Annotated in this window: 48 protein-coding genes (1 of these 48 cut by a window edge); 18 read left to right on the top strand and 30 right to left on the bottom strand. The window is 48.2% G+C overall.

The genetic code is table 11. The features are described from left to right. Nucleotides 1-136: 136 nt before the first annotated feature. Together R0I52_RS07325 and R0I52_RS07320 are read right to left on the bottom strand one after the other, a co-directional pair. Nucleotides 137-631, bottom strand: a complete 495-nt coding sequence (locus tag R0I52_RS07325) for a hypothetical protein (protein ID WP_317053771.1) — start codon at nt 629-631, stop codon at nt 137-139. A gap of 379 nt (nt 632-1010) precedes the next feature. Next, entirely contained in the window at nt 1011-2291 is a 1281-nt protein-coding gene (locus R0I52_RS07320; RefSeq protein WP_317053792.1) for a hemolysin family protein, read from the bottom strand. Nucleotides 2292-2813: 522 nt separating this feature from the next. Between R0I52_RS07320 and yajC the strand changes: the two genes are divergently transcribed. The 6 genes from yajC (at nt 2814) to R0I52_RS07290 (ending at nt 9541) form a co-directional block, all read left to right on the top strand. Next, a complete protein-coding gene (yajC, locus tag R0I52_RS07315) occupies nt 2814-3143 on the top strand; it encodes a preprotein translocase subunit YajC (protein WP_075102080.1) in 330 nt (109 codons plus the stop codon). A gap of 381 nt (nt 3144-3524) precedes the next feature. After that, nucleotides 3525-5402, top strand: a complete 1878-nt coding sequence (secD, locus tag R0I52_RS07310; RefSeq protein WP_317053791.1) for a protein translocase subunit SecD — start codon at nt 3525-3527, stop codon at nt 5400-5402. 9 nt (nt 5403-5411) lie between these two features. Beyond that, nucleotides 5412-6635 (top strand): protein translocase subunit SecF, encoded by a 1224-nt coding sequence (gene secF / locus R0I52_RS07305; protein ID WP_207970020.1) that lies wholly within the window; start codon nt 5412-5414, stop codon nt 6633-6635. A 307-nt stretch (nt 6636-6942) separates the two neighbouring features. After that, nucleotides 6943-8367 carry an MATE family efflux transporter gene (locus tag R0I52_RS07300; protein ID WP_317053770.1) on the top strand — a complete coding sequence of 475 codons (1425 nt, stop codon included), beginning with the start codon at nt 6943-6945 and terminating at the stop codon, nt 8365-8367. 93 nt (nt 8368-8460) lie between these two features. After that, complete coding sequence (locus R0I52_RS07295; RefSeq protein WP_410524036.1) at nt 8461-9192, top strand: AzlC family ABC transporter permease; 732 nt, start codon at nt 8461-8463, stop codon at nt 9190-9192. Continuing rightward, nucleotides 9182-9541 (top strand): AzlD domain-containing protein, encoded by a 360-nt coding sequence (locus R0I52_RS07290; protein WP_317053769.1) that lies wholly within the window; start codon nt 9182-9184, stop codon nt 9539-9541. The genes R0I52_RS07295 and R0I52_RS07290 overlap by 11 nt, the downstream gene beginning before the upstream one ends. A gap of 114 nt (nt 9542-9655) precedes the next feature. On the opposite strand, the gene purF is transcribed toward R0I52_RS07290, so the two are convergent. The 11 genes from purF to R0I52_RS07235 all read right to left on the bottom strand — a co-directional run bounded on the left by purF (nt 9656) and on the right by R0I52_RS07235 (nt 20392). Further along, complete coding sequence (purF, locus tag R0I52_RS07285; RefSeq protein WP_317053768.1) at nt 9656-11191, bottom strand: amidophosphoribosyltransferase; 1536 nt, start codon at nt 11189-11191, stop codon at nt 9656-9658. Nucleotides 11192-11466: 275 nt separating this feature from the next. Then, the gene (locus R0I52_RS07280; protein ID WP_317053767.1) at nt 11467-11964 is read right to left on the bottom strand and encodes a CvpA family protein; all 498 of its coding nucleotides are present in this window, start codon (nt 11962-11964) and stop codon (nt 11467-11469) included. 60 nt (nt 11965-12024) lie between these two features. Beyond that, nucleotides 12025-13059 carry a quinone-dependent dihydroorotate dehydrogenase gene (locus tag R0I52_RS07275; RefSeq protein ID WP_317053766.1) on the bottom strand — a complete coding sequence of 345 codons (1035 nt, stop codon included), beginning with the start codon at nt 13057-13059 and terminating at the stop codon, nt 12025-12027. Nucleotides 13060-13178: 119 nt separating this feature from the next. Then, nucleotides 13179-13583: a DUF4870 family protein gene (locus R0I52_RS07270; RefSeq protein ID WP_105246715.1), complete on the bottom strand. Its 405-nt coding sequence runs from the start codon at nt 13581-13583 to the stop codon at nt 13179-13181. Nucleotides 13584-13729: 146 nt separating this feature from the next. Beyond that, nucleotides 13730-14305: a type II secretion system protein GspM gene (gene gspM, locus R0I52_RS07265; protein ID WP_317053765.1), complete on the bottom strand. Its 576-nt coding sequence runs from the start codon at nt 14303-14305 to the stop codon at nt 13730-13732. A gap of 66 nt (nt 14306-14371) precedes the next feature. Continuing rightward, entirely contained in the window at nt 14372-15616 is a 1245-nt protein-coding gene (gspL, locus tag R0I52_RS07260) for a type II secretion system protein GspL (RefSeq protein WP_317053764.1), read from the bottom strand. A 116-nt stretch (nt 15617-15732) separates the two neighbouring features. After that, nucleotides 15733-16191, bottom strand: coding sequence for a phosphoglycerate mutase family protein (locus R0I52_RS07255; RefSeq protein ID WP_317053763.1), 459 nt, complete (start codon nt 16189-16191; stop codon nt 15733-15735). A 75-nt stretch (nt 16192-16266) separates the two neighbouring features. Next, a complete protein-coding gene (locus tag R0I52_RS07250) occupies nt 16267-17559 on the bottom strand; it encodes an NAD(P)H-dependent glycerol-3-phosphate dehydrogenase (RefSeq protein ID WP_317053762.1) in 1293 nt (430 codons plus the stop codon). Between the two features lie 116 nt (nt 17560-17675). Continuing rightward, nucleotides 17676-18260: a nitroreductase family protein gene (locus tag R0I52_RS07245; protein WP_410524046.1), complete on the bottom strand. Its 585-nt coding sequence runs from the start codon at nt 18258-18260 to the stop codon at nt 17676-17678. A gap of 242 nt (nt 18261-18502) precedes the next feature. Continuing rightward, nucleotides 18503-19603, bottom strand: coding sequence for a cell division protein ZapE (gene zapE, locus R0I52_RS07240; RefSeq protein ID WP_317053760.1), 1101 nt, complete (start codon nt 19601-19603; stop codon nt 18503-18505). Nucleotides 19604-19735: 132 nt separating this feature from the next. Beyond that, complete coding sequence (locus R0I52_RS07235) at nt 19736-20392, bottom strand: alpha/beta hydrolase (RefSeq protein WP_317053759.1); 657 nt, start codon at nt 20390-20392, stop codon at nt 19736-19738. A gap of 429 nt (nt 20393-20821) precedes the next feature. On the opposite strand from R0I52_RS07235, the gene R0I52_RS07230 reads away from it, so the two are divergent. From R0I52_RS07230 to xseB, 3 genes are all read left to right on the top strand, one after another. Continuing rightward, complete coding sequence (locus R0I52_RS07230) at nt 20822-21190, top strand: hypothetical protein (RefSeq protein WP_075102097.1); 369 nt, start codon at nt 20822-20824, stop codon at nt 21188-21190. A gap of 317 nt (nt 21191-21507) precedes the next feature. Beyond that, complete coding sequence (gene xseA / locus R0I52_RS07225; protein WP_317053758.1) at nt 21508-23070, top strand: exodeoxyribonuclease VII large subunit; 1563 nt, start codon at nt 21508-21510, stop codon at nt 23068-23070. Between the two features lie 65 nt (nt 23071-23135). Further along, on the top strand, nt 23136-23393 hold the full coding sequence (gene xseB / locus R0I52_RS07220; protein ID WP_317053757.1) for an exodeoxyribonuclease VII small subunit: 258 nt from the start codon (nt 23136-23138) through the stop codon (nt 23391-23393). A gap of 10 nt (nt 23394-23403) precedes the next feature. Here the strand turns inward: xseB and pncB are convergent, their stop codons facing one another. The 5 genes from pncB to R0I52_RS07195 all read right to left on the bottom strand — a co-directional run bounded on the left by pncB (nt 23404) and on the right by R0I52_RS07195 (nt 31698). Then, nucleotides 23404-24627 carry a nicotinate phosphoribosyltransferase gene (gene pncB, locus R0I52_RS07215; protein WP_317053756.1) on the bottom strand — a complete coding sequence of 408 codons (1224 nt, stop codon included), beginning with the start codon at nt 24625-24627 and terminating at the stop codon, nt 23404-23406. A 298-nt stretch (nt 24628-24925) separates the two neighbouring features. After that, entirely contained in the window at nt 24926-26614 is a 1689-nt protein-coding gene (gene msrAB, locus R0I52_RS07210) for a bifunctional peptide-methionine (S)-S-oxide reductase MsrA/peptide-methionine (R)-S-oxide reductase MsrB (RefSeq protein WP_410524045.1), read from the bottom strand. Between the two features lie 380 nt (nt 26615-26994). After that, entirely contained in the window at nt 26995-27897 is a 903-nt protein-coding gene (locus R0I52_RS07205; protein WP_317053789.1) for an ATP-binding cassette domain-containing protein, read from the bottom strand. 65 nt (nt 27898-27962) lie between these two features. Then, entirely contained in the window at nt 27963-29906 is a 1944-nt protein-coding gene (locus R0I52_RS07200) for a glycine betaine ABC transporter substrate-binding protein (RefSeq protein ID WP_317053754.1), read from the bottom strand. Between the two features lie 337 nt (nt 29907-30243). Further along, a complete protein-coding gene (locus tag R0I52_RS07195; RefSeq protein WP_317053753.1) occupies nt 30244-31698 on the bottom strand; it encodes a coniferyl aldehyde dehydrogenase in 1455 nt (484 codons plus the stop codon). Between the two features lie 631 nt (nt 31699-32329). Between R0I52_RS07195 and lipB the strand changes: the two genes are divergently transcribed. From lipB to R0I52_RS07175, 4 genes are all read left to right on the top strand, one after another. Continuing rightward, nucleotides 32330-33178 (top strand): lipoyl(octanoyl) transferase LipB, encoded by an 849-nt coding sequence (gene lipB, locus R0I52_RS07190; RefSeq protein WP_317053752.1) that lies wholly within the window; start codon nt 32330-32332, stop codon nt 33176-33178. Between the two features lie 197 nt (nt 33179-33375). Then, entirely contained in the window at nt 33376-33906 is a 531-nt protein-coding gene (locus tag R0I52_RS07185; protein ID WP_075102105.1) for an inorganic diphosphatase, read from the top strand. A 177-nt stretch (nt 33907-34083) separates the two neighbouring features. Then, complete coding sequence (locus R0I52_RS07180) at nt 34084-34557, top strand: hypothetical protein (RefSeq protein ID WP_317053751.1); 474 nt, start codon at nt 34084-34086, stop codon at nt 34555-34557. A 221-nt stretch (nt 34558-34778) separates the two neighbouring features. Next, nucleotides 34779-35117 (top strand): hypothetical protein, encoded by a 339-nt coding sequence (locus R0I52_RS07175; protein WP_317053750.1) that lies wholly within the window; start codon nt 34779-34781, stop codon nt 35115-35117. Between the two features lie 55 nt (nt 35118-35172). On the opposite strand, the gene R0I52_RS07170 is transcribed toward R0I52_RS07175, so the two are convergent. The 4 genes from R0I52_RS07170 to R0I52_RS07155 form a co-directional block, all read right to left on the bottom strand. Continuing rightward, entirely contained in the window at nt 35173-36060 is an 888-nt protein-coding gene (locus tag R0I52_RS07170; protein ID WP_201585627.1) for an SDR family NAD(P)-dependent oxidoreductase, read from the bottom strand. 117 nt (nt 36061-36177) lie between these two features. Further along, nucleotides 36178-37224, bottom strand: coding sequence for a tRNA dihydrouridine synthase DusB (gene dusB / locus R0I52_RS07165; RefSeq protein WP_317053749.1), 1047 nt, complete (start codon nt 37222-37224; stop codon nt 36178-36180). Nucleotides 37225-37354: 130 nt separating this feature from the next. Continuing rightward, entirely contained in the window at nt 37355-39400 is a 2046-nt protein-coding gene (locus R0I52_RS07160) for a BCCT family transporter (RefSeq protein WP_317053748.1), read from the bottom strand. Between the two features lie 347 nt (nt 39401-39747). Then, nucleotides 39748-40185 (bottom strand): HIT family protein, encoded by a 438-nt coding sequence (locus R0I52_RS07155; protein ID WP_317053747.1) that lies wholly within the window; start codon nt 40183-40185, stop codon nt 39748-39750. Between the two features lie 223 nt (nt 40186-40408). On the opposite strand from R0I52_RS07155, the gene R0I52_RS07150 reads away from it, so the two are divergent. From R0I52_RS07150 to R0I52_RS07140, 3 genes are all read left to right on the top strand, one after another. Beyond that, the gene (locus tag R0I52_RS07150) at nt 40409-41158 is read left to right on the top strand and encodes a hypothetical protein (RefSeq protein ID WP_317053746.1); all 750 of its coding nucleotides are present in this window, start codon (nt 40409-40411) and stop codon (nt 41156-41158) included. 257 nt (nt 41159-41415) lie between these two features. Beyond that, the gene (gene ilvD, locus R0I52_RS07145) at nt 41416-43326 is read left to right on the top strand and encodes a dihydroxy-acid dehydratase (protein ID WP_317053745.1); all 1911 of its coding nucleotides are present in this window, start codon (nt 41416-41418) and stop codon (nt 43324-43326) included. Between the two features lie 319 nt (nt 43327-43645). Then, nucleotides 43646-44899 (top strand): cation:proton antiporter, encoded by a 1254-nt coding sequence (locus tag R0I52_RS07140; RefSeq protein WP_317053744.1) that lies wholly within the window; start codon nt 43646-43648, stop codon nt 44897-44899. 44 nt (nt 44900-44943) lie between these two features. Here R0I52_RS07140 and R0I52_RS07135 read toward each other — a convergent pair whose 3' ends face one another. From R0I52_RS07135 to R0I52_RS07120, 4 genes are all read right to left on the bottom strand, one after another. Then, nucleotides 44944-46323 carry a serine hydrolase domain-containing protein gene (locus R0I52_RS07135; RefSeq protein WP_317053743.1) on the bottom strand — a complete coding sequence of 460 codons (1380 nt, stop codon included), beginning with the start codon at nt 46321-46323 and terminating at the stop codon, nt 44944-44946. An 83-nt stretch (nt 46324-46406) separates the two neighbouring features. Further along, complete coding sequence (locus R0I52_RS07130) at nt 46407-46985, bottom strand: beta-lactamase hydrolase domain-containing protein (protein WP_317053742.1); 579 nt, start codon at nt 46983-46985, stop codon at nt 46407-46409. A gap of 129 nt (nt 46986-47114) precedes the next feature. Beyond that, on the bottom strand, nt 47115-48029 hold the full coding sequence (locus R0I52_RS07125; protein ID WP_317053741.1) for a MaoC family dehydratase: 915 nt from the start codon (nt 48027-48029) through the stop codon (nt 47115-47117). A 245-nt stretch (nt 48030-48274) separates the two neighbouring features. Then, nucleotides 48275-49675 carry a 3-oxoacyl-ACP reductase gene (locus tag R0I52_RS07120; RefSeq protein ID WP_317053740.1) on the bottom strand — a complete coding sequence of 467 codons (1401 nt, stop codon included), beginning with the start codon at nt 49673-49675 and terminating at the stop codon, nt 48275-48277. Nucleotides 49676-50221: 546 nt separating this feature from the next. On the opposite strand from R0I52_RS07120, the gene R0I52_RS07115 reads away from it, so the two are divergent. Together R0I52_RS07115 and ppk2 are read left to right on the top strand one after the other, a co-directional pair. After that, nucleotides 50222-51688 (top strand): acetyl-CoA C-acetyltransferase, encoded by a 1467-nt coding sequence (locus R0I52_RS07115; RefSeq protein WP_317053739.1) that lies wholly within the window; start codon nt 50222-50224, stop codon nt 51686-51688. A gap of 239 nt (nt 51689-51927) precedes the next feature. Then, on the top strand, nt 51928-52941 hold the full coding sequence (gene ppk2, locus R0I52_RS07110; RefSeq protein WP_317053738.1) for a polyphosphate kinase 2: 1014 nt from the start codon (nt 51928-51930) through the stop codon (nt 52939-52941). 122 nt (nt 52942-53063) lie between these two features. On the opposite strand, the gene R0I52_RS07105 is transcribed toward ppk2, so the two are convergent. From R0I52_RS07105 to lpxK, 4 genes are all read right to left on the bottom strand, one after another. After that, the gene (locus R0I52_RS07105; protein WP_100749423.1) at nt 53064-53411 is read right to left on the bottom strand and encodes a PilZ domain-containing protein; all 348 of its coding nucleotides are present in this window, start codon (nt 53409-53411) and stop codon (nt 53064-53066) included. A gap of 63 nt (nt 53412-53474) precedes the next feature. Then, nucleotides 53475-54593: a DNA polymerase III subunit delta' gene (locus tag R0I52_RS07100; RefSeq protein WP_317053737.1), complete on the bottom strand. Its 1119-nt coding sequence runs from the start codon at nt 54591-54593 to the stop codon at nt 53475-53477. A gap of 68 nt (nt 54594-54661) precedes the next feature. Then, nucleotides 54662-55501 (bottom strand): 3-deoxy-manno-octulosonate cytidylyltransferase, encoded by an 840-nt coding sequence (gene kdsB / locus R0I52_RS07095; protein WP_317053736.1) that lies wholly within the window; start codon nt 55499-55501, stop codon nt 54662-54664. A gap of 102 nt (nt 55502-55603) precedes the next feature. Continuing rightward, nucleotides 55604-56160, bottom strand: the 3' end of a protein-coding gene (lpxK, locus tag R0I52_RS07090) for a tetraacyldisaccharide 4'-kinase (RefSeq protein WP_317053735.1). Its footprint extends 610 nt past the window's final position; only the last 557 of its 1167 coding nucleotides appear in the window; the start codon falls outside the window, past its right edge; its stop codon occupies nt 55604-55606.

Raw genomic sequence — 56160 nt, 5'->3', positions numbered from 1 at the left:
GTCTTAGTCTTGTCCAGTGTTCATCTTTGAGCATGGTGCGAGGCATAGCGAACGATATCTTTTTTGTGTGAGAACTTAAAGATTAACCGTTCGCTATTTTTTTTGCCATTAATTTGTCGCCAATGTTCAACACGACCTAATTAATAGTCACTTGTGAGACTGCACGCAATAAGACAGCATTGCCCGTCGAGAGCGTCAAGGTCACCCGCGAGGTGGTGACAAACGAGACCTTCTGACCATCTTTTACCCAGCTTTCATTGGTAGTCATATTGGCTTTGGCCTGTCCACCAGTGATGACGATGTTATCGACTGAGATGTCGTAGCGATAATTGGAGGTGTCATTCCAGCTGTTTTGCAGCAGTTTTAGATAAGCCTCTTTATCCAAACTGGTTGACTTCCCTTTTCTAGATAAAGAGATCAGCGCATCATCAGAGACCAAACGTGCAACTTGGTTGATGTTTTGACTATTCGCTGATGATTTCATGGCAGCGGCGTAGTTTTTTACCAGCGCTTCGGTCATGGTCGCCGCCTGCGCATTGATCGTAATGGTGCTTGCAGCAGCAACGACAGCGGCTACACTGGCACTTTTTATCGTCAGAGCCAAAAGCCCGTTTCCCCATACTCGTTTCATGATAATCCTTAGCGATATTATTGGCGTTATGGCCATCCATTTTTTATTTATCTATGTATTGATGTGAAGGCCACTAGCGCATTTATCGTTTGACTAAATAGGCCCCTATACAGAGTATAGATGTTGACGCCTTAATATTGACTTTACGAACCATATTGGTAATTTTTTTAATCCAATCACGGCAGACTCGTATCATAGTGTGAGACTATCATTCAATTCTCACAGCCATGTGACACCCTGTGTAATTATTGCGAATATCTCTGACGCTGCCATCACGAAGCATACAGTCATATCAAGCCTTACTGATTATCGCAATAAGACTTGATAGCAACAGACACTCAAAGCAGCGAGGCGGCATCATGATCAGTTACGCTTAGCGCTACGACTTGGCTTCTGAGCCATTGTCTTCAGGCTGTTCGTCATCGCTGAGCTTCATACCGAGGCGCTCTACGCGTCTGTCCATCATTTGCCGTGCCAGCGCCTGCATGTCCTCAACACGGTCTATCTCATCGACAATCTCCAGCCCGAGCAAGGTTTCAAACACATCTTCCAACGTTACCAAGCCTTTGACTTCCCCATACTCACCCACAGTAATGGCAATGTGAACACGATTTTTTAGCATCAGCTCTAGTAAGTCAAATAGCTTCATTTTTGAGAACACAAAGGTGATCTCTCGTTTAAACTGGGTCAACGGTTTGTGCATGGCGTGGTTGACTTTGGCCAGCAGCATATCTGTCTTTAGCACAAAACCGGTAATATTGTCCAAATCACCATCATAAATTGGCAAACGCGAAAACGTCAGCTTAGGGCGATCCACCAGCAGCTCAGCCACGGTTTTATTTTCTTCAAAAGCGAGCATCACAGAGCGCGGCGTCATGATGTCCTCAACCTTGATAGCACCAAAGGCCAGCAAATTACGGATAATGCGCGACTCTAGCGGATCTATCTGACCCGACTCCTCACCGATACTGGCCAAAGCGGCAAACTCACGGCGGCTAAAGGTTTGCGGCTCTTTACCGCGCACCAGTAGCTTGGTGAGGCGCTCTGATATCCAAATCAGTGGATACAGCAGCAAGATAATGCCGCGGACAAAATAAGCAACCAGACCGCTAAGCTGACGCCAATACAGCGTACCCAAAGTCTTAGGAATGATTTCAGACAAAAACAAAATCGCCAGCGTCATAATCGCCGAAAACAGTCCAAACCAAGCACTACCAAAGACAATAGTCGCTTGGGCACCAGCGCCGATAGAGCCAAGCGTGTGCGCCACTGTGTTTAAGGTCAAAATAGCGGCCAACGACTGATCGATATTGTCAACTTTTAGACTTTTAAGCATTTCCGCTTTTTTGGGGTTGCTTTCTTGTACGTCCGCGATAAACGACGGCGTCATACTCAGCAAAACAGACTCTGCCAACGAACACACAAAAGACACGCCGATGGCCAGTACGACAAAAAATATCAGCAGCATCACACTCAGCGCTGTTGGCGCAGCCGCCGCGTCAGCCGCCCATGCCAGCTGCGGTAGTAGCAAGACGGCAGGCAACGGCAGCATCGCGAGTAACGGCCGCCCAAAACGAGCAGGACGACACATCTTTGGGGGAGGTTCTGCTGACTCATCTTGACGACAAGCCCGCGGACGATTTAAACGAGGTACAAACATAAAAGAGGTGGACAAGTTAGGTAACCTAAACAGAAAAGAAGAAAAAGATAATATCATGAGTACGCGCCGCCGGGCATCTACCGCATAAAAGCTGGTTGATACTCGACAAACAGGCACTCATCGCTACCCACCACCTTGCCTGACAGCTTGTCTTATAGGCAACTAATAACCCAGTCAGTCAACAACTAATATTTGGCTGCTGCGCGTGACATTTTATAAGGACAGCTTACCAGCCCTACCCTCTGGGTATCGTGTGGCGGCAATTATTGCCATTTGATAGTAGCATTGATGATAATATTTCACAATAAGCCGCTCTTTTTAAGTGCGATTTTTTACGTACGCCGTTTATCCCCGAGGTTTTACGTTTCGTCATACGGGTTTTTGGCGAGCATTTGATGTGGTCAATCGCCCGATATACCAGAGAAAACGCACCCAGCTTATGATTAACAGTTACCAAGTCTGGGATTTTTTGTTACTATGCGTCTAATTTTATTATTGTCTATGACTTACTGAGAGTAAATTATGTTGCTATTTATCCAAGCGGCCCATGCGGCCCCAGAAACTGCAGGCGCTGCGTCAATATTTGGCCAGATCTTATTGCCTGTCGCTTTTTTTGCGATTTTTTATTTTTTGGTCATTCGCCCGCAGTCTAAGCGTACCAAAGAGCATCGTGCTATGGTCAATGCGCTTAGTGTCGGCAATGAGATTATCTTTGCTGGTGGTTTGATGGGTCGTATCAAAGACATCGAGGGCGACTATGCTGTCGTCAGTTTGAACAACAACACAGATGTTAAGATACAGCGCGCTTCTGTCATCTCAGTATTGCCTGCTGGCACTATCGAGAGCGTATGATTATCAGCCGTGCTGTATTTATGAGCGTGCGCTCGTCGTACTGATGAATACGTACGTGCCTAAAAAATGACCGTACCTTGTCTACGGTCATTTTTCGCTATAAAGTAGCAAAACCTTGCATTTTATAATGCCAAAGACGGCAATAAGTTGTCAGCTCTATGTTATCGACAATGTATCGATAACAGATATTTTAGATGACGGCGCAAAGCGTCATCTGTATTATTTGCTTTATTGTTTTATGCTTTATTATCATCGCGGATGATCGCAATGGTACATGACAACGACTGCCAAATACGGCATTCGGCCATTGCTATCGCTAACTTCCCATCTGCTAACTTGTGGCCTACGTCGCCAGTCGTTTATCAACCTAAAGAAGTGATTATGCAATATCCCGCTTGGAAATACTTACTCATCGCCGTCGTGCTTATCATTGCCGGTCTGTATGCTGCCCCCAACCTCTATCCTGACGAACCTGCCGTACAGATTACCAGTGCGGCCGCAGGTACTCAGCTGTCTGAAGGTATTTTGACTGAGTCACAAAGCCTCCTTACTGAGGCAGGTCTGGACAGTCATGATGGTACGTTTGAGGGCAACAGTGCGCTGTTACGCCTAAAAAACCCTGTCGATCAGCTCAAAGCGCAAGAAGTACTGCGCCAAAATCTGGGCGAGGACTATGTTGTGGCGCTCAACTTAGCACAGACCACGCCAGAGTGGCTACGTAGCATCGGCGCAAAACCGATGAAGCTTGGTCTGGATTTGCGCGGTGGTGTGCGCTTTGTTCTCGAAGTCGATATGGATAAGGCTCTCGAGCAGCGCTTAAGTAGTGCGAGCCGTGATATGCGCCGTGAGCTACGTGCTGAACGAGTGGCTGTCAAGGGCATCAAAACTGAAAACCAAAGTGTCGTACTGCATTTTGCCGATACCGACGCGCGTAACCGTGCTCAAAACATCCTACAAGGCTCAATGAGCAATACCTTTAGTTTGCAGTCTTCGATTGATGAGCAAGGCCCAGCGCTAATCTTGGCATACAATGACGCCACTCTCGATGAGATCAACAGCTATGCGGTCAATCAAAACCTCACGACCCTACGTAATCGTATTGCAGAGCTGGGCGTGACTGAAGCCTTGGTACAGTCACAAGGCGCTAGCCGTATCGTGGTCGAGCTACCTGGTGTACAGGACACAGCCGAGGCCAAACGTGTCCTTGGACGTACGGCAAACCTTGAGTTTCGCATGGTCGCTGAAGACGCTGATACCTACACAGGCGGCATTCCACCAGCAGGCACTGAGGCTTTCCCCTTTGAGACGCTCGATGGCCCTCCAGTACTGCTAGATCGTCAAGCCATCGTCACAGGTGATAAAGTCACCAATGCACAGACAGGCGTCGACGAAAACGGCTCGCCTGAAGTGAGCATCACGCTAGACAGTGCTGGCGGTAAGCTAATGCAAAATGCCACCCGTACTGCTGTTGGCAAACAGATGGCGGTTTTGTTTATCGAAAACAAACAAAGAGTCACCTATGAAGAAGACCCAGAGACTGGCGAGACCGTCGAAGTACGTACGCCTTACGCTGAGACAAAGGTCATCAACCGTGCCAATATTCAAGCGGTACTTGGCTCATCTTTCCGCATCACGGGGTTAGATAGTAGTGCTGAAGCAGCTGAGCTGGCGCTGTTATTACGCTCAGGTGCCTTAGCGGCCCCGATGTACTTCGTCGAAGAGCGCACCATTGGCCCATCACTCGGGCAAGAAAACATCGAAAAAGGCTTATTTTCGACGCAGGTCGGTTATTTGCTGGTCTTTGCCTTTATGATTGTTTTTTATCGCCTCTTTGGTGTCATCGCCAACGTGGCCCTAGCGGTAAACGTTATTATCATCATCGCTATTATGTCGATTTTAGGTTCATCGCTTACCCTACCAGGCATTGCAGGTATCGTTTTGACCATCGGTATGGCGGTCGATGCCAACGTCCTGATTTTTGAGCGCATACGCGAAGAGCTGGCCAATGGCGTACGGCCAAAATCCGCCATTGTGGCAGGATTTGATCGCGCTTTTAGTAGTATTTTTGATGCCAACCTCACCACGTTGTTGGTAGCGTTTATCTTGTTTGCCATCGGTACAGGCCCGATCAAAGGCTTTGCGATTACGTTAGCTATCGGTATTGTCAGCTCACTATTTACCGCCATCTTGGTGACACGTGCGCTGGTACAAATTGCTTATGGTAAGCGTAAATCTATCAAACGTTTGAGCATCGGTTAGGAGAACACTATGGCGATCGATAAGAACAACCCTTTAGAACAAAACAATCCAGATCGAAATGGTCCAGGCGGCTCAAACACAGACGCTAGCAGCACGCGCCGTCGCAAAAAACCACGTCGTGATGGCAAAGGCAGTAACAACCAAGCCAAATCAAAAAAAGCGCGCCGCGGCAATAGCGGTGATAACGCCGCGCAAACGCTCAACACCCAAGCCATCGATCCAAATCTCGATATAGGTGATGCAGAAGACTATGCAGCAGCGCAAGCAGAAGGCGGCATCAAAGCGATAGGCGATCAGCGTATCATTCCATTTATGAAGATAGAAAAGCCAATGGCGCTTTTATCGCTCTTGATGGTCATCGGTAGTATCATTGCAATTGCTGTCAATGGCCTAAACCTAGGCCTTGACTTTACCGGGGGCGTCTCAGCAGACGTACGCTATGAGCAACCTGTCGAGCAAGTAGAGGTCGTACAGGCTTTAGCCGATGGTGGCTTTGATGATGCTGTGGTACAGTATTTGGGTACTCGAGAAGAGCTGCTTGTACGCCTACCGCCGCAGTCTGATAATGTCGATGGACTAAATGCCAGCTTGACCCAAGCATTGGCACTACCCGATAATGCTGCTGATATCAGCAACGTCAATATCATCGGTAGCCAAGTGGGCAACGAAGTGTATTTGAACTCCGTCATGGCGTTGGCGCTGGCACTGGTTTGTATGCTCGGTTATGTGGCCCTACGTTTCCAATTTAAGCTATCGTTGGGAGCGGTGCTTTCGCTGTTTCATGATGCCATCGTTACTATTGGTGTCTTTGCCCTATTCGGCTTTCCATTTGACTTGACGGTGTTGGCTGCTATTTTGGCCTTGATCGGTTACTCATTGAACGATACGATTGTCGTCTATGACCGCATTCGCGAAAACTTCCGCCGCGTCCGTGGTATCTCACCGCGTCAGACCATTGACCTGTCTTTGACAGAGACGTTGCGCCGTACGATTATGACCATCTCAACCGTGTTACTTGTGGTATTGGCCATGATGTTCTTAGGCGGTGATGGACTATACTGGTTCTCAGTAGCGCTATTTATTGGTCTCCTGGCTGGTACGTATTCATCGACTTACATCGCAAGCTCAATCCCACTACGTATGGGACTGTCACGTGACGACTTTATTGTAAAAGTAAAGCCTGAGTTTGAAGAAGAAATCGTAACGTTTAACGATCCAAAAATGTACGAATAAAGCCGTATTTGGCCACGACGTCTTTCTCTTATCTCATGGCCAACTGACAACATAAGCACAAAATTTGTATCTTTAATACAATAATAGCGTGTGAAAAGAAGCACCTGACTCACCAGCTGTGAGTCTAGGTGCTTTTGTCTTTTTGCTGCGTTTATGGACTACTGACCACAATCAGGTCAATATAAGACAACCTCAGCCAGCAAAAAGACGTGTATCTATCACGTATCTTCATATTGTATGTCGACTTTATTTAGTATCGCCTACGACAGCGCGCTGTCTTTAACAAAGAGCATAAAACGAGTCAAAAATGTCAGTTACCGCCCCCTCTGCTAACGCCTTACCACCGATTGATACCCGCTATGCGCGCATCATTACAATTGCGCTGCCGGTTTTGCTGGCAAATCTGGCCATGCCACTACAAAGCGTGATCGATACGGCCATCGTCGGCAATATGAATGATACTGCTAAGCTTGCAGGTATGGGACTTGCGATACAATTACTGTCTTTATTGCTGGTCAGTTTTAACTTTTTGCAATATGCATCGTCTGGGCTATCCGCGCAAGCACTGGGGCAACTGGCGGGCCGTATGGATGGAGCAAGCGAAGATAAAAACACGTCTGATTATCATACTATCGCTCCTTTGCTGTCCATCTTACAGCGTGCTTTATTATTAGCCACGGCCATCGGCTTGGTATTGCTGCTGGCAAAACCATGGCTAATAGACTTTGGCCTACAGGCACTGTCGGCCAATCCTGAGAGTGGCCGCGCGGCCAAGACGTATTTGGATGTGCGTTTTTGGGGTGTCATCGCCGAGCTGATGAACTTTGCTTTTATTGGCTGGTTTGCAGGGCAAGGCAAAACCCGTTATATGCTGTATCAGCAGGGCTTTATCGCCGTGCTCAATATTGTCCTAACGCTGTTTTTTGTCTTTGGGTTACAGATGGAACTGGTCGGGGTGGCACTGGGCACCACCATTGCGTTTTGGTCAGGTGTATTGTTGGCTTTATGGCTTAGCTGCCGGCACCTAAAGATATCTTGGCGAACCTTGATTTGTGCTGATCGCCAGCACTTTACTAAAGATAAAATGCTTAGGCTATTTTCACTGAACAAAGACATCTTTATACGTACGCTGATTCTAACGTTAAGCTTTGCTTGGATTACCCGTCTATCTGCTCAAAGTGGCGATGTTATATTGGCTGCCAATGCCATATTATTACAAGTATTGAGCATATCAGCCTTTGCCTTAGATGGCGTTGCTGTATCCGCTGAGACGCTGAGCGGACAGGCAGCTGGACGACGTGACTGGTCAAGTTTTCGCGTCATTATCAAGCGCACTGGGGTCGTTAGCTACACGCTGGCTATCTTATTAAGCGCGGTTTGGTGGCTGGCCATGCCTATCTACCTACCATTTATGACCAATATCGAGGCGGTGTTTCGCTTAGCTGACCAATATCACTTGTATGCGGTGCTCTTACCCTTAGTCGGTGTGGGCGCATATTGGCTGGATGGCATATTTTTTGGTCTAACTGCTGGTAAGGTGATTCGGAATGCTGCGCTTATCTTAGCGGCTGTTTTTTTTCCGCTAAGCTGGCTACTCTATCAGCAGTGGGATATGACTGGTATTTGGCTGAGTGTCTGGAGCCTATTACTACTCAGACTTATCATTTTAATAGGTTTTTTATACCGGGCTCATCAGACAGGCGATTATGAAAAGCTCCAAATAGACGCGTAAGGCGGCATTTGCTCCGATGTTGATATCGTCAGTTCGATATAAAAATGTTATAGCAAGTTAATAAAAAAGTCAGTAGGAAAATTAGGATGTCACGTGACTACTCAATCAAAACCATTACATCAGCAGCATAGGGCCCACTATAACTGGGCCGAAGGATTTAAAAAAAGTTTGCCTGTGGCAATGGGTTATCTGCCAGCGGGGATAGCCTTTGGTGTGCTCGCGCAGGTGGCGGGCGTCCCTATATGGGCGACCATTATGCTCAGTGTCGTACTCTATGCAGGCGCCGCTCAGTACGCCTGCTTACCCATGCTCAGCGCCGGCCTACCGATTGGCAATATGGCAACCAATATTGCCGCAATTAACCTGCGTCATGTGTTTTATGGGATGCCATTGCTTCAATCTCTCCCGCAAAATAAAATCGCCAAAACCTACTGTTTGTTTGCCTTGACCGACGAGACATTTTCGGTGATGACCAGCCTACCTCATGAGTCAAGGCGGTCGCTCATTTTACCCATTAGTCTGTTTAACCAAAGCTGGTGGGTGTTGGCAGGCGCGATCGGCGTGATGATCGGCAGCACCCTTAGTGATATGGTGCCGCATTTAGATTTTGCGCTGGTCTGTCTGTTTGCGATATTGGCCTATGAGCAGTTTCAGAGCATCAAACGCTATTTCCCTATTGGCATTGCCATTATCGCGTTATTGATTGCCTCAGTATTTACCAGTAACTGGTTATTGTTGGTGGCCATTTTTATTTGTATGTTGATGATTTTGGCACGTGGTTTTTGGGTACAGCGCGGTATAAAAGGAGACGCTCATGAGCAGTAGTTATCTGATTTTGGCCACCTTTGCGATGGCTGCAGTGACCTTTGTCACGCGTGCACTACCCGCTTTGATACCAAAAAAGCTGCTGGACACGCCGTGGCTACACCGTTTAAATGAAAGCTTGCCCTTATCGGTGATGGTGCTGCTTATCCTCACCAGCCTTTCTTATCAAAACTTATCAGCCACCACCGGTATGCATAGCGCAGAGCTACATTTGCTGATGGCACAGATTGGCGCGCTACTGTTGGTGCTACTGGTTTATCATATCAGCCGTCAGTTATTGGTCAGTATGGTCGTTGGTATCGCTGCCATTAATGGGCTGCTATGGCTGTTTACTCAGTTTTTGGGCTAACAGTTTTATAGCAGCACCGCTTTATCTTATCTTTATCTTGTGATGAAAAAGGCTGAACTCTGAGAAGAGTCCAGCCTTTTTATTAGATACTATGAGCGGCTGCTCAGTGAGACATTATAGCTCTTCGACGCCCATCATATCGACTGGCGTATCGGCGACGATTTGCACGCCTTTTTTACCTGTTTTGGCAGTGTCGCTGCGCTGCTCTTGTAGATAGTCAAGATAGGCTTCGTTGATTTGACCTGTGATGTAGCAGCCATTAAACACGGCACAATCAAACCCTTCTACTTTGCTGTACTTGGTGTCCTTGACCGCGTCAATCAAATCCTCTAAATCTTGGAAAATCAAACGATCAGCACCGATGATATCTCGTACTTCCTCTACCGTATGACCAGAGGCGATCAGCTCGCTACGCACCGGCATATCGATACCATACACGTTTGGATACTTGACTGGCGGCGCGGCACTGGCAAAAAACACTTTGTTGGCACCAGCATCACGCGCCATCTGGATGATCTCATGACAAGTTGTGCCACGGACGATAGAGTCATCTACCAACAGTACATTTTTGCCCTTAAACTCGAGCGGTACTGCACTGAGCTTTTGACGGACAGATTTTTTGCGCTGCTGCTGACCTGGCATGATAAAAGTACGCCCGATATAGCGGTTTTTCATAAACCCTTCACGGTATTTGACGTTCATCTTTAATGCCAGCTCCATCGCAGAGGTGCGCGAGGTGTCTGGAATAGGAATCACCACGTCGATATCGTGATCGTCGCCCCACTCTGCCAAGATTTTGTCTGCCAGTTTTTCGCCCATGCGCAAGCGTGATTTGTAAACCGAGATGTTGTCCATAATAGAGTCTGGACGGGCAAAGTAAACATACTCAAAGATACAAGGCGTGTATTCTTTTTGCTCAACACATTGATGGGTATGCAGCTTGTGATCCAAATCGATAAAAATTGCTTCGCCTGGTTTGACATCACGAATAATGCTAAAGCCTGACCCTGTCAATGCCACAGACTCAGATGCCACCATGTATTCGGTGCCACCGTTGGGTGCCATGCGCTTACCAAAAATCAGCGGACGAATACCGTTTGGATCACGAAACGCCAATAAGCCGTGACCTGTGATCAAAGCGACCACGCCATAAGCGCCTTCGCAGCGGCTATATACCGCTTTTACCGCTTCAAAAATATCGTCAGCGCTTGGGTTGGTTTTGCCCAAGTTTTGCATCTCATGCGCTAGTACGTTGAGCAGGACCTCAGAGTCAGAGTCGGTATTTAGATGGCGACGATCTTCGATGTACAGCTCTTTTGCCAAACTCTCAGCATTGGTTAAATTACCATTGTGCGCCAAGGTGATGCCATAAGGCGAGTTGACATAAAATGGCTGAGCTTCTGCGCTGCTAGAGGTACCCGCTGTTGGATAGCGTACGTGGCCGATACCAAATTTGCCGACCAGCTTGATCATATGACGGTTCATAAACACATCACGGACCATGCCGTTTTCTTTACGCAGATAGAGTCGTCCATCTTGCAACGTCACAATACCTGCTGCATCTTGCCCGCGATGCTGTAGCATCGTCAAGCCATCATAAAGAATCTGATTGACTGGCTCATGAGCTGCAACCCCAACGACTCCACACATAGTTTTATCCTATTTTGACCCATACATTAGTACTACAATGACGACGAGACTTTAGAGCGGCCTGTTTAGCAGCCAGCATCGCCTTGCCATCTGCCTGATAATATCTCTTACTACACTGATGTGTTATTTGTCAAAAACGCCCGCCATCGACTCTAGTATGTCGATTGCCCGTTTATGAGCTGTAATTGCTATCAAATCATTTTTTATCAAGGAAAAATACGAAGATAATGTCATAAAATTTGGTCTAACCAAAATTGGCCGATGATATCGAACGCTTAAGACTGATTGACCTGATCCCACGCCATGCCCAGTACGTCTGACACCAAGGCTTTACCCATCGGTGCATAAGGCAATAGCTCTGGCGCGAGGACGGACGTTTGCCACTGCGGCATTTGTACCAGCAAAGGCGCGCTGACACTCAGCACCACCAAGACCATCAGTACGTTTTTTGCCGCACCGAGTACGCCGCCTGCCATTTTATCCAACACACCCAAACGCAGCGTCTGAAGGATACCGGAGAAGACAAAAGCAACCAAGTGCATAATGGCTAAAATAACAATCACCACCAATAAAAACGCCATGGCTATCTGCAAAACAGGGTTTTGTACCACACCCACCAGCTGCGGGGCAATCGAACCTGCCAACCGAGTGGCGGCGATAAGGGCGACAAACCAGCCCAGCAAACCCACTGCTGTCTTAATCAGCCCTACCTGAAAGCCGCGCCACAGTCCAATTAAGACAACAATAGCAATCACGATATCCAAACCACTCATGTCCTATGCCTCATTGGTTTTATCATCTGTATGGTGAGAGACTGCCGCTGAGGACAGGCTTTAGCCTTCCATGGCGTCATAATAGCCGCCAATCGCCTGAATACAAGACTGTACCAGACCAGGCCCACGATAAATAAGCCCAGTATATAGCTGTATCATATCGGCCCCTGCTTCGATTTTTTTGACCGCTTTGGCGCCACTATCGATACCGCCCACCCCAATCAGTGCCACCTTGCCCTCTAGCTGATCTGAGAACTGCTGCAATATCTGGGTACTGGTATGGCTCACCGGACGACCTGATAGCCCGCCTGCTTGATCGCCATCTCGCAGATCCTCAACCCCGACTCGGCTCAGCGTGGTATTGGTTGCGATTAGACCATCAATCTCAAAGTCTATTAATTGCTGCGATATATAGTCAACTTGTAATGGCTCTAAATCTGGAGCTACCTTTAGCACCAATGGCACATAAAAGCCATATTCGCTAGCCAATTGACTGTGGCGGTTTTTGATCGTATGCAGCAGCTGCGTCAGTGCTTCACCACTTTGTAAATCGCGTAAGTTTTTGGTGTTGGGCGAGGAGATATTGACCGTAATATAAGAGGCATGCGGATAGACACGCTCGAGACAGTATACATAGTCATCGGCCGCCTGCTCTACAGGGGTGTCGGCGTTTTTACCGATATTAATTCCGATGTTGCCTTTGTATTTACACCGTTTAACGTTTTCTATCAGATAATCAACGCCCTGATTATTAAACCCCATACGATTGATAATCGCATCGGCTTGTTTGATTCGAAAGAGCCTGGGTTTCTCATTGCCCGCCTGCGCTCGAGGCGTGACGGTCCCGACCTCAATAAAGCCAAAACCCAGCTCCGCCAGCGCATCGATATAATCGCCGTTTTTGTCCAGTCCAGCAGCCAACCCCACAGGATTGGAAAACTGCAATCCCATACAGTCAGTGGGCTGCATCAACTGACCATAGGCCAATCCCAATACACGCGCTCTGTACGCTTTGTCCAATAAAGACAGTGTCATCTCATGGGCGTGCTCAGGATCCATATTAAACAAAAAAGGGCGAAGTAAGGCATAAGACATAATGGTGGCAGACCCTGCTCGAAAGTTATGGTGAATGAAAAGTGCGGATAAGATCAAGCGCTGCGATTATATCAGCTTAACAGAAATAAGAGCAAAGTTTCATGGGCTAAATTTTTATATTAAGGAACAGGGCGATTGTCTGTGAGTGCAATCCAGCCTCTGATGATTCGGTAGAGATGCCAAATAAAAGTAAACAGCATTATTAGCAAGCCAACCCCTGCCAGTAGTACCGAGCCGATGGCCATGTTGTTGCTACTATCGGTCAACATACTCACCCCAAATCCGCCGAGCGCAAAGGCAATAATAACAATGCCCAGGACAAACCAAACAATACTGTACCAAAAAGTCTTGATTTGCCAATCAAAATGAGTAGCAAGCCATGAGCCATCGGCATCATGACGCTTAGCATAGTTCATCACGATCGGCACAATCCACAACAGACCTGCGGTAAAATAACTGACCACATAGAGCAGATAAGTGATGTGATTGTAAGTGATTAAGGAGCGGCGTTTGTCGCTATTCATAGGATCCTTCGCCTGATTGTTATTGTTATTTATAGGATAATTGGCCATTGTACGCATCCATATCTGACAGTGACTGATACTTAGTTCATTGTGTCAAACAAAGGGGTTTTCAATGGTGCATCTATCAATAGCCTGCTGTAGATGACTCACTGAGCGATGGTCGCTTGTACTTGTATCAGCTGACTGGTCAAATCTTGTTGCATCGATAGCTGAGTAAACTGCCAACCCTGCTGCTGCAGCTTGGCAAGTGCGCCACTGACCACCGCTTGACTGGCATGATCAAAGCTGAGCTGTACCGCATCGCCCGCCACGACGACTTGCGCGTTGGCAATGCCTGAATGGTCAAGTAGCGTACTGACGCGGCTGGCAGGTGGCATGGCCGCTGCGCCGTCTGAGGCAGCAGATGCAGCGAACGCCTGACTGTCGATATTGCCTGCCTGAGCACGCAGCCAAAAATAATCGGCCACTTGCGCTTGATAGGCGTTTTTACTGTCTGTTGCTGCTTGATGCATACTATAGCCACCATAACCACCCACAAACACCAATAAAAACACAGACAGTACCATTAGCGCTAGCTGATCGCGTGATGGCAAGGCATGCCAGCGCGACGATAATGTGTTTCGGTAATGACTAAAATGCTCCAATAAAGCATTGTCCTTTATTGGCTTACTCGGCTCAGCAATACTGTTGCGGCTCTTAGCACGGCGCTGTAAACGTTTCATTATCTACCTTTTGCTGATTTTGCGATAAGTAAGAAAGACTTAGACTATGAGTAAGAAAGACTTAGACTATGAGGTCGCCATGGCCGCTTGTAAGTCCGCACTCTCTGCGACCGCTACTGTGATCTGACCACTGAACTGCCCTTGCTCAGTGCTATTAACCTGAGCCAGCTTTGCATCGATGCCTTGGGCGACCAAGGTGCTGGTAAACTGGTCAAGACTACCACGATCAGGAGCAATCAAGGTAAAACTTAGCGCAGAGGGCTGCATTACCAAAGCCTGTGCATGCAATGAAGACTGCTTGATCAAGGGTGATATCCGTGCCAGTGTCGCCATATGAGACGCCTGTGCTTGACTGTCATGGCGCAGCTTTGGTTGCAGCTGTATTTGTAGTTTGTTGCGACTGCTCAGTGGCTCGTTGGCAAACCAAGCATTATACTGATTTGCAATCTCAGCTTTGGTCGCAGTGGCTGCCTGCTGGTACTGATACCACTGCACGCCATCGGTTGCTATTTGTAGCACTAGCGCCGCCAACGCTACCATCATCGCCACCCGCAAATACGGCGATAGCTGAGAATCAGCAGATTTTACAAAGAAATTTAGCGCATGGCGCTCAGGGCTTTCAAGCGGTACTGGGGAATCAGATAGCGGCGTCAGCAGCAGCTGATGATCAGCGATAAGCTCAGCGGTGCGGGCAAACCAATCAGACCGAGCGTCCAGCTCGTCTTGCTGTTCTATAGCGGCGATAGGCGGCAAAACGCTCACCTCGCTTAAGTGCGGAAAACGCTCAAAAATCAGCGGTAAATAACTGACCGCCATGCCCTGCCATGCAGACTGGCGCAGCAAAGTGGTTTGCTCGTCTTGATAAAGCGTGATTTGCTGACCGGCCTGCTCCGTTGGCGCAGGTAATAACAAAAAATCAGGCAATAATGCGATGAGGCTCATGCCAGCCAACTGCGCGCTTTGTTGCCATGAGTCGATATCGCTTTGCGCCAAGGCATACAATTGATGACGCTCAGCGTGACTGATCTGGCGAACGGCCAACTGCTCCACAGGAGTCAAAGAGGTCTCTTCAAACAGATACTGCTTACCACTATTGCCCAGCTGCTTGAGCTGGGCGGTATTTAGCTCAGTATCTACCTGCAATACATGACTGGATGGAAAGTACAGGCAGACCGCATTTTTTCCATTGGCTTTATAACTCCTATATCCCTCTTGTAGCTGCTGCCACCCCTCAACGCTTTGCCAGTGTTGGAGGTCTTCATGCCAGACAGCCAGTGGGCTATGCTGCGCCCGTAACCAAACATGTATCACTAAGCGTGTCCTTAATCATTAAAGCATTTATCAAAGGTAGGTGGCGTTATTGTGTAGACAACTGCTACTGGGTGACGACCATAAGCACGGGCAAAACACGCATCACATCAAACAAGCTAATAAGGCTGCTTTGGTACAAAGCGATCCGTTTCACGCGCCATGCCAGCCATCACAAAGTCCATCTCAAACACTCGTGCTTCTGCCAAGGCAAACGACTCAGGATACTCTCCTATCAGCAGTCCTGCGATGTGAGCGACGATTGACATATGACACACAACTACCAAGCACTCGGCTTCGATATGACCAAGGTCGATCAAGGCTTGACGCGCATCATCTGCTGGCGTAATGTTATCTAGTACGACAAAGGGCACTGTTGGCGCACAGCCTTGAAACGCGGCCAAGGTTTGCTGCGCTCTGTCATAAGGACTCACGACAAACTGATCCGGCTGATAGCGCGTCATCACATACTCTGCCGTTTGCGCCGCCTGCTCTCTACCCAGATCTGTCAGTTGACGCGCGCTGTCTGGCCGCGTGTCATTCTCTGCTTGACCATGACGTACCAATATAATTTTCATGAGCTTCCTTAATGCCGCCTAAGCGCTGCATATCTACTGCAAGTTTTTAGCAAAATGGCTTTTTTATTTGGCGTATTATTTGTCTTTATCACTGTCCTTGTCAGCGGTTTTGCTGGCTGAGCTTTTCATATGTGCCGTTAGTGCCGCATTGCTATGATCATGCGCCATCACAAACTCGACATCGCTACGAAACCCAGCTTCCATCAGATGCAAAGCCACACCCAAGGCGGCCTTGTCTTCATAAATGACGGCGTAAAGGGCATGAGTGATGGGCATATAGATGCCCTCGCGGGTGGCTTTTTCGTGCACTTGCTGGATGGTATTGACCCCTTCTGCGGTCTGACCCAGCTTTTTGACTGCCGCATCGATATTCATACCGCGGCCAAGCATATTACCGATACGAAAATTGCGACTGAGCTCTGAGTTACAGGTTGCGTATAAATCACCAACGCCTGACAGGCCTAAGAATGTCAATGGATTGGCCCCCGCCTCGACCCCGAAACGGCTCATCTCAGCCAAAGCGCGGGTCAATATCATGGCCTTGGTGTTTTCGCCGACTTCATAGGCGGCTGCCATACCCATAGCAATCGCATAAATGTTTTTGAGCGCGCCGCCCAGCTCTACGCCTTTGACATCATCACTGGCAAATACCCGAAAAAACGCACTATGCAGCGCAGCTTGCACCGCATGGCGCAGCGGCTCAGACTCACTCGCAATCACCGTAGCAGATGGCATGTTTTTCATGATTTCTATGGCCAGGTTGGGCCCTGACATCACGCCAAAATTCACCTCTGGCAACTCTTCTTTGATGATATCACTCATCAAGGCAAACGTGTCTTTTTCCATACCTTTGGTCAAAGAAACAATAGATTGCCCGCTGATAAAAGGCGCGATGTTTTTTAGTGTCTCACGAAAAGCCAAACCAGGCACCGCAATAAAAATAATGTCTTTGTCTTTGACTGCAGCGGCCAAGTCATGACTGTATTTTAAGCGATCATCAAGCTTATGCCCTGGCAGATATTTTTTGTTGGTTTGGGTTTTTGCCATCGCCTTAACAGTGCGTTTATTTCGCACCCAAAGCGTGGTATCACAGCCATTCCGCGCCGCGAGGTTTGCCATGGCAGTACCAAAACTGCCGCCACCCAAAAACGCCAAACGTAGCTTGATCGGGTTGCTATGGATTTTGGCCATGTTTTTTGCAACGGCAGACTCTACCGCACTGGGATTGAGCTTTTTACGGCCCAGACCTGATTTGGTGGCACGCTCGATGATGCCTGCCAGCAGACTGTTTTGTTTATCAGAGCTTTGCTTATCCGTGTCACTATGCTCGTTATTGGTGTCTTTATTACTGTCGTTAGGGCTAGTCATGTTCTGGTATCCGTGTTGACTGACTTATTATAAATAGCATTATCGTGATTGAAAACCAAGATGCCGGCTGTGCTTATTATGTATTGTGGGCATCTGAATCAAAGCGCCTGTATACCTTATGACTCAAAACGTATGAGCGGTTCAATGTCAATAGGCTTGCGTGTAGGCTCACTCTTAGGACTGGTGCCAGTATAAACAAAAGCCGTAATATAATCATCTGGCCCCACGCCAAAGTATGCCTTGACCGCAGGCTCATTACAGAGTGAGCCTGTCCGCCATACCGTACTAAAGCCTTGTGCCTTTAGAGCCAGTAGCATATTTTGGACAGCGGCGCCTGCGCTGAGCAGCTGCTCAAAAGGCGGCACTTTTTTGTGTGCTTGCATGTTGGTCACGACCGTTATGATAACAGGTGCACGTAGCGGCATGGTATGAGTTTTTTCGATGGTTTTTTCGGTCAGCACTTCACCTTGTTGTGCAGCCTGCGCCTTTGCGGCGGTCACTAATGCCTCGCCCAACTGACGACGCGCCTCACCTTCGGTCACGATAAACCGCCACGGTTGCAGCTTTTTGTGGTCAGGCGCTGTGGCCGCACAGGCGATTGCTGCTTCTATCTGAGCACGGGTAGGTGCCGGCGTGTCTAGATTGCCCATGCTGCGCCTCGAGCCAATCCAGCCGATCATCGCGTCGCTACTGACTGGCATATCATCCGTGTCGATACTTTGTATAGACTGCTTTTTATTATTTTTATCAGAGGTAGTCATTACTGCTCCTTATTTATTTTGTGGCCACAGACGGGTTGCGTCAAGCTTTGATAATTCTTAAAGCTGTCTTTTACTCAAAACGACTAAAAACCATTGCATGCGCACACGATATCACGCCTTTGTTATACCTTTAACACACCCTTGCACTCAACAGCTATTATTGTACTCAACAGCCATTGCCGCTACGCAGCCTCTTCGGTGCGATGCTCCATACGCAGGTAGTCTTCTGATTGCATCTCAAGCAAACGCGAACGTGTACGCTCAATCTCAAAAGCCAGTTTTTCTCCTTGATAAAGCTCAAGAATAGATTGCTCGGCACGCACCAATAGCTTGACACGGCGATCATAAAACTCATCGACTAGATAAATAAAGCGCCGCGTTGGATCCCGTAAATCATCGTCTAAGGCTGGCACCACATCGACCAGCACCGTACTAAACTGTTTGGCGATTTCGATAAAATCTGCAGCAGAGCGCGGCTCCATACACAAGTGTCTAAAGTCACAAAACAAGATGTCTTCGGTGCGGGCGTTGACCTTAATCGAGCGGCCATTGATGACAATAGGCTCTTTGCTGATTTTTTGATTGTTAGAGAGGCTGGCAAAACGGTTGGCCAGCCAGTGATGATTGGCCTTGGTCAATGGCGACTCATACAGCTCAGCTTGCTGCAGTACCCGCAAACGATAGTCGATGCCCGAGTCGATATTCATCACTGTAGTATGGTGCTCGACCTCAGCGATCGCAGGCAAAAAGCGGTCACGGTGCAGGCCATCTTTATACAGTCCTGCTGGCTCGATATTGGAGGTGGCGACCAACGTCACGCCGCGATTAAACAGCATGGTAAACAAATCGCCTAAGATCATGGCATCAGAGACGTTGGAGACAAAAAACTCATCAAAACAAATCACCACCGCTTCTTTGTAAATAATATCAGCGACTTTTTCGAGTGGATCACTTTGACCTTGGAGCGCGTTAAGCTCTTGGTGCACGCGCTGCATGAAATGATGGAAGTGCTGCCGCATCTTACGCTCGATGGTCAACGAGTCATAAAACATATCCATCATCCACGTCTTACCGCGGCCTACCCCGCCCCACATATACAGGCCCTTTGGGGCAGCAGGCTTGGATTTCAAAAAGCTAAAAAAGCGCTTTTTTTGTGGCACGCTGTCATTGAGCTGATGATACAGCTCATCGAGATAGCTCATGGCCTGATATTGCTGTTCATCTCGCGTAAACTCACCTGTGCTGATGGCTTGCTCGTAGCGTTGCAACGGGGATAAACTCATAATGCGACTCATTGTTTAATAGAATTTATTTAATAAAATCAAATGGCTGTATTTTTACCATTGTATATAGCTGACGCGGCGCTCATAGCAATCTGTCCTAGCTATCGTCCAGAAAAGCTATCATTAGAAAAACTATCGTCCAGAAATACTGTGGTGCTCAAGCAGTTTTTTTAATTCAGACAAACGCCCATGAAAAAAGTGCCCCGCCCCATCGACCACACTGACGGCGATACCCAGACGATCCGCAAATGCCTGCATCTTAGCAGGGTCAATTACCTCATCAGCATTACCATAAATCTCAAAGGTCTTATCAGCAGGTAAGTCGATATCACTACTGTCGTTTTTTTCTACCGATGGCGCGATTAGCGCGATATTTATAATCTCAAAATCGCTCACGTCCCAGATATGTGAGGCCTCAAGCACTTGCTCAGCGACACGCGCGGTGACATACCCGCCAAAGGAAAAACCGCCCAGCCATAGCTTGCGCGCGCCGGTTTGCTCAGCGATCCATTGTAGCACGGTCATCGCATCGACGACTTCGCCATCGGCATAATCATGCTCGCCTGTGGACTGACCGACACCGCGAAAATTAAACCGCACCACATGCATGCCACTATCGCGGGCAAAGCGGTACATGGTCGTGACCACTTTGTTATTCATCGTCCCATCAAACAAAGGGTTGGGGTGACAAAGCAGCGCCACCGTATCGGTATTGGGATCGTTAGGGTTGTCTTGTTGCCAAAGCGCATCAACCTCGAGCACGCCAGCAGGAGCAGGAATCAGGTGCATATTATTACTTACTTAATTAAGAATGAATGTCTCAATTATCCTAGATATGGTTTATATTTCAAGTGATTTGCTGTACAGACGCCTTAGGGCGTATCCTCAATTCAATCAATAGCCATCTAAATGGGCTAAAAATGGCTAAATCTGGCCAAACGGTGTCAAATAGCTGACTAATATCTCAATATTATCTGCGCTATTTTGCTTGTTTGACGGCGATTTATCTCATTTTTATCGCCATTTTTAAAATGAGGACACACCCTAGTAACCGCCTAAATGCCTATAAGTAAGACAACGGTAAGAGCGCACACAATAACTACCTAGACACCAAAGCGCCGAATGGGTTAGATTCATACTGATTGTGTAGTGGTGACTGGCAAAGTGTCAGTACCATTTATCATTAAAATACTCAACGTCTAAATTGAGGAATACATTATGATTACTATGAATAAAACCGCCGCTTTTGGTGCCACATTGGCCGCCGCACTTGCTTTGAGCGCTTGCCAAAGCACCCCTTCATCACCAGTCATTCAACGCGCCAACGCTACCTACGAAACCACCGGTATCGCCGATACAAAAGTCAAAGCGCAACAAAACGCCATCGATAGCGCTCAAAAAACGTGCCGCAGCAAGCAAGTGATTATCATTGAGGACACAGTCAACTACAATGGTATCTTAGATGAGCGCACAGGCCGCATGGTTGGACAAGCCGGCGCGGTGCTCGGTAGTATCTTTGGTACCGGCTCACCAGATTTATCGCGTGATGACGATTATGAATACACCATCAGCTTTCGCTGCCAATAACGTGATGGTGCGTAAACAAAGCTGCTAGCCACTCGCCAGCCCTTCTGTTTGTCACAGCATTTATGCAGCAGATCGGTTGGCTTCTCTTTTTGTGACTGCGCTTTTGAGGTAAACTGTCATCAGCTCAAAACCTCAAGCGATACACGCGGCGCTATTTCGCGGATTGTCAACTTGCCTTGCTCTCTGATTGATAGGGTTGGTTGTTTTTTGTCGCATTGCTTTTTACCACATTGTCTCTTTGGTTTTGATAGCAACCATTTCATACCTTTTTGTCCCATTTTATACCTTTATGTCTTAGTCGGCTTTGGTCTCCTATTATGCGCAAACCCAATCTCTCAAATATCAAACAAGCCAAAGTCCTAACCCCTGCCAAAGACTTGGCGACGTTAGAAGCTGAGCTTGCTGAGCAAGAAAACAGCCTAGAAGTCAGTTTAGAAGACACGGTGCTGCGCTTAAGTGACTACTTGTCGGCGGTAGAGATGGTGGTAAAAGAAACCTTTAACCATCGCGTGTGGGTGAAGGCTGAGATTCGCAACTTATCGAGCAAAGGCGGGCATTATTATTTTGAGTTGGCCGAAAAAGATGACGATGGTAAGGTCGTGGCCAGCTGCCGCGGCAACCTCTGGCGCTTTAAGGCCGCCCGCGTTTTGGCGAAGTTTGAGCGCGCAACGGGCATGCCGCTTGAGCGCGATCTGACCGTACTGCTCAAAGTATCGGCAGGTTTTCATGCGCAGTATGGCTTTTCGCTCACGATCGAGGATATCGATCCAAGCTACACGTTAGGCGATTTGGCGCGGCAGTATGCTGAGATGGTCGACCGCTTAACGGGCGAAGGACTCCTGCACCTCAATCAGCAGCTACCGACACCGTTTGATATCGAGCATGTGCTGGTCATCGCTCCCGAAAAAGCCGCAGGATTGGGCGACTTTCAAGCCGATGCAGACCGCTTAGCCAGTACCGGTGCTTGTCAGTTTCATTATCATCATGCCACCTTTCAGGGCAATCATGCGCCAAGCGAGATTCGCCAAGCTATCGTCAGTGCCCAGCAGCAATTCCAAGATACGTATCAGCGTTTGCCAGATTTATTAGTAATTATCCGCGGCGGCGGTGCGGTGGGCGATTTGGCTTACTTAAATGACTATGAGCTGGCAGCATTGGTGGCTGAGCAGCCTATTCCCGTGTGGGTCGGCATCGGTCATGAGCGAGATAAAGTCATTCTAGATGAGGTGGCGCATACCAGCTTTGATACGCCATCAAAAGTCATCGCAGCGATTATCAGTCATCTGGCTCAGCTCATTACCCAAACGCTGCAATACCAAGCACAAATCAAACAAGCCGCCACACAGCAGCTCACGATGGCTGAGCAAAAAACGTCACGACAATTGAGCCATATCCAATCGCATACCATCGGTCAGCTGACCGCACTGCGAAAAGACAGTGATTATGCGTGGCGTAGCATTCAGCAAAGCGCCCAGCGCCAAGTTAAGCAAGCAGCCAGACTCACCAGCAATCTGCGTGCGCAGACTCAATCCTTGGCTTATCAGCAATTAGCAGCCGCTTCTACTTATAGTCAAAACTACCAAAAAACGGTGATACAAACCGCCCAGCTGCGCGTCATACAAGCGCAGCGTAACAGCGAGCATCTGCGCGACATTGTCCTTTTGCACCGTCCTTCTCGTGTGCTCAAGCAAGGCTATACCATGCTCACTGATGCCAAAGACAAACAAATTCTGACCAGTAGCACACAGCTTTATCCTGAGCAAACCATTCATATCGTCTTAAAAGATGGCAAAGCACAGGCACAGATTGTTGAGATTAAAGACAATCACAAGAGGACAGAATCTGCTAATACGCTAACCGAATCAGACAACAACGTTTAAGAACCATTTACTTAAACCCTGTTATCTACTAAAACCAAACCATTACCAGAGATTAGGAAAACCTTATGACTACCCCGACTCGCCGACGCAAAAAAGCCGCCCCAAAAACCTTTAAGGCGGCTTACGATATTTTAAAAACCAATGCCGAGCAGCTACAGCAGCAAGACGAACCCGATATCGACAACCTTATGACCACGGTCGAAGAGTCAATCGCCGCGTATCGCGTCTGCGAAACTCGCATCAATGCCGTACAGCAAGCGCTAGATGCAGCGTTTGCTGAAGAGGGTCACACAGAAAATAAGGATCAAAATAGCAGCCGCTAATGGCGCTTTATTATGGCGTATCCACCTCAAACACTTGGCGAAGATAGGCAAGATACGTGTCATTATTAATCATGGTCTTGCCTGGGCTGTCAGACAATTTTGCCACAGGCTGACCGTTACACTCGACCAGCTTTAGCACGATATTGATTGGGGTAATGCCCATGTCATTGGTCAAGTTGGTGCCGATGCCAAAGCTGGTTTTGATACGGTCTTTGAAATACTGATGCAGCTCCCACGCTTTGTCCAAATCCAAACCATCACTAAAAGTCAAAATCTTAGTCTTAGGGTTTATCTTGAGCTTTTTATAATGCGCGATGGCCTTGTCACCCCACACATAGGGGTCGCCGCTGTCGTGACGCAAGCCATCAAACAGCTTGGCAAAATACAAGTCAAAATCACGCAAAAACGCATCCATACCGACGACATCTGTCAGCGCGATTCCTAAGTCGCCGCGATACTCATGGACCCACGCTTCCAGCGCGGCTTTTTGTGAATCGCGCAGACGCACATCCAATGCCTGAAATGCCTGCATAAACTCGTGCGCCATCGTACCGATCGGCGTCATTCCCAGTTTTTTTGCTAGATAAACGTTTGAGGTGCCGCCAACTATCTTTGGGGCAGCCTTATGTAGGGTCTCCACCACATGCGCTTGCCAAGACTTGCTAAAGCGGCGACGCGTACCAAAATCAGCCACGATAAAAGGCGGTGTATTGGGACTATAGCTGCTTTGCTCGGCTGCATAATGATGCAGTAGCTCAACTTTGGCGTCTAGCCGGCGCTGGCCTTCTGCCAAGACTTTAGCATCTGATAAGGCACTAAAATACAACTCATTGACAATGGCCAAAACAAACACTTCAAAAAACATCGCCTGTATCATCGGTCCTTCGATATCGATGCACAGTCTGGCTTTTTCATCGGTGCTGACAGTGATAAAACGGCGCTTGAGCTTAAACAGCTCAAGATAATCGACGAAGTCTGAACGAATAAAGCGCAAACCGCGCAGATACTCTAATTCATCTTCCAAAAACCGTAACTCGCACAGACTATCTAGTTGCTGCTCTAGAGCGTCTTTGATATCGGCTAAGGGATAGACAGTATCCTTATTATTGCGGCAACGAAAACGATAAACCCCATGCGTCTGTGGAAACTGATGCAGCATGGCTTGGAGCATGGTGAATTTGTACAAATCGTTATCAAGTAACGAGGTAATAATAGGTGCATAGGTAACGGTCATACTATGGCCTTAGAAACACAAAAATAAAAAATAACGTCACCTAATACTCAAAGCGACACAGTATATAATACGATAAATAACCAGATATGGCGCACAAACAGCACGTTTGCAGCGCGCATTCATCAGTCGTCAAGTATAACGAAATTTGCTGCCTTTTTCAGAGTTCCTGCTTTCTTGGTGCTTTTATTAAGGCGTGCCCTCAATCTAATTGATAGTCAGCTAATAGTCAGCTAATAGTCAGCTAAATGGGTCAAAAATGGCAAAACATTTATAACACTGTATAACGCTGTCGATACCACTACGATGTAATCAGTTTGACCAAAGGCGCATAACCTGACTGCGGCATCACATCGACGGGGATAAACTGCAGCGCGCCACCATTGATACAATAACGTAAGCCGCCTCGATCCTTTGGCCCATCGGGGAACACATGACCCAAGTGTGAGTCCGCGACCCGCGAGCGCACCTCGGTACGTACCATATTAAACGCTCGGTCTTCGTGCTGGGTAATCACCTGCATATCGATGGGCTTGGTAAAGCTTGGCCAACCGCAGCCTGACTGGTACTTATCCGTAGATAAAAACAAAGGCTCGCCTGAGACCACATCGACATAAATCCCAGGGGCAAACAAGTCATCATACTCATGACTAAACGCCCGCTCTGTCCCTGCTTGTTGAGTGATATTGTACTGAGCTTTGGTGAGCGTCTGCTGTAGCGCACCTTTATTAAACCCAGCATAGCGTTTAGGGTCTAGCGCTTCTGCAACGGTGCTGACAGGCGCAAGCTTGGGTGGTGCCGTACTCTCAAGCTTATCATCGGCAAGGCTGAGATCGACATGACAGTAGCCATTGGGATTTTTTGCCAGATAGTCCTGATGATACATCTCCGCCACATAAAAGTTGTCTAATGGTTCATTTTCGACCACAACTTTTTGCTTATATTGGCTCTGTACTCGCTTTAGCGCCGCGTCGATGACCGCTTTATCGTCTTGATCGGTATAATACACCCCAGTGCGATACTGCACACCGCGATCATTGCCTTGTTTGTTTAGGCTAGTCGGGTCAATGACGCGAAAATAATACTGCAAAACCGTATCAAGATCTATTTTATCAGCATCATAAGTGACTTTTACTGCTTCAGCGTGCCCTGAGCCGCGAATGACCTGCTCATAACTGGGGTTGGCAGTATCCCCATTGGCATAGCCTGATACCGCATCGACCACGCCATCGACACGCTCCATATAGGCTTCAACACCCCAAAAGCAGCCGCCTGCCAGATAGATAGAGCGGGTATTGATGGCGTTGCCTTTGTCATTATAATACATCCCATCTTTTTGCTTGATGGTTTCAATCTTGCTATTGCTGGCTGCCGCTTGGGCGTTTGCAGGCTTGCTACTGCCGGCCTTTAGCTCGGCAAAGTCGTTTTCGGCATTGTTCGCCAGCGCATATGCTTGCTCGCTCGATATATTGCCTTTGACTAAGTGTACCAAGTTGCCGTTTTTATCCAGTATCGCCCAGCTTGGATAGACCTGCACGCCCAGCTGCTTGATGATAGCGCCAGAAGGGTCAGTCAATACTGGTAGTTTGGGATACGCTGACTGCACGCCTGCATACCATGAGGCAAATTCACCCTCAGCTTTCTCATTGAGATGGCCAGGACTTGCCATAGTGACTACGTTTAAACCAGAGAACTTAGGATCAAGGCGCCATGCTTCGGTTTCAGCCAGTGTGCCCAAACACAGCGGGCACCAGCTCGCCCAAAATTTAACCAAGGTCGGCTTATTAGGGTCGATCACTACCGCGCCGGTCTCACCCAGACCTGTGGTCAATTGCGGCAATGCCTGCATCTGCCCAAGCATGTCAGATGGCAACATATCTCGTGAGCTGGTCACGCCGCTGTTTTGCTGACTGGCACTACTGCTGGCACTATTATCAGCATTGCTCATTTGGCCGCAAGCCATCAGCAGCCCAGCACTGAGCACCGTCATCACGCCATAGCGGCTGGTATTTTTTAGATAACGTGATGGTTTTGAGCGAGGGGGCTGTTTTACTAAATACTGTGACGAGGGTTTGGCGGTAACGTTACTTATAGGGTGGCTGGCACTTGACTGGTCTTTGTACCAATTTAAGCGGCGCGGTTGATCGTTTTTATCGGTAGGCTGGTCTGACATAATAGGTCCTTTAACTAACACTGCTATGAGTGGCAGATGTTTTTATAGTACGACCATCTTTGGCTAAATACAATTCAGACAATATTAAAGATAGCGGTTTCATATTGAGTTTTTGTTAACCATTGTATCGCCAATCAAACCTTACACTCTATCGTGCAAAATGCCTTTGCTGTCGATAAAAAACGCCAAAATCAGCATCACGACTTGGTATCCATAAACTGTGCCACATAATCATCAGCAGGGTCGTGACGTAGCTGCTGCGGGGTGCCCGTCTGTACCAAACGACCACCGTTTAAGATGCTGATGCGTTGGCCGACCTTGATGGCCTCATCGATATCATGAGTAATAAAAACGATGGTCTTATTCAGCCGATCTTGCAGCTCCAGCAGCTGGTCTTGTAGCTGAGCACGAATCAGCGGATCAAGGGCAGAAAACGCCTCATCCATCAGCAAGATTGGGTTGTCTGTCGCCAGTGCCCGTGCCAGCCCAACCCGCTGCTGCATACCGCCTGATAGCTCGTCAGGGTAGCTGTGCTCTAGGTTAGGCAGTCCAACTTCATTGAGCCAATGCCGTGCAATCTCATGGCGCGCTTTGGTACTCATCTTTCGTACGCGTAGGCCATAGGCGACGTTTTGTATGACAGTCATGTGCGGTACTAGCCCGAAATGCTGAAACACCATACTGACGGTATGCTGACGATACTGCTGCAGCGCTTTATCATTGAGCGTCAATATATCGATAGCAGACGATCCTGCTTGCGCTGTAGTCTGCGTCTCCTCTGCCACTGCGGCAGCAAGCGCGCGACTAGGATTAGTTGTATGCAGGCTGGTATCGACCCATATTTTGCCACAGCTCGGGTCTATTAGACGATTGATATGCCGTATCAAAGTCGACTTGCCTGAGCCTGAGAGCCCCATGATACAGTGCAGCTCCCCTGCTTTGATGGCGAGGTTGATGTCATAAAGCCCGACCGAATACCCTGTCTGCTCTTTGACCTCGGTACTGTCCATCCCTTGCGCCAATAGCGATAAAGCTACCTGTGCCTGCGCCGTGCTGGCATTATAAATCTTACTGATATTTTCAAGCTGAATATGGTTCATCATGGTTCTCGCTATGGGGTTTTTATGCGGTTTAGCACAGCTTAGCTCGATGTAGCCGCTACTTATCAACCTATCGGACGCTTGCCAGCATCGATGGTTTGTTGGCGGGCGCGCTTGCCTTGACCAAATGCCTGAGTGATACGATCAATGATAATGGCGACGATGACGATCGCGGTACCAGCTTGCAGCCCTTGACCGATATTTAGCGTTTGAATAGACTGCAGCACGTCCTCGCCAAGACCTGGCGCCCCAATCATAGAAGCCAGCACCACCATGGACAGTGACATCATTACCGCTTGATTGATCCCCGCCATGATACTGGGTAGCGCTTGTGGTAGCTTAATCCAAATCAGCAGCTGACGATGCGTACTGCCAAACGAGCGCCCTGCCTCGATCATCTCATGATCGACTTGGGTAATACCCAGCGTCGTCAGGCGAATCAGCGGCGGCAAGGCATAAATGACGGTGGCAAACAGCGCTGGCACCTTACCAATTCCAAATAGCATCAGCACCGGAATCAAATATACAAAGCTTGGCATAGTCTGCATCACATCCAAAATGGGCGTGACTATCTTACGCAGTATCTTGCTGCCGGACATCGCAGTCCCGATCGGAATGCCGATCACCACGGTCACCAGCACCGAAACGATTAGTAGGGCAAAAGTATCAATCAGCGCGCCCCACAGCCCAAAAGCACCGATCAAGAACAGCCCTGCACCGCATGCCAAGGCAAACCACACCTTACGAACCGCAAACCATCCCAATACCGTGACGAGTAAGATAAGCAGCCATGGCGGCATCGCGGTCAATAGCCGCTCAATCGGTAACAATAAATAAGTAAGTGCCAAAGTACTGATGGTACGAAACACCTCACCGTAGTTTTTTACCACGCTTGCCAAGGTATTATTGAGCGGGGTCTCAAGCGACCATGATGGGAAGCTCGATGCAAGGCCAAATGCGTGATTATTGATGCCATCATCATGAGCGATAGTGCTATCGTTGGCTGCCGCACCTGTGAGGCTAATACCTAACTGCGCTGCTAGATTGATGGCCGCTTCGTCAGTCACCCACGTGCGCCAGACGTCTGGATGCTCGCGCAAAAACACCAACGCTTGCTCTTCGCCGCTACGTTTGTTTTCACTCATCTCTAAGATAGCGCCATTGAGCGCATCGGCACTAAACTGTACGTTATTAAAAACATCAACCAGCGCTGGGTGGGACGCTATAAACGGGGTGGATACAGCAATCCCCAAAGGAGAAACGGGGAAGCCTGAGACGCAGTCAGCGCTGCCATCTGCGCGCAGCAAATCCTGCCAACAAGCATCATCGTGCGCAGGAAACTCAAGCGCGGCAAAGTCGTATTTCGCCATCAACCCTGTCGGCTGCCAGTAATAAAACAATAAGGGTTTGTGCTGCTCAAATGCAGACGATATCTCGGCATCGAGTGCCGCGCCCGTACCGGGGTGCGCGTTGTTAAAAACACCATCCAATCCTGTATTTTTTAGTAACCGCGTATTAAACACCTCACAAGTCCAGCCAGAAGGGCAATTCATAAAACGAGCACTGTCTGGATCTTCTGGGTCTTCAAACAAATGGGCATACTTGGGCAGATCTTGGTAGCTGCGCAGTCCCGGATTTTCTTCTAGCACGTATTTGGGCACATACCAGCCTTGGGTTGCGCCGCCTTTTAGCGTATCGCCGATGACAGCAACTTTATCTTGCGCAATGGCCTGCTCCATGATCGGTGAGCGCCCAACCCACTGCTCACCGATGACTTGAATATCGTCTTGCGACAGCGCGGTTTCGAGCGCAGGGCCAGCACCTGGCACCTCCTCGACCGCACACTCATAGCCATCTTCGACGATATACTTGAGTACCCCAGAGATAAACTGACCACTCTCCCATGTCAGCGCGCCAAATTTGACAGGTGATTGGCAGGCCGCCGAGGCTGCCACGGGCAGGAGTAATGTACTCATACAGAGTAAACTTAACGCAATCCATTGGCGCATGCTCAGTCCTATTTATGATGGGTGCCGCTCGCTTATGCCCTACGCCTCAGTATGAACACATCTCTTGCGTCAGTAGCACGAATGAGCGATTGGCTTAAATGATAGGTTGCCGTTGTTTAGAGGTACTACAAAGTGTAGCGACTTCTCACACAGATGACAAATGCTTATTGTTCACTACCCGCGCGTTGCCTACTGCTATTTGACCAAAAAAAAGCACCTACCTAGGTAGATGCATAAGTATGCTTAAAACGTGTCGCCACAAGGCTGTATCAGGCATGGCTACACTGAGCATGACTATATCGGATACAGTGACTTACAAGGCGACTGTGTTTGAGTGCTACTTTAAAAATAGAGCCATGGCTTTTTTAAACAGTCCACCATAAGGCGGTAGTAGTAAATTCATGCCGTTGAGCTTGGCCTGTACAAACACAGGCTTCATGTGACTAAGACGCTCAAACCCCGCCTTACCATGATAAGCACCGGTGCCCGAATCACCAACGCCGCCAAAGGGTAAATCATGCTGCGCCACGTGCATGATGACTTCGTTGACACACAGACCACCTGAGACCGTGCGATTACGCACTTGCTCTATATCGCCTTGATGTTCGCCAAAAACATACAAAGCCAGCGGACGCGGGCGCGAATTGACAAAGTGAATGGCATCATTTAGCGTTTCGTAGTGTATCAAAGGCAAAATCGGCGCAAAAATCTCATTGTCCATGATCTCACTGTTTAACGCAGGTTCCCGAACGATGACAGGCGGCATCAGGCGTGTTTCGCTGTTGGCCTCAATCGAGGTCAGCGCATGTACCTGCTCGCTTGGTAGCGCGTCTACATAGCCTTTTACGCGCTTAAACTGAGCGCCATTGATGATGCGCGAGTAGTCAGGGTTGTTCTCAATATCAGGATAATGCTTATCCATCCAGTCTTTTGCCGCTTGGATAAATGACTCATGATAGCGACGCGGAATCAGCACATAATCAGGGGCGATACAGGTTTGGCCGGCATTTAGTGTCTTGCCCATCATCACGCGATTGACCACTGACTCTAGATTGGCATCATCTAAGACGATCACCGGCGACTTACCACCCAGCTCTAATGTCACTGGCGTCAGATTGGGGGCGGCGGCGGCCATGACTTTTTTGCCGACCGCTGTCGAACCAGTATACAGCAGATGATCAAACGGCAGCTCACTAAAAGCCACCGCGATATCGACCTCGCCCAGCACCACACATATCATGTCGGAGGAAAAATAACGAGCCACAGCATCGGCGAACGTCTGCGCGAACTTTGGCGCCGCCTCACTCATTTTGATCATGATTCTATTGCCCGCGGCGAGCGCATCTATCATCGGACCTACGGCCAAAAACAGCGGATAGTTCCAAGGCACCATGATGCCGACCACACCTAACGGCTGCGGCTGGATTTCATTGTGGGCTGGCATATACAGTGCCGAGATCGGCGCACGCTGGGGCTTCATCCATTTTTTGCCGTGTTTTTTGGCATGATTAATCCCTGTAAAGCTCGGGAACAACTCAGCAAACTGCGTCTCAGACTCACTACGATGGCCAAAGTCAGCGCTGATGGCACTGGCAAAGCTGACTTGATTGTCGCTGAGCATCATCTCAAGGTTATCCAGCTGCGTCTCACGCGTGGCCCAGTCATTTATCGGTTGTGTACGGCTCAGCGCTTGTAGATGCTCAAATTGCGCCCGCATTTCTTCGACAGTGTGCGCGATACTAGAGGCTTGATGCGGCATATGCTCATTGATATTTTGGGTATTGTCTGTCATGTCTCTTCCTTGTTATATGCGTTGGGAATAATATACTTTCTTGGGCGAGCGGCACTGTATCTATAGCGCACATCCTGCCTGTCTTTGTCTTCAACAGACCCAACAAAAATCCGTCATAAAAAATAGTCATAAAATTGCATCCCTTACGCTTTTAAGACACTCTGACGGGCTACCCTAATGTAGCGCATCGACCGAGCAATGGATAGCTTTTTAAACTGACTATTGCGTTTTTTAACAGAGCAAAAGTCATCGCTCACACCGCATCCAAACTTTTTAATTTCCAGATTTTTATTTGGGCGGTATCTGATAAGCAGATAAGTTTGGGCGACACTACCAAAAACTGCTACACTTTAGGCAACTGACATACTTGGACGTGTCCTCATTTTAAAAATGGCAATAAAAATAAGATAAATTGCCGCCAAACACTGTAGGGCGTGTTGAAAGTTCAACACGCCCTAATCAAACACCGAAAATAGCGCAGATAATATCGAGATATTCATTAGCTATTTGATACCGTTTGGTGAGATTTAGCCATTTTTAACTCATTTAGATGGCTATCTATTGAAGAGGACACGCCCTTGCCTTCATACCTTTTGCCAATTCTCTATATCTACCATATGTTGTGACTGCCATGCAAAACGCCATACAACCCCTGAGTGACACGCTGATTAGTAAGTCTTTATCCGCGGCCGATTATGTCCCTACCTTGGATGCGATGCTCGCGCGCACGCTGACACGTATTGAGTTAAAAAAAACCAAACAGCAGCGCACGCCCGATGAGCTATGGATCGTCGATCACAATGATGTCTATACCTTAGGACAAGCGGGTAAAGAAGAGCACATTTTGCAGCGTACAGACACCCCAATTATCAAAACCGATCGCGGTGGTCAAGTGACTTGGCATGGTCATGGGCAATTGGTGTTGTATTGGTTATTTGATTTAGAGAGCTTGGGCTGGAGTGTGCGCAACTTAGTTTCACACGCTGAGCAAGCCATCGAAGATGTGATCAATGACTGCTTACAAAACCACACAGCTGGTGATACGCGCATTCGTGCCCATGCGCGCCGTGATGCGCCAGGCGTCTATCTCTATGCCGATACCAGCGCAGAGCTTGACGACAGCCCTACCGATAAAGGCATTGTATCGACTGATATCCACCCATCATCCATCATGTTAGGTAAAATGGCGTCATTAGGCTTTAAGATTAAGCATGGCTTCAGTTACCACGGTATCGCTATTAATTTAAATTGTGATTTATCCGCATTTAACGCCATCAACCCATGTGGCTATGCTGGCATGCAGATGCTTAGGCTGGCTGATTTTATCAATATGTCACCCTCCCCAAAGACACGAAGCGCAGAGCAAACCCGCGAGCCCTTGAGCTATGAGAGCGTCACACAAAAACTCGTCGACAATATCGCTCAGCGCCATGCAGGACAGATAGCACTGCGCGCGTTGGCTCCCAAACCAAGTCGCTAAAGCTTGTGGCCTTTGAGTCTTTTTTTGCATAATATCTTGCACGCTTAGACTTAAGCATTTTGAGAAAAATTGTCGCAAACTTGCTATAATCGCTGGCGGTACAGACAGCTGTCATACCTATATGACAGCTCAGCTCAACCTTTGAGCTTTTCTTATTGTATTTAGACATTTAAAACAAAAGCAAATCGGAGTATTTTATGGCAGATTTTAATAAAATTTTGGACGCAGGCGACGTAGACGGCGGCATCATCAACGTGGTAGTAGAAATCCCTACCGGTAGCAGCCATAAAATCGAATGGAACCGCGAATTGGCTGTGTTTGAGCTGGATCGTATCGATCCACAAATCTTTGCCAAACCTTGCAACTACGGCTTTATCCCGCAAACGCTAGACGAAGATGGCGACGAGTTAGATGCGCTGATCATCACAGAGCAGCCACTGCCGACTGGTATTTTCTTAAAAGCCAAAGTCATTGGCGTGATGAAGTTTGTAGATGATGGCGAAGTCGATGACAAAATCGTCGTCGTACCAGCGGACGATCGTGATACCGGCAATGCGTACAACAGCTTAGAAGACCTACCTAAACAGCTGATCAACCAGCTACAGTTCCACTTCAGCCATTATAAAGACCTGAAAAAAGCGGGCACCACTGTGGTTGAATCATGGGGAGACGTGGCTGAAGCCAAAGAAGTTATCAAAGAGTCTATCCAGCGCTGGAAAGACCTATAAACCACTGCTTAGACCCAGATAATCTCACTGCAATACACCGCTGTCATAACAATGATGGCGGTATTTTTTTGTTTATCCACTGCTCAAATGCCGCTCACCGCTTGAATGGTGCTTGGTTAAAATGGTTATAATAACTCATACTTACATGCTATATGCTCATCGACAATAAGGAACACCATGTTTAACCCCGACCCAAGCTCAAAGCCAGTCAATCCAAAACTGCCAAAAGATGTGATTATGATGGTTGAAAAAAACAACCTCGTCATGGCCATCAAAACATTGGCGCAAGATGAAAATATCAGTATGGATGAAGCCAAGGTACGAATAGACGCTTATGAAACCGCGTTAAAAGTAAAGCAGCAACAAAAACTCAATACCATCGCAAACAAACAAGGCATCTCTAATCACGCCATTAGCTTTGATCGAGAGCAAGAAACAAAAGAAGAGCTAGAGTCTGGCAAACTGATCAAGACACGCGTCAAAACCACCAAGCAGACTCAAGGTTTTAAAGACCTACAACAAGGGGTTGATAACCAGCTAAATAACTTGGGATACAAAAAACCCTTAATACCATATTGGACAAAACGTTTATTGCTGATTGTGGTGATTATGGCAGGATTGTTTTGGATATTATGGCGAGTGTTTGGTTAGGGCGACATGGCGGGCTTTATTAAGATATCCCTTTTACCAGCTGTGCTTAAAAAAATACGTGGTAGTACAAACGCTAACAAATCCTTACCTCCAACCCCGTGAAAACAAAAAAATTGTCTGTTATTTTTGCTTGTTATAGTGAGTTCAGTATAAAAACGATACCGTGGGACTGGGACGAATTCTACGCAAGGTTTGATCTTAACGATAACAAGGATATTAAAATGAAAACATCAATAGCGGCAAAATCGCTTAAAAATAAATTATGGATAGTATGTTGGGTGAGTCTCTTGGGTCTTGGTGCTTGCAGCAATGAGACCCAAAAGCCAGATGATAACAATAATAATATAGAATCTAGCGAGATGACGCCTGTGCAAACAGCGAACGAAGATAAGGACCAAGCTTCTACTCCTAACTCTACAAAAGATGAGGAAGGTGCAGGAGGTACAGCGTACTATTCTAGCAGCGGCAGTGTAGAAAATGACCAAAAAGCTGATGATACGGTGACGATCAATGAAAACAATCCCAACTTAGATAAAACATCTGCAGATGGGGTGCAGTAAGTAAGAATCAAGCCTCAGTAGGGAGCCTTTCTGCACTCCCTACTGAGCGCTTATACTAGTGATGCTCACCAGGCAGTATTTTTGCAAAAATACGCTGCGCTAAATTCGGCTTACTATCGGTCGTCTGGGCAGCCGTCGAGCTCGGGAAGATACGATAACCAATAGACTGCACCCCCACGTTAAATGCAGGTACCAACGAGTAGCTTGCAGACGCAAATCTACCCATGTTGCTGGCGATACTGTTTGGTTTATGGACGATCGCTTTGGCGATCATCATCGCCGCCTCATCAGGCATCAATGCGGGCATATAACGATACAGCTTGGTCGGGGCAATCATCGGCGTGCGCACCAGCGGCATAAAAATGTTGGTGACTTTGATATTATCGCCTTTGACCTCTGCTGCCAGACAGCGACTAAACGCATCAAGCGCTGATTTTGAGGCGACATAAGCGGCAAAACGCGGACTGTTTGCCAGTACGCCAATGGAGGAGATATTGACAATTTGCCCCTTCTTTCTGCCAATCATCGTCGGAAGTAGTCCCAAAATAATCTTTACCGCACCAAAGTAATTGACATCCATCGTGCGCTCAAAGTCATGAAAACGGTTGACAGATTCATGCACTGAACGGCGAATCGAGCGCCCCGCATTATTGACCAACACATCGACATGACCAAAATCAGCAAGAATCCGTTTACTGACGTCTTCGATATCATCCATATCGGTCAAATCACATGGATAATAACTGGCCCTGCCACCGAGTGTTTCGATATTGTCCGCGACAATTTTTAGCTTGTCTTTGGTACGTGCCAACAAAATCACATGAGCGCCGCACTCACTGAGCAAAAAAGCAGTACGCTCGCCGATACCACTTGAGGCACCCGTGATTACGATATGCTTACCTTTAACCGCTTTGGCGATTGCTTTTTTTGAAGGATTGGCCATAAAAAGTCCTTTTTGTTTGTTTTATGTTCTTTTGTAGGATAGCAAAAAATATGGCCTGAGGTGAATAAATCGTCAGTACAAACATCGCGATTGATGATTATTTACCCGCCCTAGTGACTACTGATGCGTACACAGAAAATCCTCGACTACACGAAACTGTCCTGCGGTACTCTCTTCGCCATACATCGCTTGACGAAAGGCATTAGAATTTGGGATGCCCGTGGTGTACCACGCAATATGCTTACGCGCAATACGGCAGCCTGAGTATTCACCATAAAAATCATACAGCTCTTGTAGATGCGCGAGCACAATCTCTTTAATCTCGCGAACACTTGGTGCTGGTAGCCGCTCACCTGTCCGCAAAAAATGACCAATATCACGAAATAGCCACGGCTGACCTTGAGCGGCGCGCCCTATCATCACGGCATCGCAGCCTGTCATCTCGTAGACATATTGGGCTTTTTCAGGGCTATCGATATCGCCATTGGCAATGACAGGGATACCGATACTGTCTTTGACTTCGCGTATCAGCTCATAACGCGCCGTGCCTGTATACATATCCTCACGCGTCCGCCCATGAATCGCAATCGCTGCGATACCAGCTTGCTCAGCACGGCGTGCCACTCGCAAGATATTTTCGCGGCCATTTTCATAACCCAGTCGCGTCTTTAGGGTGACGGGAGCATCGACTGCACCTACTGCCGCATCGAGCAGACGCGCCACCAAATCTTCGTCTTGCAGCAAGGCTGAGCCTGCCAGCTTACGGCAAACTTTTTTGGCAGGACAGCCCATATTGATATCAATAATCTGCGCGCCATTGTCAATCTGATAACGCGCCGCTTCAGCCAATTTATCAGGCTCAGCCCCTGCTATTTGTGCCGAGATGGGCGCAATTTCATTATCAAAATTGGCACGGTACAAAGACTTTTTGCTGGCATAAAGCGCGGTATCGGCGATGATCATTTCACTGACTGCATGCCCTGCGCCAAAAGATTTGCACAGTCTACGAAAAGGGTTATCCGTCACGCCGGCCATGGGCGCGACCATCAGACGGTTTTCGATACTCAGACCACCGATATCAAGCGGCTGTAATAAGGGATGCTGAGCGGCAACTGGTACTGAAGAATCAGCCATCACAGGATTCGCAGAAGTATTTATAGACATAAAAAACGGCTTGATTTGCATAGAAAACAAGCCGTTATTCTAAGGGTTCGTACGCATATTGCAAGCCATTCACGTCAATCCTTTGCCGCTATGACTTCCAATACGACTTCCAAATAAGCAATGCGCTCGCTTACTTATCAAACACACTGCCCTGCTCTAGGGTAATATCATCATCGTGTTCCTGCATACGCCAAGGCAAAATATCGGGCGAGACATTGACGAAATACAGATATTTTTCAAACTGATCGATGATATCGTTGATTACCGACTCTGGCTGATAACCATACAAGTCATAGGTTTGACCACCGCGGCGCAAATAAACCTCAGCACGGTGATGGTGCTCTTGGGGCAGATTACCCGCCATATCTTCAGTATAATAGTCAGGAACTTCATGCTCTGATAGGCGTACTTCGTACCAAAACTCGACATTATCACCGCGTCTTAGCTCTAGTACCGCTCGATTGTTTACCTCATCATAGTTAACCTCAGGCAACCAGCCTGTCTCGGCAAATTTTTCTGCAACCTCCTGCATCGATGACATCACCGTGCCCTTGATATAGCCGAGCACCTTTTCGCGCGTTGGCTGATTGGTAATATAATCAATACGATCACGCCATGCGTCTAATTTGAGCAGATGCGGTGGTAGATGGTTGTCAGTGGCCAGACTTTGATTACGATGCCCCTCGATACGTAGCGCACGCCACATACCAAACGTCGAGATTAAGATAATCACTGCAAAAGGCAAGGCACTGACGATAGCCGCTGTCTGCAGGGCGCTTAGGCCACCTGCGATCAGCAGCACCGCTGCCACAGCGCCTTCTGTCACTACCCAAAATGAGCGCTGCCACCACGGCGTATCACTACGACCACCAGCGGCGAGCGAGTCGATGACCAATGACCCTGAGTCCGATGACGTCACAAAAAAAGTAATAATCAGCAGGACAGTCAATGACGAGACAATCTGAGTAAAGGGTAGGTTTTCTAGCAATTTAAATAAGGCAATGGCTTGGTTGTTTTGTACCTCACCGATCAGCGCCTCATAACCATCGACCATGATCATATGGAGCGCGGTATCACCAAATACCGAAAACCAAAAGAAGGTAAACAGCGTTGGCACAAGCATCACGCCCAGTACAAACTCACGAATGGTACGGCCGCGACTAATTTTGGCGATAAATAGTCCGACAAAAGGCGCCCACGCGATCGTCCATGCAAAGATAAATAGCGTCCAGCTACCGATCCAATCACTCGACTGATAAGCTTGTAAGCTAAAGGTACGCTCAACGATATTGCCCAAATAACTGCCTGTATTTTCCATAAAGGCATTTAGGATAAATATCGACGGCCCAACCACAAACACAAAGATCATCAAAGCCGTGGCCAGCACCATGTTTAAAATAGACAGACGTTTGACGCCCTTATCCATCCCAGCCAGTACAGACACCAGCGCCGCAGTGGTCACCAGCGCAATGATGATGACTTGTACGGTGGTACTCACTGGAATCATGTCGGGTAATAAGTAACTCAAGCCCGCATTAATCTGAGCCACAGACAGACCCAAACTGGTGGCGATACCAAACATGGTACCCAAAATCGCAAACACATCCACCGTATGTCCGATAGGTCCATGGATTTTGTCACCGATTAAAGGATAAAGGGTTGAACGCACCGACAACGGTAAGCCATGCCGAAAGGAAAAATACGCCAATGACAGCCCCACGACGCCGTATATCGCCCAAATATGGAACCCCCAATGAAAATAGGCAATCTGCAGCGCCTCTTTGGCCGCCTCAATCGTCTGTGGCTCTGAGAGTGGTGGGCTGGCAAAATGTAAGACTGGCTCGGCGACACCATAAAAGAGCAAGGCAATGCCGTAACCTGCCGAAAAAAGCATAGCAAACCATTCAAGAAACTGATATTCAGCTTCTGCATGGTCAGGGCCCAACTTGATACTGCCATAAGACGAAAACGCCAACACAATGACAAACATCAAAAATATGGCAACTGCCAGCATATAAAACCAGCCGAACGTCTCGGTGGTAAACGCTAGGACGGTACTAAACAGCTCGCCAGCCGCCTCTGGATTGATAGCGGTGCCAATCACCAATAGCAGCATGATAGCCGCCGCTGGGACAAAAACTGGCAACAAAATAGTGGAGCGAGGTAATTTACTCATAGAAGTGATATCCTCAAAAAGTGACAAAACCGATCAACCGTGCTTATTAAAATATTTTTTTGCATAAAATGTCTGATAAATACTTGATACTGCATTTTTGACTTCTTACTTCTGACATTGTCTGCTTATGGGCACTGGTTTGATGAATGGGTTCTAAAGACAAAACTGCTTAACCAACAGTCAGCCATTATGATATTTATCACACTCTTTTAAAAAACCCCAGATAATCTCTGTCCTTGTAACACTACTTTAACGATTGTTACATGACTATTACCAAGCAACAAAAAAGGCAGCTTGTTAGCCGCCTTTAATGTATAAGATATATTTGTTTGTCTACAATGACAATATTATCCTGCAATAACTGCGGCAAGCTGTTGCGCCAGATCTGCCAGCTCGCCTTGATCTGCTTGGGTGACGGCATGACGGCCTAGCTCATGAATACTTGATGGAATCAGATGGACATGATAATGAAACACCGTCTGCCCAGCTTGCGAGCCATTTAGCTGCATTTGGATGATACCTTCGCGCTCAAACACTTGGCGCTGCGCTTGCATGACTTTTTTGGCGGTCATCAGTACCGCTGCCGCATATTCAGGCTCCAAATCAGCCAAGTCGATTGCTTTTTGTTTGGGAATGACCAGTACGTGGCCTTTCGCTTGTGGCATGATATCCATAAAGGCAAGGGTCTTATCGTCTTCATAAACCTTATGATACGGAATCTCGCCCTTCAGCATTTTTGCAAAGATGTTATTGTCGTCATATTGAACGTGATCGTTTTGATTCATTGTTATTCCTTTATTCATTGGCCAGTGTGGTGAGTGAATGACTCGAAAGCTTTGCTCACAACAAGTGTTATATAGTGGACGAAATATCGCCTGAGTACAAGCCAATTGCTGACTTGTCAATCAAAGCCCCCATACCAATATACGCCGACTCGCTCAGCAATTTATTGGCGACTCATAGGCTTTAAATGTTATATTAACCTTCTACTTTAATGATGCTATATTTATGGATTCGCCTACCTTGCCGACGCCTTTATCAAACGACAACCTAAACGACCATTTAGCTGCCAGCTCTGCTGCAGAAACGCGTACTGAGCACCCAGCGCAGAGCCTGCCGCCTAATAGCGTGATTTTGGCCGAGGTGCTGACCGATAGCAGCATTCATTGGCAAATACACAACTGCAAAGTCAGCAAAAAAACAGTGATGCAGGAGTTGCCGCTGCCTTTTTTATATCATTACGACAGCTTAGACGATGCCATCAAGCAAGCCAACCCGCTCACACCTGCTCTACTGGCTCAGTTTAATAGACCGATGAGTGCCAGTGAGGCCGCGCAGCTCATTGGGATTGAGGCCGCGCTCATCAGCAGTCCTTGGCACATTAAGGTCATTGGTTCACTGGTGGTGTTTAGCGAGGCGCTGCAGTTAGCTGTGCGTCTGCACTGGAGCAATACGGGAAAAGACACCGAGCAGATCTATACCAAAGAAGCGGTGGATGCGCTGAGCACCGCCTTAAAAGACTGGCAGTTTTTTGGCCGCGTCGATGTGCTCTACAAAAACGACAAACAAACGCTTGTCTCTGTTTTAGAGGATGCTAACTCACAAGCGGCGACAAACGAGCGGATACTACCCATCGCCGCCAGCGCTGAGTATCAGCTGTTGCCAGCGCCTCACGCTCTAGAGGTTATCGCCCGACTAGAAGCGGATAAAACCGATCTGCCTTGGTTTGACAAAGCCATCTTAGAGCGCCTAGCATAAATTGTCGTGTTGGACAGCCTTATGCCCTCTTGTGGTTTATCGTTGATGCGCTTGCAGGACGGCACATTGCTATTAAAATAAGATTTTATCGATACGATGAATTCACATGATCATGGCATATTTTTATCACTCATATCTAATGGTATGATCATGACCTAGTATTATTCATTGGTCGTTATTTAGTATAAAAAGCACACTATCATCACAGCTGAGGCTGCACTTTTTTATAAACCTCGCCTATTTGTAAGGAAAATCACATGGATTATCGCTCAAAAACCTCTACCGGTGGTCGCAACATGGCAGGTGCTCGCGCACTGTGGCGTGCAACTGGCATGACTGATGGCGACTTTGGCAAGCCAATCATTGCCATTGCCAACTCATTTACTCAGTTTGTACCCGGTCACGTACACCTAAAGGATTTGGGTCAGATGGTCGCACGTGAAATCGAAAGAGTGGGCGGGGTGGCAAAGGAATTTAATACCATTGCGGTCGACGACGGTATCGCCATGGGCCATAGCGGCATGCTGTACTCATTACCCAGCCGCGATCTGATCGCCGACTCAGTGGAGTACATGGTCAACGCCCACTGCGCCGATGCCTTGGTATGTATCTCTAACTGTGACAAAATCACTCCAGGTATGTTGATGGCCGCGATGCGTCTTAATATTCCTGTAGTATTCGTCTCTGGTGGGCCTATGGAGGCTGGTAAAGTCATAGCCAGTACGGTGGCTCATAGTCATAACAATGATGGCGGCAGCGATGTCCATACCACTGATAGTAAAGGCAACGCCATTCGCAAGCTCGACTTGGTCGATGCCATGATGGATGCCGCTGATGACACCATCAGTGACGAAGACGTTTTGGCTATCGAAAGCTCTGCCTGCCCGACTTGCGGCTCATGCTCTGGTATGTTTACTGCCAACTCCATGAACTGCTTGACCGAAGCACTGGGACTATCATTGCCAGGCAATGGCTCGCTGCTTGCCACTCACGCGCTGCGCCGCGAGCTGTTTTTAGAAGCGGGCCGCACGATTGTCTCATTGGCCAAACGCCGCTATGAGCAAGACGACGAATCTGTCTTGCCGCGCTCTATCGCCACCAAAGCTGCGTTTGAAAACGCCATGAGCCTCGATATCGCCATGGGCGGCTCGACCAACACTATTTTACATTTACTGGCCGCCGCCAACGAAGCGGAAGTGGATTTTAAAATGGCGGACATCGACCGCCTAAGCCGCGGTGTACCTTGCCTATCTAAAGTCGCGCCTGCTTCACAAAAGTACCATATGGAAGACGTCCACCGTGCAGGCGGCGTGATGGCTCTACTCGCCGAGCTTGATCGCGCAGGCCTATTGACCACCGACATACCGACTATCCATAGTGCCACGATGAAAGAAGCCATCGACAAATGGGATATCATGAATCCTGACAACACCGAAGCACGGGCACTATATGTTGCAGCACCGGGCGGTGTACGTACCACTCAAGCGTTTTCGCAGGCAAAAGAGTGGCCAAACCTTGATGTCAATCGCGAGTCAGGCTGTATCCGTAGTGTCAAACACGCTTACTCAACAGATGGCGGCCTTGCGGTGCTTTATGGCAACATCGCCGAGCGTGGCTGTGTGGTCAAAACCGCAGGTGTTGATGAGAGTATTTTAACCTTTACAGGTCGCGCACGTATTTTTGAGTCACAAGACGCAGCCGTCGCCGCCATATTGGCAGATGAAATCGTCGCAGGTGATGTGGTCATCATTCGCTATGAAGGACCAAAAGGCGGCCCTGGTATGCAAGAGATGCTATACCCTACTACGTATCTTAAGTCTAAAGGCTTGGGCAAAGAGTGTGCGCTGCTGACTGACGGCCGCTTCTCTGGTGGTACCTCTGGCCTCTCTATTGGTCACGCCAGCCCAGAAGCGGCGGAAGGCGGCGCGATTGGTTTGGTTATGGAGGGCGACACCATTCATATCGATATCCCAAACCGCACCATTAACATGCAAGTCAGTGATGCCGAGCTGGCGGCGCGCCGCGAAGAAATGGAAGCACGTGGCCGTGATGCGTGGAAGCCTGTCAGCCGTGAGCGTTATGTGACGCCAGCCTTACGCGCTTATGCTGCCATGACCACCAGTGCAGATACGGGGGCGATACGCGACGTGAGTCAAGTTGAACGCTAACCACATCCCGACTCTCTAAAACCTCAAGCTGTTGAGAAAAGCCTGCATCGTGCAGGCTTTTTTTTCACAAAAAAACAACGCAGCACGCGTTTTGATAACGATTTTTTGCGGTAATAACATATTTTTGCCGTCATGATAAGACTGACTCAGAGCAGCCGCGCTGACGACTTCGAACAAACTATCAGGCAGATAACTTAGGTGACAGATAACTGAGGTGAGCTGGTTATCGATTAGGCAGTCATACATTAAGTATTTTTAAATAGTTATCGATAAGAATTTTTATAACATATTTTTATAATATAGTCGCGTGCACCCCTTTATGATTGAGAACTACAACGTCTTCTTATTGGTCTGCGGTATCGCCTTTTTGTTTGGAGCGCTGTTTCCTATCGTGTTTAAACGCACCCCGATCTCATTGCCGATGCTGCAGGTAAGCTTTGGGTTACTGATGGGTTATTGGTGGACGACATTATCGTTTTTGGATCCGATTGACAATGGCCTTATCATCGAAAAACTCACAGAAATCGTGGTTTTGGTATCACTGGTTGGCGCGGGTATCAAGATTGATACCGAGCTGTCTTGGCGGCTGTGGCGACCGACGATCAGGCTGCTGCTCATCACCATGCCGATTGGTATTTTTGCCATGGCAGCGTTGGGCTACTATGCTTTTGGCTTGAGTATGGGGGCGGCGATTTTGTTGGGTGCGGTGTTGGCACCGACCGATCCTGTCTTGGCATCTAGTATTCAGGTCGGCCCGCCAAACACTGGCAGTGAGGACACGCCACGCTTTACTTTAACCTCAGAAGCAGGATTAAATGACGGATTGGCGTTTCCATTTGTTTATTTGGCCATCAAGGTGGCAGAAGCGTTGAGCGCAGGTCAGCGTTTCGATGGCGAGATGCTATGGTCATGGTTTACCCATGATGTTTTGTGGAAGATAGGCGCAGGATTGGTGGTGGGTATCGTCGTTGGCAAAGCCATGGCCAAGCTTGTGTTTTCTAAATACAGTCAAGAAATGCCCATCTCTCAAGGCTATGTGGTGATCGCTTTGACACTGGTCGCTTATGGGCTGGCCGAGTATGTAGAGAGCTACGGTTTTATCGCTGTGTTTGTCGCAGCCTTTGCCTTTCGCCGCTCAGAGCACCAGCATACCTACCATCAAGAGCTCCATGATTTCGCTGAACAGTCAGAAGGCTTACTCATGTCGCTGGTGCTGGTGGTGTTTGGGATGCTGCTTGGTCAAGGCTTACAGTCAGGTATCGAGCTGACATGGCGGGTCTACATCGTCAGCTTTGTGTTTTTACTTCTGATACGTCCTATCGGCGGGTTTATCGCCTTATCGGGGCTAGGCCTACCTCATTCCGAAAAATACGCAATCTCAGCCTTGGGTATACGCGGTATCGGCACCTTGTATTACTTATCCTATGCGCTCAATCACGGCTACTTTGCAGATGATGATGCGCTCAAGTTATGGGTGGTCTGCTCTATCGTAATTTTGATATCTATCTTTATACATGGCTTGAGTGCACCAAAACTGCTCAAAATAACACCCGATAAGCCGCCTACGACATAAGCTTTATCGAACATGTTAGCAATTTATACACTATCTACGTGCTGCTAAGGCGCTATCAACGCGAGTACTGCTTCGGTCAAAGCAAACTGACGAACGTCATTGAGCATCGTAGTATCGAAGTTATGAATAAAAGCAAACGACAATTGCCGTGATGGATCACACCACGCCACTGAGCCGTTGTAGCCCATGTGACCAAAACCCGCCGCAGTATCAGCACAGACACTAAACAAACGATGATAGCCCAAGCGCCAATACATGGGTGCTGGCATGACTGCATCTAACCCTGTGACTTGGGGCGTGGATAACTGCTCAAAAGTAGCGTGGTCGATTAGCGCCTGACCTTGCCATACCCCGCCATTGGCAAGCATGGCATATATCGTCGCCAGCGCCTCAGCCGACGCAACCCCATTAGCAGCAGGGATAACGGCTTGTAGCGTTTGTCGTTGATAGTAATCAATAGGCTGCTTGCCGGCTGGGATAAGCGCTGATTTGTAGTTTTTTAGATTGAGGTGGCTGGTATCAAAATACAAACGACTGATACCTGCAGTGGTTAACGCCGGCTGGCGGTGATGTCCTTTATCCGTCCCAGAAGCAGATACAGAGCGCTGCATCTGTAAGGCTTGCTGCTGCCAACACGCCGCACTTGGCAAATGATTGTAGACAGATAAGGTATTTGCCGAGTCTGGTTTTAATGTGGGTTTTTGTCGTTTTTGCCGCAGCTTAGAGGTTGCCGTCTCGTCTGCATCAAAGTCTTTGGCCAGCTTGGCGACAAGGTCGACTTTATCATCTGGTACCCCAAAATAGCAGCTATCGGCAATCCCTAATGGCGTCGTCAAATAATGGCTAAGCGCTTGCGCAAGCGGCATCTTGGTGACGATTTCTACCAAGCCGCCCAGCACCCAGCCGTAAATTAGCGCACTATAAGCGGAGTCGTAAGCGTCGGCTTGATCAGGTTGAGTCATGGTCATGTCGGCGACTTTTTTGCGCATATATGACCAGTCTAGTACCGCCTCGCTATCTGCCTCAATACTGGTAATCGCAAAGAGGTCAGCTTGGTGCGACATCACCTGCCGTAGCGTAATATGCGCTTTGCCATTAGCCGCAAATGCCGGCCAATACTGGGCAATGGGGACGTCATAAGCGAGTAGCTGTTTGGAGACCAATACATGAACCAAAGCCGCAAGCACCCCTTTACCGGTCGAAAAGTTAATCGCTAGGGTTTGCGGTCGCCATGCCATCTCTGGACGCGCCAAGCCCACACTGGCACGAGCGATACACTCGCCTGCCTGATAGACCACTAGCGTTCCGCCAGCTGGCGCATCATCAAGCTGCAATTTTGTCAGCAATTGCTGTAGACGCTGCTGCAGAGTAGTATTTACTTGAGCGTCATCGCGTTCGTTGGTTTTGTTCATTGTCTCAGTCATGGCAGCCTTACTCTATTATCGTAAAAAGGCCACCGTCTGGTCGCCTTTTGTTCTATTAGCCGATTACTTTAGGGTATGTCTTATTAGCGCGGGACCAACAAACGATTATACACCTCATCTTCTAGCTTGCTCAGACCGTGACTACGTCCCCGTGCCATGGCTGTATCCATTTTGCGGCCGCGCAGCCAGCCGGCGCGCAGTGCCGTCACCGCGCCCACTCTATTACCAGAGCCACAGTGTAGGGCTACTTTTTTGCCGTGATATTGGCGCAGAATGTTATCAAACGCCAATACTTTTAGCTGCTTTAAATCAGCAGCGCCGCTGATTGGCAGCTGCTCATAATACATGCCTGCGCGCTTGACGGCGGCAGCTTCATCAAAGCTCAGCTCGTCATCAGGCTGCAAGTTGATGACCAGCTCGACGCCAGCCTTTGCCAATGCGTCAACTTTTTGTTCATCCAGAGCGCCGCATACGATGGTATTGGCGTCAGGACGAAAATAAGGCTCAAAGATGGTCGAAAGCTCGATGCCATTGTCCACATTGTCCGCATCAGCTGTGGCGCTGTCGCCTGCTGCAGCGTCATTGGCAGCAGCGGTGTTAGTCGCTGCGACATCATTGATTTGATCTGGATTTGGGGTTGTTACTGTAGTATGTGAGGTCATAATAATAAAAAGATTCGTTAGTCTGTCTACGTAGGATATATATAAAGACCAACGCGCTTTAGTTCTTAAACGCGTTTGATCCGTTCGCCATAACTTTCGATAGCAGTTACGCGAGAGCCCCAGCTGTATTTACTTAGCGGTCTTGAGCGTCACCAAACCCGCTAGATGAGGCTTGTCATTTTTGGCACTAAATAGACCAAACTCACAACCATCATCCGCGTCTTGTAGCTGTGATACCGGCTCGGCTATCAGCTCTACTTCAGCAGGCAAAAAGATAGGGAGCTTAAAGGACACATCGACAGTACAAGCATCAGGCAGCTCATCCATCAGCGCGAGACATTTGGCTTTCGACCACATACCATGAGCAATCGCTTTTGGAAAACCAAAGGCCCGTGCCGATAGTGGATGCAAGTGAATGAGGTTAAAATCCCCTGAGACAAACGCATAACGACGGCCAATATCTTCTGGTACCTCAAAAACACTGTGGGTCCCATTGTCATCGACATTCGGTTTTACGGTAACTGGGCGCGGTTTGCTTTTTTTGTCTTTACTGCTGCTGGGTTTTTTGCCACGTGATAGGTAGGTTGATGTCCCCTCCCACACCACCTCGTCTTTTGATTTGACTGTCGTGACAAAATCAAACTGTTGACCTTGGGCATGGTCGCGCAGATTATCAAAAGTCACAGACATCGCCACTGTTTCTCGCTCGCCGATAGGACGATACTGCGTCACACTGTTGTCTACGTGTACGAGACCGAGCATCGCAAAGGGAAACGGCTCTTTGACCATCATGTTCATCTGCAGCGTTTGCGATAACACAGAAAAATAAGTAATAGGCACTTTGCCATTATCTGCAAAACCACAAATCTTACGATAATCGTCTAAATTCTCTTGATCAATATGGAGGTCATCGACGTAGTAAGTCGCTTGTGGTAACTGATCTTTACTGACTTTGCCACTGTTACCGATAGGCAATAAGCTTTTGACGATATTGGCATAAGTTGTATGCGCTTTTGGCAACGCATCATAGTGTTTGTCTGACATAAATAAATCCTAAGTGGGGCTGGAGCAAACCTTTTGGGGCATTGTTATCATGAATTCTACGTTTTTATCATAAAAAAGCCACCCTTGGGCAGCTTTATTACAATTTATCAGCAATTTTTTCGTAAGCATATGTTAGGCAATCAAGAAAAACCTCACATTATGATGTGAGCACCGCTTTATTCTTTAGCGATACTTATCTTACTTACTTTTGCCACAGTTTAGCTATGCACGGACAATTGCTTGTATTAAGCACCCAGTAAGCTTTGGCCACAAACGCGAACGATGTTGCCATTTAAGCCACCCGATGCAGGAGAGGCAAACCAAGCAATGGTCTCGGCCACGTCTACTGGTAGACCGCCTTGGCTCATGGAGTTCATGCGGCGACCTGCTTCACGAATAGCAAAAGGGATGGCCTCTGTCATTTGCGTTTCGATAAAGCCTGGTGCCACAGCGTTAATGGTCATACCCTTGGCATTATCTTCTAACTGTTTGGCGGTAGCATTGACCAGTCCGATGACGCCCGCTTTAGAAGTGGCATAGTTGGTTTGTCCCATGTTGCCTGCGATGCCTGAGATAGACGACACACATACAATACGTGCGTTGTCTTTTAATACATCGTTTTCTAATAGATAGCGATTGAGTCGTGCGATGCTAGCTAGGTTGATATTGATGACCATATCCCACTTTTTTTCATCCATTTTTGCCAACGTCTTATCACGCGTGACCCCAGCATTGTGAATGATTGAATCAAGCCCGCCGCGCTTTTGTGCCGCCTCTGCGATTTGTTTGCCTGCATCCTCGCTGGTGATATCGACTGTCAGCACAGAGCCGCTGATTTCGCTTGCGACTTTTTGTAGATCTGCCTGCTGCTGAGGTACATCTAGGCAGATAACGTGGGCGCCTTCACGAGCCAATACGCGCGCGATTGCTTCACCGATACCGCGGCTGGCACCTGTCACCAGCATGGTTTTGCCACCTAAAGGCTGTGTCCAATCGACATCTACTGTGTCACCTTTACTGACACGTACCACTTGTCCTGATACATACGCTGAGCGCGCTGAGGTAAAGAAACGCAGCGTTGAATCAAGATTTTGCTCAGCACCTTCTTCGACGTAGACCAACTGGGCGGTGATACCGCGCTTAAACTCTTTACCAACAGACTTCACAAAACCCTCAAGCGCACGCTGTGCCAAGGCAGCTTCGATGTCTGTGAGGTTCTCTGGCGTACGGCCAATGATGATGACACGGCCTGATTCTTCGACACGGCGCGCCACTGTATGAAAAAACGCATATACCGCTTTTAGCTGGTCGGCATTACTGATATTACTGGCATCAAACAGTAGTACTTTGAACTTATCATCACCGCCGGTATTGGCTTTTGCGTCTACACCAGCATCAGCCAGCGCATCTTTGATATCGTCGCTACTATTGACGTACACATCTGCATGGACCTCTGATAAGATGCGGGCCACTGCAGCGCTTACGCTTTTGTCATCGCCATCAGCGCGACCGACCAACACACTGCCACGTACCAGAGGCTCACCGCTCTCAAAACGATCTAACGTCACTGGCAGTGGTAAACCTAAATTTTTGGCCACTTTTTTGCCAATAGAAGACTGAACAAAATCACCATAACGGTCTGACATAATATAATCCCTATAATAAATGGTTAAAATAATTAAAAATACAATGCGCCTATTATATAGACTCACCGGACGCATCATTATTGATATTTAGTAAATGCATTAAAATCTGGCTTAACTATACACTTACACTATAAACAAGTCCAAAAACTGACAAAGTCTACAACAATCTGTAAACAAGCCAGTATACAAGATGGCAACTTTTTTTCGCGTCACCGCGCCTGATACTGTGTTAAAATCAGACCCATAAGTTATGGCAAATACAATTATCGATAACAATATATTATCAAATGCATTATTATGCAATGGTAATAATCGAGACGCCTGAGTTTACAAAAATAGTCTGGGTTTTAAAGCTGTTTTTTTGCTTCTAAAAATCCTGACTAAGCGGCGACAAATAAGCGTCACATCGTTTGCCAAAGACATACATTATGCTGGTAAAAACGTCTTATCATAGATGACCATAGTAAGTAATAAATAATGGCCAGCAGCCACCCTTTTTCTTTTGTACCCATTTCTTTTGTACCCATACTCTTTAAGGATAATATTATGAGTAATAAAAACAATCACCCTGATAGTCCAGTCGTTGAAAGCACTGTTGTAAAATCTACCGATAGCAGCAAAAAAGACACTACAACCAAAGGCGCTGACAGCAAAAAAACCACTGAGAGCACTGCCGCAGCCGTCGGCAAAACAGCAGCTGCTACCCAATCAAAAAAGGCCAAACCAGCCTCAAACCTAAACCGCGTCGCAATCTTGGGCGGCAACCGTATCCCTTTTGCCCGCTCAAACGGCACTTATGCTGATGTCAGCAATACGGACATGCTAACCGCCGCATTAGATGGTTTGGTCGAGCGTTATAACCTACAAGACGAAATCATCGGAGAAGTCGTCTCTGGTGCGGTCATGAAACTGAGCCGCGACATCAACTTAACGCGTGAGGCGACTCTAAACACAGCCCTAAACCCTCATACGCCAACGTACGATATCTCACAAGCCTGTGGTACTGGCTTACAAGCGACCTTTGCCTCTGCCAACAAAATCGCCCTTGGTTTGATTGACTCAGCCATCACAGGCGGTGTCGATACCACCTCTGATGCGCCTATCGCTATCGGTGATGGTCTGCGCAAAGTCCTTATCAAACTCGGTGCAGCAAAAGACAACAAGCAGCGCCTAAAAGCACTAATGGGGCTAAACCCGAAAGATTTGATCGATACCCCGCAAAACGGTGAGCCACGTACCGGCCTATCAATGGGTGAGCACCAAGCCATCACCGCGCTTGAGTGGAATATCAGCCGCGAAGCCCAAGACGAGCTGGCGTTTAACAGCCACAAAAACCTAGCACGTGCTTATGACGAAGGCTTCTTTGACGACCTTATCACGCCATATAAAGGCTTGACTCGTGACAACAACTTGCGCCCAGACACCACGCTCGAAAAGTTGGGCAAGCTAAAGCCAGTATTTGGCAAAAAGAACGCCAACCCAACCATGACAGCGGCCAACTCTACCCCACTCACTGATGGTGCCTCTTGTGTCCTACTCGGTACGGATGAGTGGGCAAAAGAACACGGCCTCAAGCCACTGGCGTACATCGCGCACCAAGAAACAGCGGCTGTTGATTTCATCGGCAAATCTGGTACCACTGAAGGCTTACTAATGGCACCTGCCTATGCGGTACCGCGTATGCTTGAGCGTGCTGGCCTAACGCTGCAAGACTTCGACTTTTATGAAATCCACGAAGCGTTTGCGTCACAAGTACTCTCAACGCTTGCAGCATGGGAAGATGAGACATTCTGTCAAGAACGTCTGGGTCTTGATGCGCCACTTGGCTCCATCGATCGCAGTAAGCTAAACGTAAACGGCTCCTCATTGGCAGCAGGCCATCCATTTGCAGCGACAGGCGGCCGTATCCTAGCCACTGCAGCTAAGCTACTGGATCAAAAAGGCTCAGGCCGCGCTCTGATCTCTATCTGTGCAGCAGGTGGCCAAGGCGTCACGTGTATCCTAGAAAAATAATACCGCCATTGTCTGTTTAGCAGACAAATAGCTTTGGTTGTCTAAAGCACCCGTTAATCACACGATTAATGGGTGCTTTTTTGTACATGTAATCAGCCAATAAAACCGATGGCCGTTATCTTATCAAAAGCCACTTCACACAATAATCAAACGCACCTACCGCCTAGTCCCCCTGCCAGATGTGCTAAAGTAAAGGCCACAACAAACAAAATCATAATAATATTTGGCAGGAGCTTTTTATGAGTAAAACCCCTTCGGCGATTGACCCAAAACTCTTAACCACACAAGAGCGTCAAAAGCTTAGCCCACCCGAGCAAAACAGCTTTATCAGTCGTATGGACAAGGAAGTGTTTGATGATGAGCTGCGCCGTAAAATGCACGAAGACCTTATCGACACCTATGATGAAGAGCTAGAGAACGAAATAGATGATTATGTGCGTGATTTTCGTTTTGATGGGCGGGAGATGAGCGAACAAGAAAGACTGGATCGCCGACTGTACTTTCAGGAGCTGGTGCGCCTGCAGCGCGAGCTTATCAAGCTACAAGACTGGGTGGTCGATCGCGGCGAGCGTATCGTCGTGATATTTGAAGGACGCGACTCGGCGGGCAAAGGCGGCGCGATCAAGCGCATCACCCAGCGCCTAAACCCACGGGTATGCCGCGTCGCTGCTCTGCCCGCACCGACGGAGCGTGAGCAGTCGCAGTGGTACTTTCAGCGTTATGTCGCTCATTTACCAGCGGCCGGCGAGATTGTCTTGTTTGATCGCAGCTGGTACAACCGCGTCGGGGTTGAGCGCGTCATGGGGTTTTGTACTGATGCTCAGTATGAGGAGTTCTTTCAGTCAGTGCCTGAGTTTGAACGCATGCTCGTACGCTCGGGTATTCGCTTGGTCAAATACTGGTTTTCGATCACCGATGACGAGCAGCATTCACGCTTTATGAGCCGTATTCATGACCCACTCAAGCAGTGGAAGCTCTCCCCAATGGATTTGGAGTCGCGGCGACGCTGGGAGGACTATACCAAAGCCAAAGAAACCATGTTTGAGCGCACTCATATTCCTGAAGCGCCGTGGTGGGTGGTAGAAGGCAATAACAAAAAACGCGCGCGCCTCAATTGTATCGCCCATCTGCTTGAGCAAATCCCTTATAAAGAAGTACCGCGTGATGAAGTCGAGCTACCAGAGCGCAAACGCGATGATGAATACTACCGCGAGCCCATCCCAGACGATATGTACGTGCCGCCGCGTTATTAACAGCCTACGATTATTCTGCCCTACTCTGTCTCAAACAAAAAGGCCGCGGTATCTCATTTAAGATACCGCGGCCTTTTTTAGACGCCTAGCATAGCGTGCCTGTCATCACCATAACGCGTCAGCTACATGGTATAAGTAGACTGCAAACTGTCGATTTTGCCAGCCAATAAACGCTCTACTTCGTTTTTGATTCTTTGCCCTGCGATATCGGTGCCGATTTGTACCGCAAAACCGGCTGGCCGGCCGCTTTGGGTTTTAGAGTTGATCCATACTACCTTACCATTCATCGGTAAGCGCTCGCTAGAATTTGGCAACGTGATGGCAATAAACACCTCATCGCCCAACTGCTGAGGACGATCAGACGGTACAAATAACGCTCCATTGGTCACAAAAGATAAGTAGCTGGCATATAGCGTTTCGATGTCTTCAATATGGCAGGTTAAGACCCCGCCGCGTCCTGGCATGGCCATAGTCAGCTTCCTTTAGTCATTGGGTGAAATGTTTTTGAGTGAGCGCTCTTTTTAAATATTGGTTTATAAACGCGCCAATTCTTGCATCAGCTTATCATAGGCAAATTTTTCTTGCACATTTTGTTGTAGCGCAACTTTGCTTTGCTGTAAGCGATGAAAAAATGCCTCTATAGCACTGTCGTCAGGAGTACGGCCATCAGCCTGATCGCTCGTAAGCGCTGTCCAATTGATGTCTTGCTGTAGTACTGCTAGACCTAAACAGACGCGGCGTATGTCGAGCAGCATCAGCTCAGAGAGCTGAATAAACTCTATAATACTAAGCTGTGATTGCCAATAGTCACTAGCCGCCACGCTACTACGTTTGCCACTTCGCAGCGCCAGCCAAGTCGTCAGCCATAAGGCACGCTTGCTATACCATGGGGCGTTGGCCAAGGCGATCGCAGCGAGCGGCGCGCCGTTAGCCAGTTGTATAAGCTGGTGAAGCGCGGCTGGGCTCACGGTTTCACGGTTGACCGTCGCCCCAAGTTCCTGCGTTATATAATCCATGGCGACTGCAGGCTCAATCGTCTGTAACGCCAATTGCTGGACGCGGCTTTTGATCGTGGGTAACAGCTGGGCTGGACTGTCGCTAATCAAAAACAAATGCACCTGCGCTTGCGGCTCCTCCAAGGTCTTGAGCAGCGCGTTGGCGGCAGCGACCGTCATTTGCTCTGCATGGTCTAACACACAGATGCGCAGGCCTTGGCCGCCTTGATAAATAAAGGGCTGTAGCGCGCGGATGTCATCTACTTTTATTTTTAAGGCGCTATTGCTTGTGGTCTTGGTGTTTTTTTTACCGGCTTTTTCTTTAGCTTCTATATTGTCAATACTGACTGGCATACTGATAAGTGGCAGCGTCTGCAAGCTTGGATGTGTACCAGATCTGAGCCACTGACAGCTTTCGCACGTGGCGCACGCCCCTTGCGGATGGGTTGCACGCTCACGGCATAACAGCCACGCCACCAGACGCCAAACAAAAGCACGTTTGCCCATGCCCTGCATGCCTGCGGCCAGTAGAGCATGCGGCAAAGACTGCTGCCGAGTGACTCGGTCAGTGAGCTGCGACCATAGTGCTTGCTGCCATGGCAATAATGGCGCAAAGTAAATATCATCTGCAGTCTTTGATGCACCTATATTTTCCATTTTATGACCTATGGTTCCAGCTTTATAAAATGACTTGAAAGCTTAATGATAGTTTTGCTTAGGCTATTTTAGTTAGTGGTGCTGCTCGTGCTCTGAAAGTCGGTGAACGCCATTGCATTGAGGCGATCCAAATCCTCTTGGGTATCGACCCCAGCCGGCAGATGACACGCTGCGGTCGCGATGGCTATATGACCACCGTTTTCTAGTACGCGTAGTTGTTCCAGGCTCTCTAAGGTCTCAAGCGGGGTCTGTGGCCAATGTACAAACTGCTGTAGTAAGCTCACGCGGTACGCATAAAGCCCCAAATGCCGATAAGCGTTTTTGGGTGCTTGTTTGTTTGGCTCGTCTGCCAATACCACGTCACGGTCACAAGGAATAGGCGCGCGGCTAAAATATAGCGCGCGCTGCAGTGCATTGGTATATTGACTGACGACCTTGACCACCGAGGGACGCAAAAAAGTTTCGTAATCATCGATCGGCTCACACAAGGTGGCCATGACGCTGGCTTTATCCGCGACCAGTAGATCCTTTACTTGCTCTAATAATAAAGGCGGCACCAGCGGCTCATCGCCTTGCATGTTGATGACGATATCCTGATCGGCCCAGCCTTTGATGGCTGCAACTTCCGCTAAGCGATCTGTACCCGAAGCATGCTCGCGGCTGGTCATCACCACCTCAAACCCTGCGTCCACACACACCTGAGCAATGCGCTCATCATCAGTTGCGATACACATATCATCAGCAAAATGCGCCGCTTGCGCCTTTTCAGCGACCCACAAAATCATCGGCTTGCCATGAATAGCTAACAACGGCTTGCCAGGTAGTCGAGTACTCTTAAAACGGGCAGGAATCACAATGTGAGTTTTGGCAGCAGCCATAGATGCAGTAGCAGGCTCAATGTTAGACATGGTTACTTCCTTAGCAGATTTGATGTGACGTACCGTCTTATATGTTTTTGATAACGGCTATCTTTGATAATGACTGTTTTTAAAGCTGCTTTATTTTTTGGTTTATTTTAGCGCCTGATGAGGCTTGATATCGATATCCAGTCTCTGTAATTGCTCTATCAATAAGTGGTAGCAATCATCAGAGAGCACGGCGGTGACTGGCAATACCCAGAGCCTACTCACCAGCGCTTGGTAGTCATCATCTAGCGCATTATCAGCCATGGCCTTTGAGAGTAATGCTTTGATTTTTACAGCGTCTTTTGTGGTAACGACAATAGGATGCTGACGATACTGTAGCAGCTCCACCAAAGTAAATTCATAGTGATCTGGATAAGGATGAGCGATGACCTCAAAGCCTAAATCTGTGAGCGTCTCAAAAAAACGCTGCGGATAACCGATGCCGCTGACTGCATGTACTTGACTGCCTGTCTTTGGCGCTGCCAGAGGGTCTTGCTGCTCGCTTGTCTGTATATCGGCCTTCGCAGCGTTTGGTTTTTGGGTATTCGCCAATGCAGGTGTCCATAAAGGCTGCATGCTGTCCGCTTGCATATACATAAGCAGGCGCTGATTCGACTGCTTTTGCTTGCTTGCGTGCTCGGCGGCTGGACTTGTCTGTTGCT

The sequence above is a fragment of the Psychrobacter sp. CAM01 genome (assembly GCF_032842965.1).
GTDB classification, from domain to species: Bacteria; Pseudomonadota; Gammaproteobacteria; order Pseudomonadales; family Moraxellaceae; genus Psychrobacter; species Psychrobacter celer.
This window is presented reverse-complemented; position numbering and strand designations above follow the sequence as displayed.

Coding starts and splice junctions, on each gene's coding strand:
- R0I52_RS07270 (WP_105246715.1), bottom strand. CDS start 13,583: ATGAATAGCGACAAACGCCGCTCCTTAATCACTTACAATCACATCACT.
- lipB (WP_317053752.1), top strand. CDS start 32,330: ATGCAAAACGCCATACAACCCCTGAGTGACACGCTGATTAGTAAGTCT.
- R0I52_RS07255 (WP_317053763.1), bottom strand. CDS start 16,191: ATGAAAATTATATTGGTACGTCATGGTCAAGCAGAGAATGACACGCGG.
- R0I52_RS07205 (WP_317053789.1), bottom strand. CDS start 27,897: ATGAACCATATTCAGCTTGAAAATATCAGTAAGATTTATAATGCCAGC.
- xseB (WP_317053757.1), top strand. CDS start 23,136: ATGACTACCCCGACTCGCCGACGCAAAAAAGCCGCCCCAAAAACCTTT.
- dusB (WP_317053749.1), bottom strand. CDS start 37,224: ATGTCTATAAATACTTCTGCGAATCCTGTGATGGCTGATTCTTCAGTA.
- R0I52_RS07120 (WP_317053740.1), bottom strand. CDS start 49,675: ATGTCAGACCGTTATGGTGATTTTGTTCAGTCTTCTATTGGCAAAAAA.
- R0I52_RS07100 (WP_317053737.1), bottom strand. CDS start 54,593: ATGGAAAATATAGGTGCATCAAAGACTGCAGATGATATTTACTTTGCG.
- R0I52_RS07155 (WP_317053747.1), bottom strand. CDS start 40,185: ATGAATCAAAACGATCACGTTCAATATGACGACAATAACATCTTTGCA.
- R0I52_RS07290 (WP_317053769.1), top strand. CDS start 9,182: ATGAGCAGTAGTTATCTGATTTTGGCCACCTTTGCGATGGCTGCAGTG.
- R0I52_RS07105 (WP_100749423.1), bottom strand. CDS start 53,411: ATGGCCATGCCAGGACGCGGCGGGGTCTTAACCTGCCATATTGAAGAC.
- R0I52_RS07185 (WP_075102105.1), top strand. CDS start 33,376: ATGGCAGATTTTAATAAAATTTTGGACGCAGGCGACGTAGACGGCGGC.
- zapE (WP_317053760.1), bottom strand. CDS start 19,603: ATGAGTTTATCCCCGTTGCAACGCTACGAGCAAGCCATCAGCACAGGT.
- R0I52_RS07320 (WP_317053792.1), bottom strand. CDS start 2,291: ATGTTTGTACCTCGTTTAAATCGTCCGCGGGCTTGTCGTCAAGATGAG.
- R0I52_RS07140 (WP_317053744.1), top strand. CDS start 43,646: ATGATTGAGAACTACAACGTCTTCTTATTGGTCTGCGGTATCGCCTTT.
- R0I52_RS07115 (WP_317053739.1), top strand. CDS start 50,222: ATGAGTAATAAAAACAATCACCCTGATAGTCCAGTCGTTGAAAGCACT.
- kdsB (WP_317053736.1), bottom strand. CDS start 55,501: ATGTCTAACATTGAGCCTGCTACTGCATCTATGGCTGCTGCCAAAACT.
- R0I52_RS07135 (WP_317053743.1), bottom strand. CDS start 46,323: ATGACTGAGACAATGAACAAAACCAACGAACGCGATGACGCTCAAGTA.
- gspM (WP_317053765.1), bottom strand. CDS start 14,305: ATGAAACGTTTACAGCGCCGTGCTAAGAGCCGCAACAGTATTGCTGAG.
- R0I52_RS07230 (WP_075102097.1), top strand. CDS start 20,822: ATGATTACTATGAATAAAACCGCCGCTTTTGGTGCCACATTGGCCGCC.
- R0I52_RS07195 (WP_317053753.1), bottom strand. CDS start 31,698: ATGACAGACAATACCCAAAATATCAATGAGCATATGCCGCATCAAGCC.
- R0I52_RS07245 (WP_410524046.1), bottom strand. CDS start 18,260: ATGCCAGTCAGTAGCGACGCGATGATCGGCTGGATTGGCTCGAGGCGC.
- R0I52_RS07125 (WP_317053741.1), bottom strand. CDS start 48,029: ATGTCAGACAAACACTATGATGCGTTGCCAAAAGCGCATACAACTTAT.
- R0I52_RS07280 (WP_317053767.1), bottom strand. CDS start 11,964: ATGAGTGGTTTGGATATCGTGATTGCTATTGTTGTCTTAATTGGACTG.
- R0I52_RS07300 (WP_317053770.1), top strand. CDS start 6,943: ATGTCAGTTACCGCCCCCTCTGCTAACGCCTTACCACCGATTGATACC.
- R0I52_RS07200 (WP_317053754.1), bottom strand. CDS start 29,906: ATGCGCCAATGGATTGCGTTAAGTTTACTCTGTATGAGTACATTACTC.
- pncB (WP_317053756.1), bottom strand. CDS start 24,627: ATGACCGTTACCTATGCACCTATTATTACCTCGTTACTTGATAACGAT.
- R0I52_RS07180 (WP_317053751.1), top strand. CDS start 34,084: ATGTTTAACCCCGACCCAAGCTCAAAGCCAGTCAATCCAAAACTGCCA.
- R0I52_RS07170 (WP_201585627.1), bottom strand. CDS start 36,060: ATGGCCAATCCTTCAAAAAAAGCAATCGCCAAAGCGGTTAAAGGTAAG.
- msrAB (WP_410524045.1), bottom strand. CDS start 26,614: ATGACGGTGCTCAGTGCTGGGCTGCTGATGGCTTGCGGCCAAATGAGC.
- R0I52_RS07175 (WP_317053750.1), top strand. CDS start 34,779: ATGAAAACATCAATAGCGGCAAAATCGCTTAAAAATAAATTATGGATA.
- R0I52_RS07325 (WP_317053771.1), bottom strand. CDS start 631: ATGAAACGAGTATGGGGAAACGGGCTTTTGGCTCTGACGATAAAAAGT.
- R0I52_RS07250 (WP_317053762.1), bottom strand. CDS start 17,559: ATGACTAGCCCTAACGACAGTAATAAAGACACCAATAACGAGCATAGT.
- ppk2 (WP_317053738.1), top strand. CDS start 51,928: ATGAGTAAAACCCCTTCGGCGATTGACCCAAAACTCTTAACCACACAA.
- R0I52_RS07235 (WP_317053759.1), bottom strand. CDS start 20,392: ATGCACCTGATTCCTGCTCCTGCTGGCGTGCTCGAGGTTGATGCGCTT.
- R0I52_RS07130 (WP_317053742.1), bottom strand. CDS start 46,985: ATGACCTCACATACTACAGTAACAACCCCAAATCCAGATCAAATCAAT.
- R0I52_RS07160 (WP_317053748.1), bottom strand. CDS start 39,400: ATGAGTAAATTACCTCGCTCCACTATTTTGTTGCCAGTTTTTGTCCCA.
- xseA (WP_317053758.1), top strand. CDS start 21,508: ATGCGCAAACCCAATCTCTCAAATATCAAACAAGCCAAAGTCCTAACC.
- R0I52_RS07275 (WP_317053766.1), bottom strand. CDS start 13,059: ATGTCTTATGCCTTACTTCGCCCTTTTTTGTTTAATATGGATCCTGAG.
- R0I52_RS07150 (WP_317053746.1), top strand. CDS start 40,409: ATGGATTCGCCTACCTTGCCGACGCCTTTATCAAACGACAACCTAAAC.
- secF (WP_207970020.1), top strand. CDS start 5,412: ATGGCGATCGATAAGAACAACCCTTTAGAACAAAACAATCCAGATCGA.
- ilvD (WP_317053745.1), top strand. CDS start 41,416: ATGGATTATCGCTCAAAAACCTCTACCGGTGGTCGCAACATGGCAGGT.
- yajC (WP_075102080.1), top strand. CDS start 2,814: ATGTTGCTATTTATCCAAGCGGCCCATGCGGCCCCAGAAACTGCAGGC.
- purF (WP_317053768.1), bottom strand. CDS start 11,191: ATGTGTGGAGTCGTTGGGGTTGCAGCTCATGAGCCAGTCAATCAGATT.
- secD (WP_317053791.1), top strand. CDS start 3,525: ATGCAATATCCCGCTTGGAAATACTTACTCATCGCCGTCGTGCTTATC.